This window comes from Pseudomonas fluorescens (genome assembly GCF_001708445.1).
GTDB lineage: Bacteria > Pseudomonadota > Gammaproteobacteria > Pseudomonadales > Pseudomonadaceae > Aquipseudomonas > Aquipseudomonas gorinensis.
On the sequence record NZ_CP015637.1, the window covers coordinates 5,203,836 to 5,261,356 of the forward strand.

Genomic DNA, 57,521 nt, shown 5'->3' on the forward strand with positions numbered 1-57,521 from the left:
TCGCCAGCGACTGGAAGAAACCCAACGGCCTGTTCGTGATCACCCCCGACCAGGTCGAAGACTTTGTCTCCCAGTTGCGCGTGAGCAAGCTGCATGGCGTTGGCAAGGTGACGGCGGACAAGCTTGCGCGCCTGGGCATTGAAGACTGCTTGCAGTTGCGCGAGTGGAACAAGCTGGCACTGGTGCGCGAATTTGGCAGTTTTGGTGAACGGCTGTGGAGTCTGGCCCGTGGGATTGATGAGCGGGCGGTGCAGAATGACAGCCGCCGGCAATCGATCAGTGTGGAAAATACCTATGATGTTGACCTGCCAGATCTCTCAAGTTGCCTGGCGAAACTCCCCGAATTGATGGAAACCCTGGCCGGGCGCATGGCGCGCATCGACAGCAGTTACCGCGCGGGCAAGCCGTTCGTGAAGGTGAAGTTTCATGACTTTACCCAGACCACGCTGGAGCAGGCCGGGGCAGGGCGGGACCTGGAGAGTTATCAACAGCTGATGACCCAGGCATTCAATCGCGGTGGCAAACCGGTGCGGTTGCTGGGGGTTGGGGTGCGGTTGCTCGACCTGAGTGGTGGCAACGAACAGTTAGAGTTCTCTTGGTAGAAACCGGGAACAAAATGTGGGAGGGGGCAAGCCCTAATGCTGTTCAGTCAAGCGTACATCGCCTTCTGTAGGAGCGAGCAAGCTCGCTCCTACAAAAAAGCCTTAACTGAATGGCATTCGGGCTTGCCCTCACCCATTTAGATCTAAGCGTTTCCGAAGTATCAGCGTGCGCCGGGATCCGCCACCAAGCGCCCCGCATCCTTGGTCAGCGCTTGCAGGAATTCCTGCTGCAACTCCGGATCATTGCGGGTCAGTTCAATCAGGCTTTGTTCCAGCTCGCTGGCTTCTTCTTCCAGGCCCAGTTCCGACAGGCGCTTGACCCGATGCACCCATTGGCTGACTTCGTCATCTTCCAGGTCGTCGTAGATCAGGGCATGCGCTTCCAGCAGCTTGCCGCGCAGGGTGTTGCTGATCGCCAGGGTCGAGTCCGAATGCACGTCGTCCTGGCCATCTTCCACGCTGATCTTCAAGGTCGTGATGCGGTTCAAGTCCTGCTCGGCGAACGGGCTGTCCAACAGGTTCAGGCGCAGCACGCCATTACGGTCGGTGGTCAGCTCATGCACTTGCCGGCCGGCGGTGACCTGTACCGGACGCTCGCTCCAGGGCAGGCTCGAATATTCCACACGCTTGTCGCGCTGGACTTCATCAATACCCGCCAGGTTCTGTTGCGCACGGCCATGGGATTGCACGTTCATGAACGGGTTGAGCCCGTCCACGCCGTAGGTCAGCCAGTCATGGGTCATGCTGGTGGGCAAGTGCCCCAGGGCAAAGATATTCGCCACGTTCGCGCCCGCGCCCGCCACAAGGGCAACTGCTCCCAAGGGCATCTCATAGAGTTTGCGCCAGGGTTGGTAAGGGGTGTAGCGGTCGTAACGACGGGTGACTTCGAACTCGGTGACCTCGAAGGTCTTCTGCTCATGAATGCGAACCCGGCGTTGCGGCAGCTCCAGCACTTTGGGTTCGCCGACATCGATCTGCAGGCTGTGGTCGAGCAATTTCCGCTCGACCCGCTCCTCGTGCTCACTGCGTTGCGACATCTGGTTGGCGCAGCCGCTGACAAGCAGGGCACCGCACAAGGCGGCGCCCCCCAGGGCTCTGGTGTTTCGCTTGAACATGACTTCTCTTGATCTGGTTTTCAGCGACGAATACGCGCCTGGAGGAAAGACAGCACGTCAGCCACCGGCAACGGTTGGGCTTCGGCTTCGGTCCGGCTCTTGTATTCGAGATTGCCATCGGCCAGGCCGCGGTCACTGACCACGATCCGGTGCGGGATGCCAATCAGTTCCATATCGGCGAACTTGATGCCCGGGCTGGTTTTCTTGTCGCGGTCGTCCAGCAGCACTTCAAAACCGGCTGCCGTCAGTTCGGCATACAGTTTGTCGGTGGCTTCGCGGACTTGCTCGGTTTCATAGCGCAGCGGCACCAGGGCCACCTGGAACGGCGCCAGGGCGTCACTCCAGATAATGCCTTTCTCGTCGTTGTTCTGCTCGATCGCAGCGGCAACCACGCGCGAAACGCCAATGCCGTAGCAACCCATCTCCAGGGTGATCGGCTTGCCGTTCTCGCCCAGCACTTCGCACTTCATCGCCTTGCTGTACTTGTTACCCAGCTGGAAGATATGCCCGACTTCGATGCCGCGTTTGATTTCCAGGGTGCCCTTGCCATCCGGGCTTGGGTCGCCGGCCACCACGTTACGCAGGTCGGCCACGGTCGGTACTGGCAGGTCGCGCTCCCAATTCACGCCGAAGTAGTGCTTGTCGTCGATGTTCGCGCCGATACCGAAGTCGCTCATCAGCTCGACCGAACGGTCGATGATGATCGGCAGTGGCAGGTTCAGCGGGCCCAGGGAGCCGGCGCCGGCGCCAATGGCGTCACGCAGTTCGGCATCGGAGGCCATGACCAGCGGGCTGGCCACGCCAGGTTGCTGGGCGGCTTTGATTTCGTTGAGTTCGTGGTCGCCGCGGATGACCAGGGCGATCAGCTTGCCTTTTTCTTCGGCATGCACGATCAGGGTCTTGATGGTCTTTTCAATCGGCAGATTGAACTTTTCCACCAGGGCCGCAATGGTCTTGGTCTCCGGGGTGTCGACCAGGCGCAGCTCTTCTGCCGGGGCTGGACGGGACGTTTCCCGTGGCACGGCTTCGGCTTTCTCGATGTTCGCCGCGTAGTCGGAACCGTTGCTGAACACGATATCGTCTTCGCCGGACTCGGCCAGTACGTGGAACTCGTGGGAGCCGGCGCCGCCGATGGAGCCGTTGTCCGCTTCAACCGGGCGGAATTTCAGGCCCAGGCGCGTAAACACGTTGCAGTAGGCGGTATGCATGCGGTCGTAGGTGACCTGCAACGAAGCCTGGTCGGCGTGGAACGAATACGCGTCCTTCATGATGAACTCGCGGCCGCGCATCAAGCCGAAGCGTGGGCGGATTTCATCACGGAATTTAGTCTGGATCTGGTACAGGTTGAGGGGCAGCTGCTTGTAGCTGCTCAACTCGTTGCGCATCAGGTCGGTGATCACTTCTTCGTGGGTCGGGCCCGCACAAAAGTCGCGGCCATGCCGATCCTTGAAGCGCAGCAACTCAGGGCCGTACTCTTCCCAGCGCCCGGATTCCTGCCACAACTCGGCCGGTTGGGTGCTCGGCATCAACACTTCCAGAGAGCCGGCGGCGTTCATTTCTTCGCGAACGATCGCTTCGACCTTGCGCATCACCTTCAAGCCCATGGGCAGCCAGGTGTACAGGCCGGAGGCCAGCTTGCGGATCATACCGGCGCGCAGCATCAGCTGATGGCTGATCACGACCGCATCGGAAGGCGTTTCTTTCTGTGTGGCGAGCAAATATTGACTGGTACGCATGGTAGGCCGTTGTCGGTTGCTTGAACTTGAAATGACTTGGGATTGTACGGGCGCAAACTGCCGCCGTACAGGCATCAGAATGTTGGGCTGCCTGTAGGAGCGAGCTGGCTCGCGAAGATCGTCAACGATGACGCGGGAAACCGGGATAAACGCGGTGTCTGTGACTTCTTCGCGAGCCAGCTCGCTCCTACAGGGGGTGGCTCTGTCAGTCTTCTGCGGGCGGACTCAACCGAATGCGCCGATTCTCCTGGTACCAGTGCAGCGCAATCAGCAGCAGCGTCGGTACACCCAGCACGCAGGTGATCAGGAAGAAGTTGTGATAGCCGAACTTCTCTACCATCACCCCCGAATAGCCGCCGATCAGGCGTGGCAGCAACAGCATGATCGAGCTGAGCAACGCATATTGGGTGGCGGAGAACTTGAGGTTGGTCAGGCTCGACAGGTAGGCGACAAACGCCGAGGTGGCCAGGCCCGAGCTGAAGTTATCCAGCGAGATGGTGAAGATCAGCATCTGCAGGTCCGGGCCCATGTCGGCGAGCATCACGAACAGCAGGTTGGTACCGGCCGAGGCGACGCCGCCGATAAACAGGATCGGCAGGATACCGAAGCGCACGATCAGCAGGCCGCCCATGCCGGCGCCGAGCAGGGTCATGATCAGGCCGAAGATCTTGCTGACCCCGGCGATCTGGTCCTTGGTAAAGCCTTGGTCGATGTAGAACACGTTGGCCATTACGCCCATCACCGTGTCGGACATGCGGTAGGTGGCGATCAGCCCGAGCAGCAGCAATGCTTGCCAGCGGTAGCGCAGGATAAAGTCGTTGACCGGCGTCAGCACCGGCGCCAGGCCGCGACGGCCCATGGCCGACAGGCACAACGCGGTGAGGGTGATGTACAGGATGGCGCGCAGGAAGGCGCGGTCTTCCATCAGCAATTCCCACAGGCTCACGCCGTGAAACAGCACGCTGGCGAAATCGGTGTTGTACAGCTGGGTGAACATGGCCGGTACCGACACCAGCAGCACGATCAGCACGAACACCGACACCAATTGATGCACGAAACTGTAGCGCCCCGCCTGCAACTGGGTGCGCAATGGCACATTGGGTTCGCGCATGAACAGGGTGGTCAGCAGCGCCGGGATCATCAGCACGCCGAACAGGACATAGGTGCCGGTCCACGCCGAGTGCTTATAGTTGAAACCGGTGGAGCCGAAGCCTTCGGCGAAGAACAGCGCACCCGCCGTGGCCAGCAGGGCGGCAATGCGATAACCGGACATATAGCTGGCCGCCAGGGCTGCCTGGCGGCTGTCATCGGCGATTTCCAGGCGATAGGCGTCGACCGCGATATCCTGGGTGGCCGATGCAAAGGCGACCACGACCGCAATGGCAATCAGCCAGGACAGGTGTTTCTGCGGGTCGCAGAACCCCATGCCGATCAATCCGAGGATCACCAGCGACTGGGCCAGTACCAGCCAGGAACGACGACGTCCGAGTTTGCCGAGCAGCGGCAGGCGCCATTGGTCGAGCAGCGGCGACCACACCCATTTGAAGGCATACGCCAAACCGATCAGGCTCGCATAGCCGATGGTCTCGCGGGCCACACCGGCCTCGCGCAACCATACTGAAAGCGTCGAGAACACCAACATGTAAGGCAAGCCGGCGGCAAAGCCGAGCAACAACAGCACTAACGTCGAGGGGCTGGCATAGGCGGCGAGCGCGGCGCGCCAGGTTTTACGGGGCATGGGCTGGAGTCTGCCTCAGATTCACGGAAACAAAGCGCGCACTCTAACCGCTGTGCTCTACCGGGCGCCAGCCATGACGCTGAATATCCACGCGATTGTTCAGGATAGTGACACCTTCGCTGCGCAAACGCGCACGTTGCTCGTCGCCTGAGGCACTGCCCACTGGCAGGCTTATCCGACCGCCGGCACCCAGCACCCGGTGCCAGGGCAGGCGAGTGTCCTGCGGCAACTGGCTGAGCGTGCGTCCGACCCAGCGTGCCGCACGCCCCAACCCGGCGAGGTGGGCCAGTTCACCGTAGCTCACCACATAACCTTCGGGTACTTGCGCCAGTGTCAGGTAAAGCGCGGTGCGGCGCATCTCGGCGGGGCTTTGCGGGGTTTCATTGGGTGGGTTCACTGGGGGGATATCCGTTCGGATCCTGGGTCGTTTTGTAAGAAGCGTCTGATAAGTATGCGGATGAGTATTGAACTCAATATAGATCCCCGAGTCAGTCGTAGCTATCTAATACGATAATCGTCCTTTTTCGCCAATCTTGAGCTCCTTAATCGCTTATGTTGCCCAGAACCCTGCTGTGCCTTGCTGTTCTCAGCGCTTCCGCGCCCTTGCTGGCTGATACCGTCTGGTTGAAGAACGGTGACCGCCTGACTGGCAAGATCAAAGTCTTCGACGGTGGCAAGCTGCTGATCCAGACTGACTACGCGGGCGCGATCCCGGTGGACTGGAAGCAGGTGAAAACCCTGGAGAGTGACCAGGAGTTGCTGGTCAAGCAGGATGCCTATACCGGCGAGAAAGCCAAATCGTTAAAGGCCGCCGATGACGGCAAGGTGGTGCTGGCCAATGGCGAGGCGCCCAAGACCGTCGAACTGGCGAGCATCCAGCAGATCATCAAGCCCAAGCCGGTGATCGAAGACTTGGTATGGAAAGGCAATGTCGACATGGCACTGGACTACAGGCGTGCCGAGAAAGACACCAATGACTACGACATCGACTTCAAGACCATCGCGCGCCATGGTCAATGGCGCCACACGGGGCAGGGCGAATACAACCGCGAGTTCCAGGACGACGTCACCACCACCGACAACTGGGCCCTGGAGTACGACCTCGACCGCTTCCTGACCGAGCACTGGTTCTGGCAGGGGCGTCTGACCTACAAGCGCGACAAGGTTGAAGACCTGTCCCGTCAACGCACCGTGGGCACCGGCCCGGGCTACCAGTTCTGGGATGATGAGCTGGGGGCGTTCTCGCTGGGGTCGCTGGTCAACCGCACCGATTACGAATACTCCGATGGCGGCAAGGACAACTTCTATTCCCTGGCCATGAAGTGGAACTACAACCGCTATCTGGTCGGCAAGACGGTCGAGTTCTTCACCAACGGCGAAGTCGGCAAGCCCATCGGCGGCCCGTCCGAATATTCCCTCGATGCGGAAATGGGCCTGCGCTACAAAGTCACCGAGTGGGCCTCGCTCAACCTCAAGGCTGAACGCGACATTATCAGCGGCGAGTCGGAAAGCAGCTTGAGCAAGACCCGCTACACCGCGGGCTTTGGCGTCGCCTGGTAATCAGCTTGAACCCGCCCGCCGGGGTGCCGCTGGCAACCTGTGCGGATATTGATTACCTTGGGTTGAGATCCATTCCCATAGGCCAGGGCGGCCGAATACCCGAGGAGTCATACGTTGAGCGCGCACGTTGCCAAGAACGCCCGAGAGCTGTTGCTCAAGGAATACCGTGGGGCTCTCTCCACATTGTCCAAGGCCATGCCCGGCTTTCCCTTTGGTTCGGTGGTGCCCTATTGCCTGGACTCAGAAGGCCGGCCGCTGATCCTGATCAGCCGGATTGCCCAGCACACCCATAACCTGCAGAAAGATCCCAAGTGTTCGCTGCTGGTCGGCGAGCGCGAAGCGGATGATGTGCAGGCGGTGGGGCGCCTGACCTGCCTGGCCGAAGCCGAGAAGCTGGAGGAGGGCGCTGCGATTGAAGCGGCGGCCGAACGCTATTACCGCTACTTCCCCGAGTCGGCCAACTACCATAAGGCCCACGATTTCGACTTCTGGGTCCTCAAGCCGGTACGCCATCGTTATATCGGCGGGTTTGGCGCGATTCACTGGGTCGACCAACTGACCTTGGCCAATCCGTTCTTTGGTGCGGCCGAGCGCAGCATGATCGAGCACATGAACAGCGATCACGCCAAGGCTATCGCGCATTACGTCGAACTGGCCGGCCTGCCGAACCACGAGCCTGCGCAACTGGCCGGCATCGACAGCGAGGGCATGCACCTGCGTATCGGCCATGCCCTGCACTGGTTGCCCTTTGCCGAGCCTTGCAACACGCCGACACAAGTGCGCGAGGCCTTGGTTTTATTGGCTCACGCCGAGGTCTGGCCGAAAAAAGCCAGCGCTGAAGCTTGAATTCACGAAATGGCGACGTCATCTAAGGTGGACTGGCAAGGCATTCTTGCGTTGAGGAAACAATTTGATGCGCCCTTTTTTATTGCTCTTTCTGCTGTTCCCGGTGTTGGAGCTGTTCGTATTCGTTCAAGTCAGCGGTGCGATCGGGTTTTTCCCGGCTCTGCTGCTGATCATTCTCGGCTCGATGCTCGGCGTACTGGTACTGCGCGTCGCCGGCCTGGCCACGGCGCTGCGTGCCCGTGAAAGCCTGAATCGTGGTGAATTGCCGGCCCAGACCATGCTCGAAGGGCTGATGATGGCCTTGGCCGGTGGCCTATTGATCCTGCCGGGCTTTATCAGCGATGTGGTCGGCCTGGTCATGTTGCTGCCCTTCACCCGCAAGCTGCTGGCCGGCAAGATGCGCCAGCGCGCCGAAGAGGCTGCGATTCGCCAGCGCGCGTTTGCCGACGACCTGCAACCCCGTGGCGGCCCGGCTCCACGCCAGCCGTTGGGGCGCGAAGGTGATGTGATCGAAGGCGAGTTCGAGCATCGCGACAGCAAATAACCGCTTCACCGACACGGCACCTTCGGGTGCCGTGTTGCTTTTCTGGACTGGCAAACGCAAAAAAATTCATTCCACGCCCCTTGTAATCAGCTGATGCGCCCTTATGTAACGGTCACCGCAAGGTTTCTGGTGGCGACACCAGACAGACTTCCGCGTTTCGCCCAGCGAACCGCGACCGGCACCGCCGGATTTAACCTGCCGGTACTGACACCGGCCGATGAAAAACACAATTAGGAGAGATCGACAATGAGCAAGCTTCGTCCTCTGCACGACCGCGTCGTTATCCGTCGCAGCGAAGAAGAAAAGAAAACCGCTGGCGGTATCGTTCTGCCAGGTTCGGCTGCTGAAAAAGCCAACCACGGTGTGATCGTCGCTGCAGGCCCAGGCAAGACTCTGGAAAACGGTGACGTACGTGCGCTGGCCGTTAAAGTCGGTGACAAAGTCGTATTCGGCCCTTACTCCGGCAGCAACACTGTGAAAGTCGACGGCGAAGACCTTCTGGTTATGGCTGAGAACGAGATTCTCGCCGTTCTGGAAGACTGATTTCCCCGCTCATTTTCCCGTTACTACAAAGTATTTAAGGAATATCGATCATGGCTGCTAAAGAAGTTAAATTCGGCGATTCCGCCCGCAAGAAAATGCTCGTTGGTGTCAACGTCCTGTCTGACGCAGTAAAAGCGACCCTGGGCCCGAAAGGCCGTAACGTGATCATCGAGAAGAGCTTCGGCGCTCCGACCATCACCAAGGACGGCGTTTCCGTCGCTAAAGAAATCGAACTGGAAGACCGTTTCGAAAACATGGGCGCGCAGCTGGTCAAAGACGTTGCCTCCCGTGCCAACGATGACGCAGGCGACGGCACCACTACCGCCACCGTTCTGGCTCAGGCAATCGTCAACGAAGGCTACAAGGCCGTCGCTGCCGGCATGAACCCGATGGACCTCAAGCGCGGCATCGACAAGGCGACCATCGCTATCGTCGCCGAGCTGAAAAAACTGTCCAAGCCTTGCGCTGACACCAAGGCTATCGCTCAGGTAGGCACCATCTCCGCCAACTCCGACAGCTCCATCGGCGACATCATTGCCGAAGCCATGGAAAAAGTCGGTAAAGAAGGCGTGATCACCGTTGAAGAAGGCACTGGCCTGGAAAACGAACTGTCGGTTGTTGAAGGCATGCAGTTCGACCGTGGCTACCTGTCCCCGTACTTCGTCAACAAGCCAGAAACCATGGTTGCCGAGCTGGACAGCCCGCTGATCCTGCTGGTCGACAAGAAAATCTCCAACATCCGCGAAATGCTGCCAGTGCTGGAAGCCGTTGCCAAAGCTGGCCGCCCACTGCTGATCGTTTCCGAAGACGTTGAAGGCGAAGCCCTGGCGACGCTGGTTGTAAACAACATGCGTGGCATCGTCAAAGTTGCAGCCGTCAAGGCTCCAGGCTTCGGCGACCGTCGCAAGGCCATGCTGCAGGACATCGCCGTCCTGACCGGCGGTACCGTTATCTCCGAAGAGATCGGCCTGAGCCTGGAAAGCGCCACTCTGGAAAACCTGGGTAGCGCCAAGCGCGTGACCATCTCCAAGGAAAACACCATCATCGTTGACGGTGCTGGCGTAGACCAGGACATCCAGTCGCGTATCACTCAGATCCGCGCCCAGGTGGCCGAAACTTCCTCCGACTACGACCGTGAAAAACTGCAAGAGCGTCTGGCCAAGCTGTCCGGCGGCGTTGCAGTGATCAAGGTTGGCGCGGGTTCCGAAGTTGAAATGAAAGAGAAGAAAGCCCGCGTTGAAGACGCCCTGCACGCAACTCGCGCAGCCGTTGAAGAAGGCGTGGTACCTGGCGGTGGCGTTGCGCTGATCCGTGCTCTGGAAGCCCTGACTGACCTGACCGGCGACAACGCTGACCAGAACGTCGGTATCGCTGTGCTGCGTCGTGCTGTTGAAGCACCGCTGCGTCAGATCGCTGCGAACTCCGGCGACGAGCCAAGCGTAGTGGTCAACGAAGTCAAGAACGGCAAAGGTAACTACGGTTACAACGCTGCGACTGGCGTGTATGGCGACATGATCGAAATGGGCATCCTGGACCCTACCAAGGTGACTCGTTCCGCGCTGCAAGCGGCATCCTCCATCGGCGGTCTGATCCTGACCACCGAAGCAGCGATCGCTGATCTACCGAAGAAAGAAGGCCAGGCTGGCGGCGGTATGCCAGACATGGGCGGCATGGGTGGCATGGGCGGCATGATGTAAGCCAGCCTTACCCGGCTAATAAAAACCCCGCCTGCAGTGATGCAGGCGGGGTTTTTTATGGCCCTCAGGAAACGCCGGCGGTTGACTGAATGAGCCGGTCTACGGATTCACTGCCTGAGTATTTGCCGCCTCAACGCGTGATGGCCGATAGAGCAACAGGCAGTACAGCCCCAGGCAGATCAGCCAGCAGAAAATCGCCGTCCATACGTTATGGGAAAAAAAGTGCGCGCCTTGCAGCATGCGGCTCACTGAAAAAACGCTACCCAGCGCAACAGCAAAGATGAACGCCTTGCGCGCCATCCGCGGCCGCCGATCCCGTAGTGCAAAGAACCAGGCGAACAGGGCAAACCCGGTAGCCGCATGACCGCCCGGCCAGCAGCGCCCGGGTTTGTCGGTGGGTGGGCGTGGGCTGAGCAGTTCGCTATAGGTTTCCTGGCCGCCGAATTCCTTGAGGCTCCAGGGGCACTGTACGGCAGTGATGGTTTTCAACGGCGAGACGAAGGCGGTGGCCAGGCCCAGGGACAGCACCAGGCACACCAGCTCGCGGCGGTACGGCTTGAGCCGTTGCAGGATGAACGTGCCGATAAGCCCCAGAATTGCCAGCACTGAAAACAGGATCACCAGCTGTTTAGCGCGGTCATGCAGGATGTCTTCGAGGAAGAAGCTGTAGCGGCCGATGAAGCCGCCGTCCGCCGCGTTGTAGAAGCGCTTGGCGAGGTCCATGTCCAGCGATGTCAGCTCCAGCAACAGCATCAGGAGCGCAGCCACGGCGGGGATGCCCAGGCACAGCCAGAAATTCAGAGGTTTGGAAACCGGCACTGCAGAGGTGGATGGCATGGTGAACCCTGGAAAAAAGTCCCGTACTCAGCGGTACGGGACGTTTTGGTTAGCGCGTGCTCAGTGCCGGGGCCTCGTCCTTGGGTGCCCTCCAGCCCAGCAACTGTTGTTTGAAGCCGTAGCTCGCGGCCTGGTAGTAGGTAATCGCGCGCTGGATCAGCGGATCATCACTGCCGACCCGCAGTTCCTGGCTCTCACCCAGGGCCTGGTCGTGGCGGCGCAGGCCCTGGCGTGGGCTGAGGATCGCCAGGTCCTTGCCGTCGAATAACCCCAGGTGCTGGTAGTTGCCGACCACTACCCGAGGTGGCAATGGGTTGTCTTGCAACAGGTTGCGGCCGAAGAAGGTTGACTCGTAGCTCAGGTTGATCAGGCCCAGCAGGGTTGGCGCGAGGTCGATCTGGCTAGCCAGTTGCGCGTTTTCCCGGGCGTCGATCAGCTTGGGTGCATAGATGAACAGCGGAATCTGGTAGTTGATGATGGGCAGGTCTTCCTTGCCCGCGCTGCCGGCGGTGTGGTCGGCGACGAACACGAAGATGGTGTTATCGAACCAGGGTTTCTGGCGTGCAGCTTCCAGGAACTGGCCGATGGCGTGGTCGGTGTACTTCACTGCGCCGTCGCGGCCATTGCCGGATTTGATATCGATGCGCCCGTCCGGGTAGGTGTAGGGGCGATGGTTGGAAGTGGTCATCAGTTGCAGCAAGAACGGCTGTTGCTTGGCGTAGTCGGCATCAGCCAGCTTCAAGGTTTGTTTGTAGAGGTCCTCGTCAGCCATGCCCCAGGCGTTTTTGAAGGAGATTTCCGATTCGGGCACGCTGCTCTGGTCGACCACGCGATAACCGTTACCGCTGAAGAATGCGTTCATGTTGTCGAAGTAGCCACGGCCGCCGTAGACAAACACGCTGTCATAACCGATGGCACTGAGCTGCTGGCCCAGGCTGGCGAAACCGCTTTCACGGCCAATGCGCTTGACGATAGAGCGCCCAGGCGTCGGTGGAATCGCCAGGGTGATCGCCTCCAGGCCTCGGTCGGTACGGGTACCGGTGGCGTAGAAGTTATTGAAATACAGGCTTTGTTGGCGCAGTGCATCGAGGTTGGGCGTAAGGTTGCGCCCGTCGCCATTGCTGCCCATGTACTTGGCGCTGAAGCTTTCAATGGTCACCAGCACGATATTGGGTTTGCGCAACGTGCCTGGGTTGGTGATGGCGCGGCGGACATCCAGCGGGTCCTGACCGATAAAACGGGCATTCGGTTCGCTGAGTTCGGCGCGCAATTGCTTGGCCACCACGTCGGTCGACAGGCTTTTATAGAACTGCGAGTAATCCAGCTCGTTGTTACGGAACGCGGCGAAGAACTGATAGGGGCCATTGCTCGCCAGTTCGTTCATGTAGGCATTGCCGCCCTGGGCGCGTGGGCTGTCCTGGCTGATCAGTTGCAGGCTCAGACCGGCGACGACCAGCAACGCCAGGGCATTCAGCAGGCGGCCACGCATCGGCGGCAGTGGTGCGTTCAGCGCGGCATTGAACGGTTTGCGCAAGGCCAGGCTCAGCACGATGGCGAGCATTGCCAGCAAGCTGAGCAACTTGCCGATCGGGTAGGACTCCAGCAGGTTATTCAATACCTCGTTGGAATACACCAGGTAGTCGACGGCGATAAAGTTGAAGCGCACGCCGAATTCATCCCAGAACAGCCATTCGGCCACTGAGGTAAACAGCATTGCAAACACGCTGATGGTGAGCACCGCTTGCAGGAACCAACGGTGACCGCGGCGACGCCACAGCGCCGGTGGGCACAGCAGCAGGTACAAGCCCAAGGGCAGGGCGGCGTAGGTCAGGAAACCCAGGTCGTACAGCAAACCCACGCCGAATACCGGCAGCAGGTTGCCGCCGACTTCATCCAGGTGAGTGACGAGCAGCACACTGCGTGTGAGCAGGAAAATAACCAGCCAGGTACCCGTTACCAGCAGCAGATAGCGCATAGGCGCTGTTTTGAGAAACCCCATGTCATCTTCCTTATATCAATGGGTGGCGATCTTCGGCCTGACACTGTAGTCAGTTTGTGAAGCTATAGTGAAAAACTCGTTGGTTTATTTAATCGGTTGAAAACCTTTATCGACGCGCCCCTCAGCTCTATCCCTGCGTCCCACTTGGCCTTAAGCTGCGCGAGCCAACACGGTCGTCACGAAAGTACGGAGACACTGCCCATGCGAATTTTATTGGTTGAAGACAACCGCGATATTCTGGCCAACCTGGCGGATTACCTGGGCCTCAAGGGCTACACCGTGGACTGCGCGCAGGACGGTTTATCGGGCCTGCACCTGGCCGCCACCGAGCACTACGACCTGATCGTGCTCGACATCATGCTGCCTGGCATCGATGGCTACACCCTGTGCAAACGCCTGCGCGAAGACGCGCGGCGTGATACGCCGGTGATCATGCTCACCGCCCGTGACCAGCTGGATGACCGGCTGCAGGGCTTCAAGTCCGGCGCCGATGACTATCTGCTCAAGCCGTTCGCCCTGTCGGAGCTGGCTGCACGCATTGAAGCTGTGCTGCGCCGTGCCCAGGGTGGTGGGCGGCGGGCCCTGCAGGTGGCCGACTTGCATTACGACCTCGATACCCTGGAAGTCACCCGCGAAGGGCGCCTGCTCAAACTCAACCCGGTGGGCCTGAAGCTGCTGGCGGTATTGATGCAGAAAAGCCCTCACGTGCTGCGTCGGGAAATTCTCGAAGAAGCGCTGTGGGGCGACGATTGCCCGGACAGTGACAGCCTGCGCAGTCACGTCCACCAGTTGCGCCAGGTGATCGATAAACCGTTCGCCAAGCCATTGCTGCAAACCGTGCACGGCGTGGGTTACCGCCTGGCCGAGGGTCGTGATGGAGTTTAAGCAGAGCCTTGCCCAGCGCATCATCATCGCCTTTGCCTTGATGAGCGCATTGGTAGCGGGGGCCTTCGCCATGGGCATCGTCGCGACGGTGCACCTGGTGGAAGAGAAGCTGATATCGGCTGGCCTGGGTGGCGATCTGCAGCGCCTGCTGCTGATGGACAGCGTCGAAGACTGGAGCCACCGACCCGAGCCGGACCAGCTGTTCTATTTCAGCGGCGGGCGCGGGGACTTTGAGCTACCCAAGGACCTGCGGCACCTGGAGCCGGGGTTCCATGAAGTGTTCCGCGAGGCGCTGTCGTATCACGCCATGGTCGAAGTGGTGGATGGCCGGCGCTATGTGCTGCTGCAAGACCAGAGTGACTTTGAGGAACGTGAGCGCGTGTTGTTTGCCGTGGTGCTGGTGGGCTTCGTGCTCAGCCTGGCACTGGCAGTCTTCCTCGGCTGGGTGTTGGCCCGCAAGGTCATGGCCCCGGTGGTGCGACTGGCGCGCCAGGTTCGCCATCGCGACCAGTTGCTCGGCCTGGCGCCGCCCTTGGCGCCGGATTATGCCGCCGATGAAGTGGGCGAGTTGGCAGTGGCCTTTGATGCCACGTTGGGCCGTCTGCGCCAGGCATTGTCCCGTGAGCAGTTGTTCACCAGCGATGTCAGCCACGAGTTGCGCACACCCTTGATGGTACTGGCCAGTTCCTGCGAACTGCTGTTGGAAAACCCGGCCATCGACCAGCGCGGCCGTAACCAGGTGCTGCGCATCGCACGGGCCTGTGAAGAAATGCGCGAGCTGGTCCAGACCTTCCTGATGCTGGCACGCGCCCAGCACAACGATGCCACCATGTCGCCGCGGGTGACCCTCACCCAGGTGGCGGACGATTTGCTGGGCATCTGGCGCGAACCTATCGAGCAAAAGGGGCTGGAGTTGATCTATCAACCGGGCAATCCCCTGGACACCCGCTACAACACCACCTTCCTGCACGCGGTGATGGGCAACCTGTTGCGCAACGCCCTGCATTACACCGAACGGGGCTTTATCCGCCTCACGCTGGAGCCCAGTGGTTTCGTGGTGGAGGATTCCGGTGTCGGCATTCCCGAAGACAAGCGCGAGGCGATGTTCGAACCTTTTGTGCGTGGCAGCGAGAAGCGCGGCGAAGGCCTTGGCCTGGGCTTGTCCCTGGTGCAGCGCATCTGTGAGAACCAGGGCTGGAGCGTCAGCCTGAGCACCATGGAACCCAACGGTTGCCGCTTTCATGTCGAGTTGAGCCAGGTCAAACCTTGACCGCCCATCCTGCCGCTATGCTGCGGCAGATTCCCCGCTGTTCGGCGAAGATGGCCCCGTGCTACTGACTGTATCTGTAAAATCTTGAAATGTATGAGATTGGACAGGACAAGTTTTTCACACTTGGTTGACCTGTTGATCACAGTTAGCTGCCTAAGGTTGTAGGCATCAGTAACTGGAGATCAGCGATGCCTACCCCGATCAAGCTCGAATTTTCTGAAAAATACGACGATCAGCACGCGCAGAATTATTTGCTCAAGCATCAGGACAATTTGGCTCGCCGGTTGTCCCACAAACGTGACGAGCAATTGGCGCGCGGCGCACTGGCCATGGCCGGTGAACCGGGGCTGGTTCTGGACTTGCCTTGCGGGGCTGGGCGCTTCTGGCCGCTGCTGGCCGAAAAACCCAACCGCGTGATTATCGGTGCCGACAATTCGGAGTCGATGTTGAAGGTTGCGATGCACGCGCAACCGGCGGACGTGGTCAAACGGGTACGACCCTTGCAGACATCTGCCTTCGATATCGATTTACCCGATAACTCGGTCGATAGCATCTTCTGTATGCGTTTGATGCATCACATTGGTGATCCTGAGCACAGGCTGGCGATACTGCGCGAATTTCAGCGTGTAACCCGCGACAGCGTGATCATCTCGCTGTGGGTGGATGGCAACTTCAAGGCCTGGAAACGTAAGCGTGCCGAAGTAAAACGTCGTAAGAAAGGTGAGCAGGAAGGTTACCAAAACCGATTTGTGTTACCGGCTGCTACTGTTGAGGCAGAGTTTGAGCAGGCCGGTTTCCGTGTTCAGGAATCCCTGGACTTCATCCCGCTCTACGCCATGTGGCGGGTGTACGTATTGCGCAAGAGGTAACAGGATGGCAGTTGAGTGCGTAGCAGGCAGTCACGTAGCTCCCGAAGAGCGATTTGATTATTTTTGGCGCCAGCAGGGCGAATGGGTCGAAGAGCCCAATCGTCGGCGCGGTGGTGAAAGTGGTGTGCAGCGAGTGGTGGGCCCCAATGGGCGCTTGCTCTACAGCAAACGTCAGACCGGGCATATCTACCGCAGTTGGCTGCATCCTTTTGGACGTCCCACCGTGTTGCGCGAGCGCGATGCCCTCAAGGGCCTGCGCTTGCTGAATGTGCGCGTACCGGAAATGGTGTTCTGCGAGGCACGTCGTGATCCGGAGCACCAATGGAAGGCATTGTTGGTGACCGCTTCGCTGGATGGCTTCGATGAAATCGAAAAGTGGTACGCCGCCGGTGGCCGTGAACAGTACGGCGAAGTAGTCCATGAGCGCCTGCTCAAGGAAGTGGCGACAACCCTGGCGCGTATGCACAAGGGGCGCTGGCAACATGGTTGCCTGTACATCAAGCACATTTTTGCGCGGGTCACCGGCGAAGGCGACTCGGCCACCGTGGAAGTGGCATTGCTGGATTTTGAAAAGTGTCGCCAGCGCCTGACCGCCTATCGGGCAGCGTCCCACGATATGCTGCAATTGCGCCGCCATTCGTCGTGGAGCGATAGCGACTGGGAAAAACTCAGCTACTTTTACGAGACGGCGTTTGGCAGCGCTATCAAGGGTTTAACCAAATGAAGCTAGAAATAGCACGAGGTCTGTTCCTGGTGGGGGCATTGGGCATTGCAGCCTTGGCCCTGGTCGCCTGGGAACAACCTCGCACACAAGTACTCAGCGCGGTGCAAAGCGGCGGGCAATGCCTGTTGCCGCGCGTCGCCAAGGCGAGTGTGGCGGTCAAGCCTGACCACGAGTTACTGCTGTTTATGTTTGGAATGTCTCAAGGGATGAGGCCGCAAAGTTGAAACGATTGAACCCCCCGGAAAGGGCCTTGCGATGCGAGGCCCTTTTTTTTGGGGTGTGCCCCAGGCATGGCGCGTTGCGCGAAGTACAACCAGCTTGGCTGTGGCGGTGCTTTCGACGGCGCTATCGAGTGGTACCTGCGGTTGGCGGCTCTTCACTATCTGCCCGGACTCGAGCTGCATATCCTTGATTGCCTGCGCAATCAGCAGACTCAGGTTCACGCCCTTCAAGGCCTTCCGTGTACTCACTGATGGTCAGCGTGGTTGCCTGGGCTGCGCGACGGCCATCGCCACGACGACACTCTCTGGCGGTTTGGGCCTGGAACAGACCGGGATCAGCAGGTAGATAGAAAAGGCCGTGTAATCCGCCCGTGGCAGGGCGATCAGCCGCACTACACCCCCTACGATCAACCTGCGGCGGCATGGCACCTTCCGGTTCCTTGGACGGATTGGGGCCGACGAATCGAAACGTTACTCCGTCTTTCCCAGGGGGGGCCGCTGGCAATGTTGACAGGCCTGGCAGGGGGGCCGGCAGCGCATGGCCGAGTAGCGGCGGCGCTTGAGGAAGGATCTCAAGCCGGCCGTAGCCTCCGAAGGGTGAGGGATACACCGGCAGCGGCAAGATACTGCCGGGTAGCATTCCGGGTTTTGCCAGCAGGGTGTAGATGCAGGGCAGTACAAATAAGGTGAACAGGGTGCCCACGGACATGCCGGTGGCAATCACCAGGCCGATATCGAATCGGCTGACCGCCCCGGCACCGCTGGCCAGGATCAACGGCACGACGCCCAGGACGGTGGCGAGGGTGGTCATCAGAATCGGACGCAGACGCGTCGCGGCGGCTTGTTCGACGGCTTCGCGAATCGTTAACCCCTGCTCTCGGCGCAACTGGTTGGCGAATTCGACGATCAGGATTCCATGTTTGCTGATCAGGCCAATCAGCGTGACCAAGCCTATCTGTGTATAGATGTTCAGGCTCGACCATCCCAGGAACAGGGCGACCAACGCCCCGCAGACCGACAGCGGTACGCTGACCAGGATTACCAGTGGGTCGCGAAAGCTCTCAAACTGGGCGGCCAGTACCAGGCCGATGATTGCCAGTGCCAGGCCAAAGCTGCCCCATAACGCGCCACCTTCCTGAACGAACTGACGCGTGGCGTTGCTGTAGTCAAAGGTAAAACCGGGTGGGGCTTCCTCTTGCGCAATGTCGCGCAGGGTGTCGATGGCGTCGCCCATGCTGACAATCGGGAAACCCGCGATCAGTACTGAGTTCATTTGTTGGAACTGATTGAGCTGGCGTGGTCGTGCTTTCTGTTCGGACACCGTGATCAGCGTGGACAGGGGCAGCAACTGTCCTTTGGCGTTTTTGACGTAGTAGTGGTTCAGCCAGTCTGGCGTGTTTCGGAACGCTTGTTCGACCTGGGCAATCACTTTGTAATGACGGCCATCCATGCTGAATCGGTTGATTTCTGTCTCCGCCAGCAGTGTCGACAAGGTCAGCCCCAGGTCTTGCATTGAAACACCCATCTGTGACGCCTTGTTTCGGTCAATGTCGATCACGACTTCTGGCCGGTCGAAGGCCAGGTCGATGTCGACGTAAGCGAATTTTCCTGAGTCGATGGCGCGTTGTTTGACCCGTTCCGCTACATCGAGCAGTGACTGATGATCGCCGGGCGTACTGATCACGAAACCGAAGGGCAGGCCTTCACCGGTGCCCGGTAGGGCGGGCAGGTTGAAGGCAAGTACCTGAAGGCCGGGAATGCTGTCCAGTTTCTCGCGCAACTGTTCCAGTATCTGCATCGAAGTACGCTCACGTTCCCCCCAGGGTTTGAGCAGGAAGCCGCCGATGCCCGATTGCGCGCCGTTCAGGCCGTTGATCTGGAACGACCCCTGATACTCGGCGAGTGTCTCGAACAGCGACGTGAAGTCCTTGGTGTGGGCGTTCAAATAGGCGAGGTTGGAGGCTTGCGGCGCTTGGGTGAGCATAAAGACAACGCCTTTGTCCTCATCCGGCGCCAGCTGTGAAGGCGTGAACATGAGCATCGCCGGGATCAGGAGCAGAACGATCAGAGCGAACACCAGTACGACCGGGCGTGCATTCAGCACCTCTTGCAGGAGGCGTAGATAACGCTGTTTCAGGCGTTCGAAAATGCGATCCAGCGTCAGTGCGAACCCTTGGGAAGGCTTCCCCTTGCGTAGCAACAGTGCGCACATCATCGGTGACAGGGTCAGTGCCACGATGCCGGATATCACCACGGCCCCGGCCAGGGTCAAGGCAAACTCCTTGAACAGCGAGCCCGTCAGCCCCTGCAAAAAACCGATGGGGGCATAGACCGCCGCGAGCGTAATCGTCATGGCGATGACCGGGGCGCATACTTCCCGAGCCCCTATGATCGCGGCCTTGAAGGGGGACCAGCCATTTTCAATGTGCCGATGAATGTTTTCCATCACCACAATGGCGTCATCCACCACCAGCCCGATGGCCAAGACCATGGCCAACAGTGTCAGGCCGTTGATGGAGTAGCCCATCAGTTGCATGAAAAACATCACCCCGATCAAGGATAAGGGGATGGTGACGATGGGAATAATCACCGAGCGCAGTGTGCCCAGGAACAGGAATACCACGATCACCACGATCAGTACGGCCTCCAGCAGCGTGGTCACGACTTCGTCGAGGGAGGCTTGGATAAACTGCGTGGAGTCAAAGGCAATATCGGCCGCCAGATCGGGCGGCAGCTGTGATTGCAGCGCGAGAATGAACTCACGCACCTGCTCGCCGAGCTCAAGAGGGTTGGCGTCCGGTGCAGGCTTGATGCTGATATAGGTGGCAGGCATGCCATTGAATGAACTGAAACTGTTGTAGTTTTCCGCCCCGATCTCCACCCGTGCCACGTCACCGAGGCGAACCTGGCTGTCATTCGTACTTTTCAAGGTGATCGCCTCGAAATCCTCGGCCGTGCGCAGCAGCGTATTGGCATGGACGCCGGTGACGACATAGGCGCCCGTGACCTCACCGGCTGTCGACTGCACGTTGTAGCTATTGACGGCCTGGCTCACATCGCTGGCGCTCAAGCCGAAGCCGGCGAGCCTGATGGGGTCCAGCCACAGGCGCATGGCGCGGGTTTGATTGCCGATGATTTCTGCGTCTGCCATGCCGGGCAGCGTCGACAGTCGGGGTTGTACCACCCGTTGCAGGTAGTCGGCGACTTGGGCGCTACTCATCGTATTGCTGGAGAAGCTCAGGTACATCAAGGCGGTCGTATCCGTCGCGACTTTGCTCAGTACCGGGTCTTGCGCCTCGCGGGGCAGTTGGTTGCGCACTTCGTTGATCTTGGCCAGCAACTCGGTAAACAAGCGATCGCTGTCGGCGCCGGTACGGCTGTGCAGAGTAATCACCGAGACATTCTGGCGGCTCGTGGACTTCATGTAGTCGATGCCTTCAGCGCCTGCCAGGCTTTTCTGAAGTGGCTGCGTGACAAGGCTCTGAATAGTTTCGGCGTTGGCTCCCGGGTACAGGGTCGTCACGGTGATCTGGGCATTTTCCATTTGCGGGTATTGGCGCAGGGGTAATTGGTGGTAGCCCTGCAGCCCCAGCAACAGGATCAACAGGCTGACCACCATGGCGAGTACCGGGCGGCGAATAAACAGATCGGTAAATCTCATGGTGCGGCACCGTTGTCGCCAGAGAAGAGCGGGGCGTGCGGCGACAGGTTCCTGTCGGCGCTGACGATGACGGGGGCGCCATGTTTGAGCTTGAGTTGGCCCGCCGTGACCACCTGTTCACCGGGCGCCAGCCCCCTGGTGATGATCACCTGGCCATTGCGCCGCTCGCCGGTCTCTACCGGGCGTTGTTTGGCGGTCAGTACCGTGCCGGCGGTTTCAGGGGCAGCCTCGTGTGGCGATACAACATAAACATACTGGCCAGCAGGGCTATAGCTGATTGACTCCTCAGGAACGACGACCTGCGGCGTTGGCTGTGCCAGTTGCACCTGCAAACTGGCGAACATGCCCGGCAGTAAACGGTTGTGCGGGTTGGGCAGGGTCGCCCGGACCCTGACATTCCGGGTACTGTCATCGACGATGGGGTTGATGGCGCTGACCAGGCCAAGGGTGTGCTGCCCGGGGCGCGCAGACACTTCAACCTGTACTGATTGGCCGACTTCAATGAACTGGACCGCTTGCTCGGGTACGTGGAAGTCGACGTAAAGGCTGCTGGTGTCTTGCAGGCTTGCGATCACTGCCGTGCTTTGCAGATAGTCGCCGATATTGACCTGGCGAATGCCGATGGTGCCACTGAAAGGGGCGGTGATATGTTTCTTTTCCAGCGCCGCGGTGTACTGCTTGACCAGCGCATTGTGTCGATTGAACTCGGAGGACAGCCGATCAAACTCACCTTTTGAGATCGCCTGACTGTCCACCAGCATCTGGCCGCGCTCGAAATTCTGTCGGGCCAGGCTACGGTTTGCCAGGGCGATGTCCCGCTGGGCCGTCTCCATCTGGTTTTCCAATTGCAACAAGGATTGCCCGGCTGTAACGGCTTGTCCGGACTCGAAATGCACCTGCGTGACGACACCAGGCACTTCGATACTCAGATCGATTCCCTTAAGCGCTTTGAGACTGCCAGCCGCCGGCAGTTGGCGCTGCCAGAGCTGCGTGACGACCGGCGCCACCGATACGCTGGCGGGCGGCTTGGGGGCATTCAGACGTGCCAGTTGTTGGTTGATCCAGAACGCTTTGTAGCCCGCTAGCATCGATACCACGACGAGAACGACACCAAGCATCGCGAGCATGCGGCGGCCAGGCATAGATGGCTCCTTGGGTAACAATGACGAAGGCGTCGATTGTTATTAGGGCCGTAGGGGCGGGTAAGCCGAAAAATCCCCTTTGGATGAAGGGCATATAGCTATCAGAAGAAGGAAGCCTTTCTGCTTCTTGTAGGAATATACCCGCCAGGCAGTGCCGCCAGCGGGTATGTGAGCATTCTGCCGAGAGCGGCGTCAGATCAGGTGGAGATGGTTATCCCAGAGCCCAGCCGGCAACTCCAACGGTTTTGCTAGCAACTCTTGCTGGCGGCAATCGTAAAAGCGGCAACGGCCTTGGCCTGACGTGACGACAAACCCATCCGCCACCGCCCCGACACCGGCGCAGTCCGGCAACGGAGCGTCCAGGCGCAGTTCAGCGCTGTCGATGTCCCAGATAAAGAAGCGGTTACCCCGTGGGGCGGTCAATGCCACCAGGCGCAACTCACTGTGCACCGCGACGCTGGCGGTGTAATGACCCATTGCCTGCAACTGTTCATCCGCCACTGGAAACGCCACGAACGGTTGCCCTGGGCGCTTGATCGCCAGCAACTCGGAACGCTCCTGGGACGGCCCCATGAACTGTTGCCCGGTAAGGACGGTGCCATCACCGGCGATGCCCATATGGCGCACGCTGTTCATCGTCTGCCCGAGGGTTTCCTTGCTGATCAGCGTACCGTCGCGCTGCATCAGCACCAGGCTCGGTTCCATGGCATTGAGGTTCATCTCCACGCGGCTTTCGGCTTCGGTGCGAATGCCGCCGTTGGCGACGACCAGGGTTTCGCCGTCGGGCATCCACGACACCTGGTGCGGGCCGATACCGTGGGTGGATAGCTCACCGCTGTGCACCAGGCGCTCGCCTTCGAACCTGTAGACACCGAGCAGGCCACGGCCGGGGTCGGACGTGTCGTTCTCGGTGGCGTACAACCAGTCGCCGCTCTTGTGGATCACCGCGTGGCCATAGAAGTGGCGATTGGCATGGGAGGTGACAGTCTGCAGCAGCGCGCCGTCGCGCAGGTCGATCAGGTAACTCTCGGTGCCCGGGCGACGGGCGACGAACAGCGCTATAGGCAGCGTCGGGTGGTTGATGATGTCGTGGCAGCGCTGGCCGACCTGGGTGGCAAACACCCGCTGGCCGTCCAGGCGATAGCCCACGGCGTAGTGCTTGCCGTCTGCATCATCGCGTGCCGACAGTAGCAGTGGGCCCTTGTCCTTCTGCTTGAACAACGTCCAGCCACCCAACGTCACTGCGCTGAGCAGCAGGCTACCCATCGCCAAAGCTTGTCGCCTGAGCATCATCAGTCACCGTCGTTGGCGTTGAAGCCCAGTTGGATGCCCAGCGCCTTGGCCAGTTCGCCTTCGTGCAGGCGGTGGACAACGTTGAGGCTGTCATAGATATCGTTAAGCTGCTGGCGGCCGGCATCATCGGCCAACAGTTCGTTCAGCGTGCGCTGGTTGCTGGCGAACAGTTTCAGGGCGGCGGCATAGGCGGCGTCGATCTTGTCGGCCAAGGGCTTCTGCGCTGACGGCAACAGGCCACGCAGGCCCTTGTTGTCGACCCCGACCCATACGGTCTGGGCGGCGGCCAGGCTGGCTTCCAGGCTTTGCAGGGACGATTGGCTGCGCCACATATCGGCCTGGAACGGTTGCGCAATGCCCTTGGTCTGGCGGCCCATCGGCGTGCCAAGTTTTTTCTTCAGGGTGTCCAGGGCGGTAACCTGCGCACGCAACAGGTCGGCGATGGCTTCGTGGGAGTCGGCATAGCGCTGGTTCGGAAACTTGCTCATCTGCGCGAGCATGCCGTCGGTGCTGTTCCAGCTGGCCAGGATCTCTTCGGCCAGGGCTTTCTGGCGCTCGCCAATCGCCACCAGCAGCGGGCAGTAACGGGCTTTCTGCGCGTCGTCGGCGAGGTCGGTCTTGGCGTCGTAGAGGATGTATTCATAGGCCGACAGGCCCTGCACCACTACGCTGGACTTGGCCAGGGTGGCCGCATCGATCTGTGGCTGGGCGCTGACCAGTTGCTCGACCTGGCGGCCCACCAGGTTTTTCTTGTCTGGCCAGAACTGCACCTGCCACGAACGGTTGCCCTCGGCCAGTGGGCCGATCAGCAGCGGTTGCAACTCGGCCCAGGCCTTTTGCGCGTGAAGGAAGTCGGCGCGCGCGGTATCCAGGCTTTCTTTGCCTTGGCAGTAGGCCAGGGCGCTGACGGCCAGTTGACGGTCGGCTTCGACCCAGCGGCTATACGTTGGCAGGATCACTTGCTTGGCGATCGCCGCTGAGGTCACGGCTTGCGGGTCTTGAGGCGAGCAGGCGCCGAGGGCGAGGGCGGCCAGGCTGGTGAACAACAACTTGGGACGGAACATGTCGAGCTCCCTTCTGTAATGGGGGTGACGCTTATAAAGAGTTCAGGAACGCCAGCAACGCAGCGCGCTGTTCGGCATTGAAGGACAACACATGCTGCTGCGCCGCCTGTGCTTCACCGCCGTGCCAGAGCACGGCCTCCAGCAGGTTGCGGGCGCGGCCGTCATGCAAGAACTGGGTGTGGCCACTGACGGTTTGCGTCAGGCCGATGCCCCACAACGGCGGGGTGCGCCAGTCGCGGCCGCCGGCCTTGAATTCGGTACGGTGATCGGCCAGGCCTTCGCCCATGTCGTGCAACAGCAGGTCGCTGTAGGGGCGGATCACCTGGTTGGCCAGTTCAGGTTCGGCGGCGTTGGCCGCCGTGGTGAAGGCTGGAGCATGACAGCCCTGGCAACCGGCCTGGTAAAACAGGTTTTTCCCGGCCAGGACTTGCGGCGCATTGACGTCGCGGCGTGCGGGCACGGCAAGGTTGCGGGTGTAGAACAGCACCAGGCGCAGGATATTGTCGCTGACTTCGGGTTCGCCATCGGGGCCGTTGCCGTTGGGCGCCTGTTTGCAAGCCACTTGGGCGTCGGTGCAGTCATCGAAGGGCCTCAGGGAGGTCGTGAGGCCCATATCACCGGAAAATGCGTGAACATTTTGTTGATTGAGATTGGGTTGCCCGGCTTTCCAGCCGAAACGCCCGAGGACGGTCTTGCGCTGGGCATCGTCCCAGACCCAATTGGCCCGGCCGACGATGGCGCCTTTGGCGGCGGTCTTCGGGTCGGTGTTGCGCAGGATATCCGCATCAGGGATGGCTTCGAGCAACCCCAGGCCGATCATCGGCGGGGCGATACGCGCGGAAACACGCGTATCGGGGTGCATCGGCCCGTAGCCGAGCTGGGTGATGCGCAGGTCCGGCTTGCGCAACTCGACCACGGTACCGTCCTTGAACGTCACATTGACCGGCGTGTAGTCGACCCGCACCTTGCCTTCCGGCACCACCCCAGGCACGGCCATATCCTGCAATTGCCCGCCGTAGACCGGCTCGGGCACGACGCCGAGCTGCTCGATCACCTTGGCGTAAGGCGGCGTATCCGGGATCGACAGGCGCACCAGCATCGACACCGCATTCGGCGCATCGGGCAACGGTGGGTGGCCACGGCCGTCCTTGATATGGCAGTTCTGGCAGGCGTTGGTATTGAACAGCGGGCCCAGGCCATCGCGCGCGGTGGTGGTGGAGGGCGCGATCACCCAGGGGCTGCGGAAGAAACTGTTGCCGACGCTGAAATCCAGGCGACGGGTCGGCGCCAGGTTGGCCGAGGGCAGGGAGAACGCGTTCTGGTCGCGTTTATTCACCGTCGTCGCGCCGCCGGCTCGTGCTTCACCGGGCTCGGCCTGGGTGAAGTGCGGGGCGTCGTCGCACGCGGTCAGGCTCAAGGCCATTAATGCGGCAGACAGGCGGAATAGCGGACGGAACATCGAGTTTCCCGGACGAAGGCTGAAAATCAGGTCGCAAAGTCTAACAGGGCGGGGCAGTTTGAATAAGAGCAATTATCGTTTGATGGCATCCCGATTCATTCCCGTTAGAATGACCGCACATTTTTTTCTGGAGGTGGCCAATGCAGGCTCTCGACGCTTTGCTCAACCGTGTTTCCGTGCCGCGCTTGCTGGAGCCTGCACCGACCCAGGAGCAGCGCGATGTGCTGTTCGCCGCCGCCATGCGCGCGCCCGACCATGGCCAGTTGCGCCCTTGGCGTTTCCTGACCGTCGAAGGCGCCGCCCGTGAGCAGATGGGCACGTTGCTGGCCGAAGCCGCGCGCCTGCAGGACCCCGACGCACCGCAAGCGCTGATCGACAAGGCCCAGAATGGCCCGTTGCGCGCGCCGCTGGTGGTGGTGGTGATTGCTCGCCTGCAGGAACACTTCAAGGTGCCGAAATCGGAGCAGTTGCTGGCGGCGGCTTGTGCAGCCCACGGCATTCTGCTGGCGGCCTATGCCCAGGGGATTGGTGCGGTGTGGCGCACGGGTGAGTTGTCGTACTCGGCCCACGTGGCCAAGGGCCTGGGGCTGACGGCGGATGAGGAAGTGATTGGCTTCCTCTATTTGGGTACACCGCAGAATCCCCCGCGTACGGCAGCTAAAGAAGACCTGACGCAGTTTGTCAGCGCCTGGACCGGTCTTTAAGGCAAGCAAGTGTGATCCAAATGGAGGGGGCTTGCCCCCGATAGCGGTGTGTCATTTATAGATAAGTTGACTGACACTCAGCCATCGGGGGCAAGCCCCCTCCCACATGGGTCCTGTTGTGTTTTTTAAACCCTGAACTGATCCATCAACTTCATCTGCTGGCTGGCCAATGCGTTGAGTTGGCTGCTGACCGCCGCCGACTCGGTGGCCTGTTCGGTCAGGGTCTCGGTCACGCTGCGGATCGCCGAGACGTTGCGATTGACCTCTTCGGCCACCGCGCTCTGCTGCTCGGCGGCGCTGGCGATTTGCAGGTTCATGTCGCTGATTACCGTCACTGCGTCGCTGATCTTGCCCAGGGCCTGCACTGCCTGATGGATCTGCCCGGCGTTGCTCTGGGCCTGGTGCTGGCTGGAGTGCATGGTCGCCACCACTCCTCGGGTGCCGCTCTGGATGCGTTCGATCACCAGGCGGATTTCCTCGACCGAGTCCTGGGTGCGTTTGGCCAGGTTGCGCACTTCATCGGCTACCACCGCAAACCCTCGCCCGCTTTCCCCGGCACGTGCGGCTTCAATCGCGGCGTTCAAGGCCAGCAGGTTGGTCTGTTCGGCAATGCTGCGGATCACTTCCAGTACGGAACCGATCTGCTCGCTGTTGACGGCCAGGGCTTCGACTTCGCTCACGGCTTTGCTGACTTCTTCAGCGAGGGTGGTGATGTCGCGGGTACTTTGCTCGATGATCGACATGCCTTCACGCGCCGACTGGTCCGCCCCGCGTGCGGCACTGGCGGCATTCGAGGCGCTGTTGGCGACGTCATGGGCGGTGGCGCTCATTTCGTTGGAGGCGGTGGCCACTTGGTCGATTTCGCGGAATTGCACCTGCATGCCTTCGCTGGTCTGGCGTGCAATGGCCGAGGACTGGTCAGCCGTGCCGCGCGCTTCGGTGATGCTTTGCTTGATTTGCGCGATGGTCGGTTGCAGCTTGTCGAGGAAGCGGTTGAACCAGTTCACCAGTTCGCCCAGTTCATCTTTCTTGGCATAGGCCAGGCGCTGGGTCAGGTCACCGTCGCCGCTGGCGATGTCCTTGAGCATGGCGGCCACACTGTTGATCGGGCGGGTCACGCCGGTGGCGGTCAGCCAGATCAGCAGCAGGCCCAGCAAGGCGGCGACGGCGGCCACCAGCAATGCCTGGAGGGTGCCGCTGGCGCGGGCCTTGTCGAGTACGGCTTGCAGCTTGACGTTATCGGCCAGCATCACGCTTTTGGGCAGCTTGATCACGATGCCCCAGGCTTTGGCGTCGGCAATCGGCTTGACCGGGTACACGGCGCGAATGGTCCCGTCCTGTTCGCGGATCATGCGGTTATCGCTGGCCAGCAGTTGCACGATTTCCTTGCCTTCGGCGCCAAGGGTATCGATCAGGTTCTTGCCGATCTTGGCCGGCTCGCCACTGTAGGCGGCAATCAGACCGGTGCTGGAGAGAATCTCCAGGTGGGCCGCACCGTTGAACAGGTCGTGCTGCGCGGCATCGGTGGCGGCTTGCAGGGTGTTGAGGGCGATGTCGACACCGACCACGCCGATCATTTTACCGTCCACGATCAGTGGCTGGGCGATGGTGGTCATCAGCACGGGTTTGCCGCCCACCGTATCTTCATACGGGTCCAGCAGGCACGTATTACGGGTGTCCCGTGGGCAGGTGTACCAGATGTTGTAGGGCGTACCGTTGAGGGTGAGGGTGGTCTTGTTCAGGTCATCCTCGACCATGATCGTGTTCAAGCCCTCGCCGCCGGCGCGGCTCCAGTAGCTGGAGAAGCGGCCTTTTTCGTTGGACACACGGGCCTTGTCATTGATGAATTCGCTGTCCTTGCCATCCAGGCCGTTGGGTTCGAACGACAGCCAGAAACCCAGCACCTTGTTGTTGCGCTCGAAGGCGGTTTTTACGCTCTGGTTGAGTTCTTCACGCAGGGCGCCGGCCTCAAGGGAGCGCTTGGTCCCGAGGTTGCGCAGGTCTTTGATCTGGTCGGCCAGGGCGGTCAGGGCCACCAGGCTATCGCCAAAGGTCTTCTGCAACTGTACCGCTTGCTCCCCGGCCTTGGCCTGCAGCAGTTGTTCCACGCTGGCAGTGAGCATTCGTGAGCTTGAATCGCTGACCAACTGATCGTTCTGGTTGGTGTTGTAGATATTGATACTGACGACCAGCGCAATCACCCCCAGCAGGCAAAGGCCGGACAACAGCACGATTTTCAGGCGGATGGAGAGGCTGATGAACATAGGCTTACTCGCGAATGAACGTGTTGGAGGGCAAGCAATTCAGGCCAATTCCATTCAGCGCTATGTCTGAAACATCGGCGTAACAAATCAATTCATGAGAGGTAGGCGATAAGCGGTAGGAAAACGGCTACAGTCCGCGTCACACGGGCTGTGCGAGCCGTTCGGGGCGTGACCAGATCCACAGGTTGCCCAGGCTCATCCCGGCGATTGCGAGGTAGACCGGCCAGCCGTGATCCAGCATCACCAGCATCAGCCCGGCGCACAGCAGCATGCTGACGGTGGCGCTGAACTTGGCCCGGCGCGTGATGATCTTGCCGTTGCGCCAGTTGAACAGGATCGGTCCGAACAGGCGGTGGTTTTCCAGCCAGGCACTGAGGCGCGGCGAGCTTTTGGTCGCGGCCCAGGCGGCCAGGAGGATGAATTCGGTGGTGGGCAAACCCGGCACGACAATCGCCACCAGCCCGATGCCCAGGCTGACGTAGGCCAGCAGGCCGAAGAGAATCTGCGCGATTTTCGAGGTGGATTGGGTTTTGCCGGTCATGGTGAAGCTTTTCTGGGGGAAGGTTTACAAAGAAGTCCGCACTGAAATGCGATCAACATGTGGGAGGGGGCAAGCCCCCTCCCACATGTCGACCGCATTTCAATCTGGGGGATCAGGCCAGTTCAGGGGCGCTAGCGTACGCCTGTTCCAGCAGCACGGTGAAGCGCACAAACGCATCCACCGCGCCTTTTTCCGCTGCGGCGTCTTCTTCGGCGCTCAATTCGAGCGCGTCGAGGGTACGGGTGAAGCGCTTCCAGCCTTCGGCACGACCGCCGGCCGGCTCACCGAGGTGGCGAGCCCCGAAGGTTTCGCTCAGGCCCAAGCCCACGGCACGCTTGATCAGGAACGCCGCGCCCAGCTTGGAGCCTTCAGACACGAACAGCCAGCCCAGGGCTTCGGCCTTGCTCGGGTTGTTCACCGCGCCGGCAACCGGTGCAGGCACTTGCGTGTCCAGGTCGGCCAGGTCCAGCTTGGCCGCTTCGGCGCGGCAGCGTTCGGCCAGGTCGGGGATGATCTTGATCAGCTCGGCATCGTTGTACAGCGCCACCAGTTCCGACTGGAACAGGTACTGCGCGACCACGAAACGCGCGAAGTTGGCCTGGGATTCAAACGGTGCATGTGCCTTCACCAGCGCGTCGAGCCGGGTATGTGGCGCGTGGGTGATCTGGTTCAGGCGTTGGGAGCGCAGGCTTGGGCGTTCTGCGGTAGGAGAAGCGGTCATGAAAAAGTCCTTGAGAAGGGGAGCGCCTGTTGCCCTGAAGAGAGCTGTTATCAACTAGACGAACAAGAAGACGCGGCACAGTAAAAAATCCTCACCTCGTCGCTGACATTTCGACGAGGTGAGTCGGTTGTTGTCAGATATCCCAGATCACGTTGATCGCAAAGTTGCGACCGGGCTGGGTCAGGCGGTCGAGATTGGCAGGGCCGGTCACCGCGGCTTCACCCACGCTGTCGTAGCTGCGCACGTCATCCCAGTTCCAGTACTTCTTGTCGGTGAGGTTGTAGAGGCCGCCATTGATGGTCACGTCGTTGGTGACTTTGTAGAAGGCGGTCAGGTCGACGACACCGAAACCAGGGGTCTTGAAGGGGCCGCTGGTGTCGCCGTCCGGTGCGTGGAAGGTACTGCTGTCGACGCGATCCTGCTTTTTCACCAGGGTCCAGCTCAGCAGGCCACCGTAGTTGTCCTGCTCGTAGCCCAGGCCGAATACGCCTTTGAGCGGGTTGACGCTGTTCAGCGGTTCGCCGTTATCGTCGTTGCGACCGTAGGCATAGGACACCGAACCTTGGGTGTACAGGCCCTGAGGTGCACCGAACGCATCCAGGTTCAGGCGGCCTTTGGCTTCCGCGCCCTTGATGGTGGCGCGCTTGATATTGATGGCCTGGAACTGTTCGAGGGTGCCGCCGACAACGGCGTTGTCTTCGTCGATGAAGTCGCGGTACTTGTTATAGAACGCGGTGATCTCGAAGGAGCCCGCGTCGAACTTGCCGCGAATCCCGGTTTCGAGACCCTTGCTGGTTTCCGGCTTGAGGTCCGGGTTCGGCTCGACGGTGTAGCCCAGGTTCAGGTTTTCAAAGCGGCCGTACAGCGCCTTGGCGGAGGGTGTACGGAAACCTTCGGCATATTGGCCGAACCAGGTGTATTGATCGGTCAGGGCGTAGGTCAGGCCAAACTTGGGCGTCACGCGGTGCCAGGTCTTTTCCTGGTCGCTCACGGGGTCGGCCCCCGTGGGGTTTACGGTATTGAGGAACGCCTGGGTCAGCTTGGGCTTGAGCTGGGTGTAGTCGTAGCGCACGGCGGGCAGGAAGGTCCACTTGCCCCAGGTGACCTGGTCTTGTGCAAACAGCGAATAGGTGTTGATGGTCGGGTCCGGGAAGTCGCTGGATTTATTCACGCTGTCACTGGCCATTGGGCTGGGCGCGCCCACGGCCGTGCAACCACTGCCGACGACCAGGCAGGTGGCGCTGCCTTCGCGCGAGCCGGTGACTTTTTGCTGCTTGAGGGTGGTGCCATAGGTCACTTGGTGATCGGTCTCACCGAGGCTGAACGCTTTGTCCAACTGCGCGTCGAAAACCCACTGTTTTTCTTCGTAAAGCGTGTCGCGGGTGCGCAAGACGCGACGGCCCGATTGATAGATTTCGGCGGTGGTCTGGTCGGTCTTGGCGATCTGGTAGTTGAGGCTGGTCTTGATGCGGTCGGCAATCGGCGACTCAAGGGCAACGCTGTTTTCCAGGCCGAAACGTTCACGGGTAATGGTGTCGTTACCGCGACGATCACGGTAGAGGTTGAAGCCTCGGCCGCCGATGAACGGGCCGCCCACCGCGTTCTTCAGGTTGACGTCGCGATCATCCTTGTACTTCTCATACGTCACGCCCAGGCGGTTGTCATCGCCATAATTCCAGCCCAACTTGGCCAGCACGTTGGTGGTGCGCGCGTCCTCCGGGTTGGCGCCCGTGCGGGCCAGGCCGGTAGCGTTGTTGCCGTCGTAGGATTCGGTTTCATGGCCATTGCGCTGGCTCAGGTGCAACAGGCCGTCGAAGTCCTGCAAACGGCCGGCGACCGTGGCGGAGGTCAGCCAGCTTTCGTCGGCGGAGCTGTAGCCGGTTTTCAGACGGGCGCCGACGTCCTGGCCGGGCTTGATGATGTCATCCGGGTCAAGGGTGAAGTAACTCACCGCGCCGCCGATGGCACTGCTGCCGTACAGGGCCGAGGCCGGTCCGCGCAGGATCTCCACGCGCTTGACGATTTCCGGGTCGACGTAGTTGCGACGGGTCTTGGCGTAGGGGCCGTTGAAGAAGTTGTCCGGCACTTCGACACCATCCACCTGGGTGAGGATGCGGTCGCCGTCGATGCCACGGATGTTGTAGCCCGCGTTGCCGGAACGGGTGCCTGCGCCGCCCACCGAGACGCCGGGCTCGTAGCGCGCCAGTTCGCGAATGGTGTTGACGTTCTGGCGGTCCAGCTCTTCGCGGCCATGTACGCTGACGGTGCTCGGTACGCTGTTGATGTCCTGCTCATTACGGGTGGCGCTGATGGTCACCTGTTGCAGATTCAACGTGCTGCCCGCCACGCGCTTTTCCAGCACGATGTTGTTATTGCCCAATTTGCGGTAGCTCAGGTTGGTCCCCACCAACAAGCGCTCCAGGGCTTTTTCCGGTGACAGCGCACCGTGTACGCCAGGGGACGATACACCCTGGCCCAGCTCCGCCGGCAGGCCGATTTGCCAGCCGGTCACGCTGGTGAAGGCATTCAGGGCCGAGACCAGCGGCTGCTGCTCAATGCTGAAACGGTAGTTGCCGTGGCTGCGGGCAACGGGCTCGGTGGTCGTGGCGGCCATCACGGGCGCACCGGCCAGCAGGATGGCGACGGTCAGCAAGGACAGCACGGGCGAAGAAGACCGGCGGTTGAAACGAGAGGACATCGAGAGCGCTCCGGAGGTACGAGTCTTATAGTTGCGAACCGTTCCAAATAGGAATCAGTTGCATTGGCTAAGACGAGACGTACTGCCGCAGGCTATCGAGTAAAAATAATTCTCATTTAGTTCAAGATCACCAGCGCCGGATATTCCGACAGCTTGGCCGAGGTGATGTGCGCCAGGGAACGCACCACGTCCAGCGGTTGGTCGAGGCGGTAATTGCCGGTGACGGCGATGCTGGCGAGCTTGTCGTTGGTGTTGACGATCCAGCCCGGGTAATAGCGGCGCAATTCGGCAAGCACTTCGCTCATCGGGCAGTTTTCGAAAATCAGCCGGCCCTGGACCCAGGCCAGGTCTTTGTTGGCATCGAGTTTGGCGGGCGGCCCAAAGCCCTTGGGGCCGATACGGATGCTTTCGCCCGCGCTCAAGCGCACACGGGCGTCGTCGAAGGTAGTGCTCAGGTCGACATCGCCGCGCTGCACTTGCACCTGGGCTTCGCCATTGAGGTAGCGCACGGCGAAGGCCGTGTCGCGCACGCTGGCGCGGACGGGGCCTGCGTCGATTTCCAGGGGCAGGCCACGGCTGGGTACCACTTCGAAAAACGCCTCGCCCTGGTACAGGCGGGCGATGCGCTGATGGTCCTCGATGCGGCTGGAAAACGCCGAATTGGTATTCAGCAGTACTTTCGACCCATCGTCCAATTGCAGGCGCTGGCGCTCACCTACCACGGTGAGATGGTCCGCCTGCAGGCGCACGGGCAGGTTGCTGAAACTGAACAACCCCAGCAGCAACACGGCAGCGGTGGCCAAGGGTTTCCAATGCGGCTGCAGGCGACGCCAGGCGCTGGGTTTGCGTGGCGCCGCCAGGGCCACCGCGGCACTGTGTACGGGAGCGCCACCCCAGGCAGCCTGCGCCTTCCCGAACGCATGGACGTGCGCCGGGTCGCGGGCCAGCCACGCTTCAAACTCGGCCTGCTGCCCGGCCCGCGGGCACTGCAAGGCGATCAGCCAGTCCAGTGCCTGGTCCATAGCCGGGTCTTGCAACACCTCATCCGCCAGCTCATGGGGGCGCAGGTTATTCGGGTCCATCACGGTGTGCCTCGGGTCTTCGCCACGTTTTATTTATCTTTTCTACAGCCTTGGTCGACATTTCTGTCGGATGAAGCTTAAGGCTGATCCAGCCGTTCGGCCACACCTACGCAGATGGCCATGATCAATTTCAGTTCCTTTTGCACGGTGCTCAAGGACACGTTCAACTGATCGGCAATCTCCTGGTAGCTGCAACCGTGCAGGCGGCTGAGGATGAAAATCTGCTGCTGGCGCGCGCTCAACCGGCCAAGGCTGACACTCAAGTGTTCGAGCAATTGTTCGGCCTGGGTGGCGTCTTCGGGGGGGCTGATGGGGGCAGCGACGCTTTGCAGGATGTCCAGTGGCACATCTTCCTGCAGCGTGCGGGCCTGGACCCTGCGCGAGCGCAAGTGATCCAGCGCCAGGTTACGGGCGGTCTGGTAGACGAAGGGTTCAAGGTGGTCGATAGGCCGCTCGCTCAGGGCCCGGGTGACGCGCAGGTAGGTTTCCTGCACCAGGTCTTCGGCGGTGCTGGGGTTATTCACCATCCGCTGCAAGGTGCGTAGCAGAATCAGCCGTTGGCTGAGAAAGACATGGTTGAAGCGAGATAGGCTCACAGTGATACCTGACCGATTGGCAGTTAATGATAATGCTTATCATCAATGCAAATGGCAAGTGGCACTTTGCTGCAACACGGTGAACTTGGCAGACGCGCGCTTTTGTGGCGAGCGGGCTTGCCCCGCGTTGGGCTGCGTAGCAGCCCTAATAAGAACACCGCGTTTTTCCAGGCAAAACGCGGCGGCAGTTTTTGGGGCTGCTACGCAGCCCAACGCGGGGCAAGCCCGCTCGCCACAACAAGCCCGCTTGCCGCATAAGCCCGCTTGCCACAGTAAGCCCGCTCACCAAAATAAGCCCGCTTGCCACAACAAGCCCCGCCTGAACACAGGCGTTATTCGGCGTTGCACAGCGCCAGGCAGTTATCCAGCATGCGGTTGGAGAAGCCCCATTCGTTGTCGTACCAGGCCAGCACCTTCAGCAATTTGCCGCTGACCTTGGTGTGATTGGCGTCGAAGATCGACGACAACGGGTTATGGTTGAAGTCACTGGATACCAGCGGCAGGGTGTTGTAGCCGAGGATTTTCGAGTGCTGGCTGGCTTCCTTGAGCAGCGCGTTGACTTCTTCCGCGGTAGCTTCTTTCTTCAGTTGTACGGTGAGGTCCACCAGCGACACGTTGATCACGGGTACCCGAACGGCCATGCCGGTCAGTTTGCCCGCCAGTTCCGGCAGTACCAGGCCAACCGCTTCGGCGGCGCCGGTCTTGCTCGGGATCATGTTCTGGGTGGCCGAACGCGCCCGGTACGGGTCGGTATGGTAGACATCGGTCAGGTTCTGGTCGTTGGTGTAGGCGTGAATCGTGGTCATCAAGCCGCTTTCGATGCCCAGCTCGCGATGCAGCACTTGGGCCACCGGCGCCAGGCAGTTGGTGGTGCAGGAGGCGTTGGAGATGATCTGGTGGGATTGACGCAGAATGTCATGGTTCACGCCGTAGACCACGGTAGCGTCCGCGCCCTTGGCCGGGGCCGAGATGATTACCTTGCGCGCGCCAGCGGTAATATGGGCGGCCGCCTTGTCGCGGTCGGTGAACAGACCGGTGCATTCGAACACCACGTCGATCTTGTGCGCGGCCCATGGCAGGTCGGCCGGGTTGCGAATGGCACTGACGGCGATCCGGTCACCGTTGACGGTCAGGCTTTCCTGATCGTGGGCGACCTCTGCCTCGAAAGTACCGTGTACGGTGTCGTATTTGAGCAGGTGGGCATTGATCGAACTGTCGCCCAAATCATTGATGGCGACGATCTGCAAATCCTGGCGGTAGCCTTGGGTATACAGTGCGCGCAGGACATTGCGGCCGATACGGCCAAAACCATTGATTGCGATTCGAAGAGTCATTGGAAAGTGCCTGTCGTCGATTTGTTGTAAGAATTACAAGATTATTCGCATAAAAATAGAAAACAAGCCTTTTTAGTGGCAATATTTTGTTCAATCTACAACGAGTGACCTGAATCAACTGGTCCGATGATTTAAACGACTCCCTGCCATCCCATGTGCTGCGGGCGTTTGATCAGCATAGACACTCAGGTCGCCACATCCGTTAGCCTGGAGTTCTACACATGCATCCCCGCGTTCTTGAGGTCACCGAACGGCTTATCGCCCGCAGTCGTGCAACCCGTGAGGCATACCTTGCGCTCATTCGCGGCGCAGCCAGCGACGGCCCGATGCGCGGCAAGCTGCAATGCGCCAACTTTGCCCATGGCGTGGCCGGTTGCGGCACCGAAGATAAAAATAGCCTGCGCATGATGAACGCCGCCAACGTGGCAATTGTTTCGTCATATAACGACATGCTCTCGGCGCACCAGCCGTATGAACATTTCCCTGACCAGATCAAGAAAGCCCTGCGCGAAGTCGGCTCGGTCGGCCAGTTCGCCGGCGGCACCCCGGCCATGTGCGACGGCGTGACCCAAGGCGAGCCCGGCATGGAACTGAGCCTGCTCAGCCGTGAAGTGATCGCCATGTCCACGGCGGTAGCGCTGTCCCACAACATGTTCGACGCGGCGCTGATGCTGGGCATCTGCGACAAGATCGTGCCCGGCCTGATGATGGGCGCACTGCGCTATGGCCACCTGCCGATGATCTTCGTTCCTGGCGGGCCCATGCCGTCGGGCATCTCCAACAAGCAGAAAGCCGATGTGCGCCAGCGCTACGCCGAAGGCAAGGCCAGTCGCGAAGAGCTGCTGGAATCGGAGATGAAGTCCTACCACAGCCCTGGCACGTGCACCTTCTACGGCACTGCCAACACCAACCAGCTGTTGATGGAAGTGATGGGCCTGCACTTGCCCGGCGCCTCGTTCGTCAACCCGTACACGCCGCTGCGCGATGCGCTGACCCGCGAAGCCGCCCATCAGGTCACGCGCTTGACCAAGGCGAACGGCAACTTCACGCCGATCGGTGAGATCGTCGACGAGAAATCCATCGTCAACTCCATCGTCGCCCTCAACGCCACGGGCGGTTCCACCAACCACACCCTGCATATGCCGGCCATCGCCATGTCGGCGGGGATCATCCTGACCTGGCAAGACATGGCCGACCTCTCTGAGGTGGTGCCCACCCTGTCCCACGTGTATCCAAACGGCAAGGCCGACATCAACCACTTCCAGGCGGCGGGCGGCATGTCGTTCCTGATCCGCGAACTGCTGGAAGCCGGCCTGCTCCACGAAGACGTCAATACCGTGGCCGGCAAGGGCCTGAGCCGCTACACCCAGGAACCGTTCCTGGTCGACGGCGAGCTGATCTGGCGCGATGGCCCGATCGAAAGCCTCGATGAAGCCATCCTGCGCCCGGTGGCCCGTGCGTTCTCCCCGGAAGGCGGCTTGCGCGTGATGGAAGGCAACCTGGGCCGTGGCGTGATGAAAGTCTCCGCCGTGGCGCCGGAGCACCAGATCGTCGAAGCTCCGGCGGTGGTGTTCCAGGACCAGCAGGACCTGGCCGATGCGTTCAAGGCCGGCCAGTTGGAAAAAGACTTCGTCGCGGTGATGCGCTTCCAGGGGCCACGCTCCAACGGCATGCCGGAACTGCACAAGATGACGCCGTTCCTTGGCGTATTGCAGGACCGTGGCTTCAAGGTGGCGTTGGTGACAGACGGGCGTATGTCGGGCGCGTCGGGTAAGATCCCCGCCGCGATTCATGTCAACCCCGAAGCCCAGAGCGGCGGGCCGCTGGCACGGGTGCGCGATGGCGATATCATTCGTGTGGATGGCGTGAAAGGCACCTTGGAGCTTAAGGTGGACGCCGAAGAATTTGCAGCGCGCGCGCCAGCCACGGGCCTGTTGGGCAATAACGTGGGGGCCGGTCGCGAGCTGTTTGCATTTATGCGCTTGGCCGCAAGCTCCGCAGAGCAAGGCGCCAGCGCCTTTACCTCTGCCCTGGAGACGCTTAAGTGAAGCTTGCGCTGGTCGGTGATATCGGGGGTACCAACGCCCGTTTTGCGTTGTGGCGGGATCAGGCCCTGCATTCGATTCGTGTGCATGCCACGGCGGATCACAAGAGCCCTGAAGACGCGATCAAGGTCTATCTCCAGGAAGAAGGCCTGAAAATCGGCGACATCGGTGCGGTGTGCCTGTCGGTGGCCGGTCCGGTGAGCGGGGATGAATTTAAATTCACCAACAATCACTGGCGTTTGAGCAAGACTGCGTTTTGCCGGGCTTTGCAGGTGGATGAGCTGTTGCTGGTGAATGATTTCTCGGCCATGGCCCTGGGCATGACCCGCCTTAAGCCCGACGAGTTCCGCGTGGTCTGCGAAGGCACGCCGGAGCCGTTGCGCCCGGCGGTGGTGATCGGCCCGGGCACCGGCCTGGGTGTCGGCACCTTGCTGGACTTGGGCGGCGGCCGTTGGGCCGCGTTGCCGGGGGAGGGTGGTCATGTCGACCTGCCCCTGAGCAGCCCGCGGGAAGCCCAGCTGTGGCAGCACATTTACAATGAGATCGGCCATGTCAGCGCCGAAAGCGTCTTGAGTGGCGCCGGTTTGCCGCGTCTGTACCGGGCGATCTGTGCCGTGGACGGCCACACCCCGGTGCTGGAAACTCCTGAAGCCGTGACGGCGGCAGGCCTGGCCGGCGACCCGGTGGCGATGGAAGTCTTGGATCAGTTCAGCATCTGGCTGGGCAGGGTCGCGGGTAACAACGTGCTGACCACGGGTGGTCGCGGTGGCGTCTACATCGTGGGCGGTGTGATACCGAGGTTTGCCGACTTCTTTATCCACAGCGGTTTTGCCAAAAGCTTCAGCGACAAAGGCTGCATGAGCGACTACTTCAAAGGTATTCCGGTGTGGTTGGTGACCGCGCCGTATTCCGGATTGACCGGGGCTGGCGTCGCACTGGAACAGGCGTTTGCATAGGGACTGATGGCCTCATCGGGGCAAGCCCCTCCCACATTTGGAACGTATTCCAATGTAGGAGGGGTGGTGCGACGATTCGACTTGCCCCCGATGAGGCCATCAATAACACCCCCATAACAACAAGGAGGACCCCGTGAGCGTAATCAGTAAATCGATTCTCCTCGTCGATGACGACCAGGAAATCCGCGAATTGCTGCAAACCTACCTCAGTCGTGCCGGCTTCCAGGTGCGTGGCGTGCCGGATGGCGCGGGGTTCCGCCAGGCTATGAACGAAGCGCCGTGCGACCTGGTTATCCTTGATGTGATGCTGCCGGACGAAGACGGTTTCAGCCTTTGCCGCTGGATTCGCCAACACCCGCGCCAGGCGCAGGTGCCCATCATTATGCTCACGGCCAGTTCCGACGAAGCCGACCGCGTGATCGGCCTGGAGCTGGGCGCCGATGACTACATCGGCAAACCCTTCAGCCCCCGCGAGTTGCAAGCGCGCATCAAGGCCCTGTTGCGCCGCTGCCAGTTTGGCCAGGAGCGCAGCGGCAATGGCGACGTGCTGGTGTTCGATGAATGGCGCCTGGACATGATCAGCCACCGCCTGTTTCATGTGGACGGTGAAGAGGTGATTCTCTCCGGTGCCGACTTTGCCTTGCTCAAGTTGTTTCTCGATCACCCGCAACAGATCCTCGACCGCGACACCATCGGCAACGCCACCCGTGGCCGTGACCTGATGCCGCTGGACCGCATCGTCGACATGGCCGTCAGCCGCTTGCGCCAACGCCTGCGCGATACCGAAAAACCCCCGAGGCTGATCCGCACTGTGCGTGGCAGCGGTTATCAACTGGCAGCCAGCGTGGTTGCCGGCAATGCCCACTGAACACCTGACCGAGCGTCGCCGGCGCTTCCCGGTACCGCGTTCGTTGCTGGGGCGCATGCTGCTGCTGACTTTGCTCGCGGTGTTGTTCGCCCAGGCGCTGTCCAGCGTGATCTGGGTTTCGCAATTGCGCGCCACCCAGCTCGAAGGCTTGGTCACCAGCGCCCGCAGCCTGGCGCACTCGATGACCGCGAGCGTGAGTTATTTCCGTTCGCTGCCGGTGGCTTACCGCCCCTTGGTGCTCGACCAGTTGCGCAGCATGGGCGGCACCCGGTTTGTGGTCACCCTCAACGATCGCCCGCTGGACATGGCGATATTGCCGCAGACCCCGCGCAAGCAAGCGGTGCTGGAAGCGGTCGACGAAGTGCTGCGCCAGACCCTGGGCGCCGACGTGCATATCTCGGTGGAGTTCGTCAGCGCCGAAGACCTGCGCATCTTCAACGCCGGTTTGAAGCTCGATGAACTGCCCCGCTCCTGGGCGCATTACGCGCTGACCCTGGAGCCGGTGAATCCACCGGTACTGGTCACCCAGATCCAACTCGCCCCCGGCGAATGGTTGTACATTGCCTCGCTGTTGCCCGAGCCCTACACCAGTCTCGAAGAACAGGGCCTGCCGTCCCAGCAGGTGTGGTTTATTGTGCTGACCAGTGGCTTTTTACTGCTGTTCATCGGCCTGCTGGTGCACTGGCAGAGCCGGCCGCTCAAGCGCCTGGCACGGGCGGCGCGGGATATGTCCCTGGGCGCCGACGTGGAGCCGGTGGCCGAAGGCGGCGGCAGTGAAGTGGTGGAGGTAGGCCGTGCGTTCAACGCCATGCGCGAACGCATCAGCCGTTACCTGACCGAACGCAGCCAGTTGTTCAGCGCCATTTCCCACGACCTGCGCACGCCAATTACCCGCCTGCGCCTGCGGGTTGAATTGCTTGAAGATGAGAACCTGCAAACCAAGTTCGGCCGCGACCTGGATGAGTTGGAGTTGCTGGTCAAAGGTGCGCTGCAATGTGTGAAAGACACCGACATCCACGAAAACATCGAACCGGTGGACCTCAATCATGTGCTCGAATGCCTGGTGGAGCCCTATGTGGCGCCCAACGGCAACGGCCGCGTCACGTTGGACGGCTATGCCTTGGCGCCTTACCCGGGTAAGCCGCTGGCGCTCAAGCGCTGCATCGGCAACCTGATCGACAATGCCTTGAAGTATGGGCAGAACGCGCATTTGCACATCGAGGACGATGGCGCGGAATTTATCCTGCACGTGGATGACGAAGGTCCCGGCGTACCGGAACAGCGTCTGGAGCAAGTCTTCGAACCGCACTTCCGCCTTGCCGGCCAGCAACAGGGCTACGGTTTGGGCCTGGGCATTGCGCGCAATATCGCCCATAGCCATGGCGGCGAGGTGAGTTTGCAGAATTTGCGCGAAGGCGGCTTGCGAGTCACGTTACAACTCCCCCGAACCCTGGATTAGCAAACAGCGCCGATCAAATGCGGGAGGGAGCAAGCCCCTCCCACATTTTGATCTTCATTGGCTCAGACGCTCTGGCGCAGTCTTGCCAAATCCCTCAGCGGCGGCGCCCCAAACAACCGGCTGTACTCCCGGCTGAACTGCGACGGGCTTTCATACCCCACCCGATACCCGGCCGCCGACGCTTCCAGCCCTTCGGCGATCATCAGGCGCCGGGCCTCCTGCAAGCGCAACTGTTTCTGGTATTGCAGCGGGCTCATGGCGGTGATTGCCTTGAAGCGGTGGTGCAAGGTCGAGACGCTCAGGTTCACTTCCTTGGCCAAGTCATCAATGCGCAGCGGTTGTTCGTAATTGCCGTTGAGCCACTTGATCGCCTGGCTGACCCGATGGCTTTGGCTGTTGGCCACGGCAATTTCATACAACCGATAACCTTGCGGCCCACGCAGCAAGCGGTAGAGGATTTCACGGTTGATCAACGGCGCGAGCATGGCGATATCTTTCGGGGTATCCAGCAGGCGCGCCAGGCGCAGCACGGCGTCGAGCAACTGGGGGTCGATGCGGTCCACATACATCCCGCGCGATGTCGGACGCGTGGGCACGCCCATGGGGCCGGCTTCGGCGATCAAGGCCGTGAGCTGCGCCGGGTCGATATTGATGCGCACCGACAGGTTCGGATCTTCCGGCGTGGCATCGATGATCCGCCCGGCCACCGGCATCGCCACCGAGAACACCAGGTAGTTGAGCGGGTCGTAGGCAAAGATTTCGTCGGCCAGGCGCACTTCCTTGCTGCCGTTGGCGAGGATGCACAACGCCGGTTCCACCAGCACCGGCATGAAGTCACGCGGCGTGTTGTGGCGGTTCAAGAACAGTGACGTAATCGCCGTGCCATAGGAGCCGTCTTCCCAGGTATGACGATGCACGATACTCGCCAGCTCGGCGCGCTGTTTTTCCGTCTCGGCATCGAGGGGCATGGACTGATGTTCGGGCGACGACATGAGGCGTCCTCTGCATGCTTTTTTGATGGGCTCAGCTTAGCGGCCGCTTTTCAAACAGTGTTACGACGATTCTGCACAATCCTTGCCTGATCCTGCGACCTTTCGTGAATCAGGCAAGCGTAGGGGCTGTCATCTCCCTGAAATAAGGCGTTTGCCCACGGAATAAACCGGCGGGCCGAGCGTCCTTCTCTACGCTTTTCGCAGGATTGTGCAATAAGCCGGCAGGAATCGACTAACCGCGCGCACCATTGCGCCGCTATCTTTGATCCTGTGGCAACACACCCTCACAGTGCTTGCCGAGCATCACTTCTCAACGGGAGAGTCGAATATGTCCACCCCCATTCCCGCGAGCCATATGGCCTTTATCCGCGCCCGCAGCGGGTGCAGCACCGAACTCGGTGCACGCTTGAGCAGTTTGATCGAGCCGGGCCGCCAGGCTCAGGGTTGCTTGCAATTTTCGTTGCAGCATTCCCAGGTCGACCCCGATGTCTGGTTGGTCTCCGGCTTCTGGAGCAGCGAGCAGGCAATGAGCGCTTACTTCAGTTCGCCGGCCCTGATGCTCTTCACCGAATTGTTGAACGACATGGTGGTGCGCAGCATGGACTTCCAGACCTTCACCGATGCATCCGCCGCCAACGCCTACGGTGAGTACCTGCAACTGGCCGGTTAATGGTTAGAATGGCCAACTTTTCCATTGGCCAGGACCTGCAACATGGCACGTAAACAATTTGCCCACCACGAAGCCGTTTCCGCCGTAGTACCGGGGGAAGGGGCCTACAGCGCTGCTGTCGCCGTCAAGGCACTGGATGGCATGGGCGCCCCGAAATTTCACAAGATCCTGGATGGGCAGACGTTCAAGACGGCCTCCGACGCCGATGATGCGGCCACCGTGCAGCTTGAGCGGTTGATCGATGTTGATGAAGAGGGTCAACTGACCTGGGCGAGCGCCGCCAGCTGAACAACGCCGACAATCTAATGTGGGAGGGGGCTTGCCCCCGATAGCAGTGTGACAGTCAACAAAGATGTTGAATGTGCCATTGCCATCGGGGCAAGCCCCCCCCTTTTTTTGACTGTATTTCAGTCAGGGTTTGGTGGCGCCTGGGCGATACATCTTGAACAGCGCCTCAGGGCCCAATTGGAAGTAATCCGCCGGGCCGCCGCCCCGCAGGATCGGCTCGGCGGCGGCGGTGTCGTAGATCCCGTCCTTGAGCAGCCACTTGGCAATGTGCACCGCGACCACCTCGCCCAGCACCAGCCAGCTTGGCACCGGTTGCTTGTCCGCACGTTGCAGCTGGATGATCTGCGTGACCTTGCACTCGAACGATACCGGGCTCTCGCCCACCCGCGGAACGCTCACGATCTTCGAAGCCACCGGTGTCAGCCCGGACAACTCGAATTCGTTCACCTCTGGTCCTACCGCCGCGCAACTCTGGTTCATCTGCTCGGCCAACGGGCGGGTGGCCAGGTTCCAGACAAACTCGCCGGTCTGTTCGATATTGTTCAGGCTGTCTTTGCGCCCGACACTGGAAAAACCAATGATCGGCGGAATGTAGTTGAACGCGTTGAAGAAACTGTAGGGCGCCAGGTTCAGGCGGCCGTTGCTGTCGTGTGAGGAGATCCAGCCAATCGGCCGTGGACCGACGATGGCATTGAACGGGTCATGGGGCAGGCCGTGGCCGTTGGCGGGTTCGTAGAAATAGATATCGTCAGGCATGGCCGGGGTTCCTGCTGCGGGGTTCGGGAAGGTAGCCATAGTGCAATCCACGGCAGTGAATTTCCATTGGCCCTATGGAATTTTCATTCAACGCCCACCTATTTTTCACAGCGCCCCGTTCAGTCTGCGCGCAACGTCGACACCCCCTATAAGTCGGCTATTTGACAGACTGAGCTTCGGAGCCTTGCCCCCCAATGAACAAACTTCCTCAGATCACCCTGGCGTTCTGGGTCATGAAAATCTGCGCAACCACCCTGGGCGAAACCGCCGGGGACTTGCTGTCGATGACCCTGAACGTTGGCTACGCCATCAGCTCGATGATCCTGATCAGCGTGTTCCTGGTTACCCTGGTGACGCAACTCTGGTCGAAAGCCTACAACCCGGTGCTGTACTGGATTGTGATCCTGTCCACCAGCACTGCCGGCACCACCATGTCGGACTTCATGGACCGCAGCCTGGGCCTGGGTTATGCCACGGGGTCGATGATCCTGATCGTGATTTTGATGATCATCTTTGCGTTGTGGCACCTCAGTGGCGACTCGCTGAACGTGAACAAGGTGCAGACCTTCCGGGGAGAGTTGTTCTACTGGATGGCGATCCTGTTCTCCAACACCCTGGGGACCGCGCTGGGCGACTTCCTGGCGGATGATTCCGGGCTCGGCTTCGCCGGTGGCGCGTTGTTGATTGGCTCCACCATCGCAGCGGTGGTGGCGCTCAAATACTTCACGCGGATTTCGTCGGTGTTGTTGTTCTGGGTGGCCTTCGTGCTGACTCGGCCATTTGGTGCGACCCTGGGCGATTTCCTGACCAAGCCCCACGAAAAGGGCGGGTTGGACTTCGGCACCATCGGTTCGTCGGCGGTGTTGGCGGCGGTGCTGGTGGTGATGATTGTCGGGGCGTCGTACGCACAGCGACGCTATGTGCGGCGCGAAGTGGCAGAGTTGTCCTGATGCCAAATGTGGGAGGGGGCAAGCCCCCTCCCACATTTTTTACTGCATCCAGCGGTTAGTCCGTGGTAATCCGCGAATGCTTGCGGGTGTCCTTCATGGTCACATAGACCGCCAGAGACACCGCGATACAGGCCGTCACGTACCAGTAATAACCGGTTTCCATGCCAATGCTCTTGAACCACAGCGCGATGTATTCAGCGGTACCGCCGAAGATCGACACGGTCAGTGCATACGGCAGGCCCACGCCCAGCGCACGGATTTCAGTCGGGAACAGCTCGGCCTTCACCACCGCGTTGATCGAGGTGTAGCCGCTGACGATGATCAGCGCCGCCATGATCAGGAAGAACGCGCCCCACCAGGTCTGGATGGTGTGCAGGGTGGTGAGGATCGGCACGGTGAACAGGGTGCCGAGGATACCGAATGCGATCAGGATCGGCCGACGGCCGATCTTGTCCGACAGCCCACCGACCAGGGGTTGCAGGCACATGAACAGAAACAGCGTGGCCGCTGAGATGGTGGTGGAGTCGGAGATGCTCATGCCGACGGTGTTCACCAGGTACTTCTGCATGTAGGTGGTGTAGGTGTAGAAGGCCAGGGTACCGCCCATGGTCAGGCCGACCACGGTCATCAGTTCCTTGGGGTGGCGCATCAAGGTGCGCATTGCGCTTTCCTTGGCTTTTTCCTTCTTGGTGAACGACTCGGTTTCTTCCATGCCACGACGCAGGTACAGCGCCACGACCGCGCACAGGGCGCCGATGGCGAACGGGATGCGCCAGCCCCAGGCATACAACTGCTCGGTGGTCAGCAATTGTTGCAGCACGATCAGTACGGCCAGAGCGATGAGCTGGCCAGAGATCAGGGTCACGTATTGGAAGCTGGAGTAGAAACCACGACGCTCCTTGGTTGCCATCTCGCTGAGGTAGGTGGCGGAGGTGCCGTATTCGCCCCCGACCGACAGGCCCTGCAGCAAACGGGCAAATACCAGCAGGATCGGCGCGCCGATACCGATGACTTCATAGCTCGGGCTCAGGGCAATCAGCAGCGAGCCGAAACACATCAGGTACACCGAGGCCATCAAGGCCTTTTTACGCCCCACTTTGTCGGCGTACAGGCCCATCAGCCAGCCGCCGATCGGGCGCATCAGGAAGCCCACGGCGAAGATCGCAGCGGTATTGAGCAGTTGGGCGGTGGTGTCGCCTTTCGGGAAAAAGGTTTTTGCGAAGTACAACGAGAAAGCGGCGTAGACGTACCAGTCGTACCACTCGACCATGTTGCCGACAGAGCCGCTGAAAATCGACTTGATCCGGCTGGAAGTGGTGCGCTCTTTTGTCGGCGCGGCCGCCGACCCCAGAGGCAGGGCGTTGGAGTTATCCATTGAAGGATCCTTCATCTAGTTGTTTTTATGGAGCGGCGTGAGCAAAGCGAACGCAGCCTGGCTCGAGCTATAGCAGGAGCTGTGCCAGCTGGATGAACGCCCGGTCTAGAGGGGTTTGGCGGATTTTTTGAGCGGAAAGTCGCTGATGGTTTTAAGGGGGGTGAGCGGAAATCCGCTTATCGCTGCAGGCCTCATCGGGGGCAAGCCCCCTCCCACACTTGAGCGTGTTCACAGATCAAAATGTGGGAGGGGGCTTGCCCCCGATAGCGGCCTGCGAGTCAACACAAGGATTCGCCTAGAGAAACATCTCCCGCACCAACCCATGGCGCTGCATCTTTTCATTGAAGGTACGGCGCGGCAGTTGCAACTCGGCCAGCACCGCCTTGATATCGCCCTTGTGCCGCGCCAGCGCGGCTTTCAGGCAGTGCGCCTCGAACGCCTCCTGCTGCGCCGCCAGCGATTGCCCGACCTCAATGCCCTCGGGTTCCGGATCGCCCAGCCCCAGGACCTGACGTTCGGCGACGTTGGCCAGTTCGCGCACATTGCCCGGCCAGTCATGGCTGAGCAGGCGTCCCAGTTGCGGGCCGCTCAATGGCTCGGCACTGCGGCCCAGGCGTTCGGCGGCGCTCTGGGCAAAGTGCTCGTACAGCAAGGGAATATCTTCGCGGCGCTCACGCAGCGGTGGCAGGCGCAGTTGTGCGACGTTCAACCGGTAGGCCAGGTCTTCGCGAAAGCGCCCGGCGCGAGCCTCTTCCAGCAGGTCCGGCTTGGTGGCGGCGATGATGCGCAAATCGACGTGGATGCTTTGGTTGGAGCCGAGCCGCTCCAGCTTTTGCTCCTGCAACACCCGTAGCAATTTCACTTGCTGGGCCAGGGGCATGCTTTCGATTTCATCCAGGAACAGGGTGCCGCCGTGGGCGTATTCCAGCTTGCCGATGCGCTTGCCCTGGGCGCCGGTGAATGCACCGCTTTCGTGGCCGAACAACTCGGCTTCAAACAGCTGCTCTGGGATCGCCGCGCAATTGAGCGCCACAAACGGCTTCTTCGCCCGAGGACCAAAATCATGCAGGCAGCGGGCGACCATTTCCTTGCCGCTACCGGTTTCGCCACGGATCAGCACATTGACCGGCAACGTCGCCAGGTCCAGCACCTGGCGTCGCAGGTTTTGCAAACTTCGCGACACCCCCAGCAGGCTGTTCTCCAGTTTCTCCCGGTGGTCGGCCTGTTGATGCAGGCGACGGTTTTCGAGAATCAGCCCACGTTTGTCCAGCGCGCGGCGCAGGCTGTTGAGCAGCGCATCGGGGCTGAAGGGTTTTTCCAGGAAATCGTAGGCACCGTCGCGCATCGCTTCGACGGCCATCGGTACGTCGCCATGGCCGGTGAGCAATATCACCGGCAAGTCGGCATCACGGCGCTGCACTTCGGCCAGCAGCTCCAGGCCGCTGAGCCCAGGCATGCGCACGTCGCTCAGAATCACCCCGGGAAAGTCCTTGGGCAACTGCGCCAGGCACGTTTCGGCACGGCTGAAAAGCTGCACTTCAAATCCCGACAGGCTCAACCATTGCTCGACGGCCGTGCGAATGCTGGTTTCGTCATCGACCACAATCACCGCATTCAACATAGGTCGGGTGTCTCCAGTGCGATAGGCAGGGTCAGGGTGAAGACGGCGCCGTCGCCACGGTTGCCGGCGATCAGGCGCCCGCCCAGTTCGTGCACGATAGCGTAGGAAACCGCCAACCCCAACCCGAGGCCGTCTCCCACCGGCTTGGTGGTGAAGAAGGGGTCGAACACGCTGTTCAGGTGTTCTTCGGCAATGCCGCCACCGCTGTCGCTGACGGTCAGTCGCCACAGCTGCTCATCAGCGTGCAGGTGGATTTCGAGGCGTTTGCGCGGCTTGTTCGCCATCGCATCCAGGGCATTGCGCAGTAGGTTGATCAGTACCTGTTCCAAGCGGATCGCATCGCCGCGTACCCAGGCGGGGCGGGTCAGGTCCAGCAGGGTGCCGATGCCTTCATCGCGCAGGCGCGCGTCGAGCAACTGCAGGGACTGATCGACTACGGTGGCCAGGTCCAGGCGTTCGCGCAGGCCGCTGGGGCTCTTGCGCGCGAAGGTCTTGAGGTGGCCGGTCAGCGCGGCCATGCGTGTGAGCATATCGTCCAGTGGGGTCAGGGCCTTGTAGGCATCGTCTATACGGCCGTGGTCAAGCAGCAGGCGCAGGGTCGCCAATTGCATGCGCTGGGCGGTCAGCGGTTGGTTGATTTCATGGGCGAGGGCGGCAGACATCTGCCCCAGCGCCGCCAACTTGGCCGATTGCACCAGGCCGTCCTGAGCGGTGCGCAGCGCCTGGGTACGCTCCTCCACAAGCTGTTCGAGCTCTTCGCGGCTGCGCTGCCGCAAGCGGGCCAGGCGCCAGCGCTGGGTCAGGAACAGCACCAGGAACACCAGCGCCAGCCATGAGCCAGCGGCGGCCAGGCCGGCGTTGCGTTGGTCTTCAAAGGCGAATTGGGGCTTGCGCAGCAGGTGCAGGGTCCAGCCCTCGGCCTTCAGCGGCAAGGATTCCCAGATGTAGTTGGCGTTGCCGTCAGGTCCGTTGACTCGCATCAGGTGACTGTTGTCGTCGAAGCGTTGCAACGCCTGGGTTTCCAGGGGCTGCAATTGTTTTTTGTCGTATTGGCGGGTGGCCTTGAGTTCGGCCAGGTCGCTGGCCGACAGCGGGCTCAGGTTGCGATAACGCCAGCCGGGCTGGTTGGCGATAAACACGATACCGCGCGCGTCGCTGACCAGCAGCAGGTCATTGCCCTGGGCCCACTCGCGTTCAAGCTCGGGGAATTCCAGCTTGACCACCATGGCGCCGAGGAACTGCTCATGTTCATCGAGCACCGCACTGGAGAGGAAGTACCCCGGCACCCCGGTGGTCACCCCGACCGCATAAAAGCGCCCGGCGCCCTGGCTCTGGGTCTGGCTGAAGTAAGGCCGAAACGCGTAGTTGTGCCCGACATAACTGCTGGGCAGGTTCCAGTTACTGGCGGCCACGGCCAGGCCGGTGCGGTCCATCAACTCCAGGGTGGAAGACTGGGCGGCACCGTTGATGCGTTCCAGTTTGCGGTTGAGCATGTCCTGGGTGGTGGCATCCAGCGGACCTTTCAAGGCGCTGATCATTTCCGAGTCCAAGGCCAGTACGGCGGGCAGGGCGCGGTAGCGTTCGATCAAGGTGTGCAGGGAGTTGGCGTACAACGCGAGTTGCTGGTTGGCGCGGGCGGCATCGTCCACCAGGGCCACGCGTTCGGCGTGGCGCGTGGCCAGGGCCGCGGCCAGCAGTGCACCGGCGATGATGAGCAGGGAATAGAAGGTCAGGCGCAGTGGGCGAGGGATCACGATCATACGATGATGAACAGGCACAGTAAGGGGGAGCACCATAGCATGAGCTGCCTGGATCTTGTGGTGGGAGAGGCTACGGTGGCTAGAGGGCTTGTTGTGGCAAGCCCGCTCGCCACAGGACGCCTGGTCGCCCGTGACCGCCTCGATTGCCAAAGGGCAATCGGCAGTCAGAAAAAAAGGCGACCGGGCTTATCGCCGCAGTCGCCTTTATCCTTGCGGGGAAAGTGCTTACTGCACTTCCACCGCCAGGCTTTCACTGATCTTTTTCTGCCAGATGGCAGGACCGGTGATATGGACGGATTCGCCCTTGCTGTCCACCGCCACGGTGACCGGCATGTCTTTCACGTCGAACTCGTAGATCGCTTCCATGCCCAGTTCGGCGAAAGCCACCACACGCGACTTCTTGATGGCTTGCGCTACCAGGTAAGCAGCGCCGCCGACGGCCATCAGGTACACGGCCTTGTGGTCCTTGATCGCTTCGATGGCGGCCGGGCCGCGTTCGGATTTGCCGATCATGCCCAGCAGGCCGGTTTGCTCGAGGATCTGGCGGGTGAACTTATCCATCCGCGTTGCGGTGGTCGGGCCGGCAGGGCCAACCACTTCTTCGCGCACGGGATCAACCGGGCCGACGTAATAGATGAAGCGACCCTTGAGGTCCACCGGCAGGGCTTCGCCCTTGTTCAGCATCTCGACCATGCGCTTGTGCGCGGCATCGCGACCGGTGAGCATCTTGCCGTTGAGCAACACGGTTTCGCCCGGCTTCCAGCTCTGCACGTCTTCCGGGGTCAGGGTGTCGAGGTTGACGCGACGGGCCGAAGGGCCGGCTTCCCAGACGATTTCCGGGTAGGCGTCCAGCGGTGGCGCCTCCAGCGACGCCGGGCCCGAACCGTCGAGCACGAAGTGCGCGTGACGGGTGGCGGCGCAGTTGGGGATCATGCACACCGGCAGCGAAGCGGCGTGGGTCGGGTAGTCCATGATCTTCACGTCGAGCACGGTGGTCAGGCCGCCCAGGCCCTGGGCGCCGATGCCCAGTTGGTTGACCTTCTCGAACAGCTCCAGGCGCATCTCTTCGATACGATTGGACGGGCCGCGCTTTTTCAGCTCGTGGATGTCGATGGATTCCATCAACACTTCCTTGGCCATCACCGCGGCTTTCTCGGCGGTGCCGCCAATGCCGATGCCGAGCATGCCCGGTGGGCACCAGCCGGCGCCCATGGTCGGAACGGTCTTGAGCACCCAGTCGACGATCGAGTCGGACGGGTTGAGCATGGCCATCTTCGACTTGTTCTCGGAACCACCGCCTTTGGCCGCCACGTCCACTTCCACGGTGTTACCCGGGACGATGGAGTAGTGGATGACTGCGGGGGTGTTGTCCTTGGTGTTCTTGCGCGCGCCTGCCGGGTCGGCGAGGATCGATGCACGCAGGACGTTTTCCGGCAGGTTGTAGGCGCGACGCACACCTTCGTTGATCATGTCGTCCAGGCCCATGGTGGCGCCATCCCAACGTACATCCATGCCCACGCGCACGAACACGGTGACAATACCGGTGTCCTGGCAGATCGGGCGATGGCCGGTGGCGCACATGCGCGAGTTGATCAGGATCTGCGCGATGGAGTCGCGGGCCGCTGGCGATTCTTCGCGCAGATAGGCTTCGTGCATCGCTTGGATGAAGTCAACGGGGTGGTAGTAGGAAATGAATTGCAGGGCGTCGGCAACGCTCTGAATCAGGTCGTCTTGCTTGATCACGGTCATGAGTCGCGCTCCTCTATAAGGGAACATTCAATAAAGGTGGCTTCAGTGAAGTGCATCGGTCGGCTGAAACCACCTTTCCAAGGCGCGTCGCCAAGAAGAGCAGGTATTGTTGGCGCGACGCTAAAAAGGCGCGGCAGTATAACCCGGCGTGGTGGCCGATACACCCGACGATGGTCAAACTCTGTGGCAAGCCCGCTCGCCACAGTTACAGTGTTCCTCCTTGGCTGACAGGCATTATGGCAAGCCCGCTTGCCACAAAAATGCGTTTCGTCATGCTGCCCGCGTTATCGTTAGCAATCTTCGCAATGTTTGAGTCCTTGTATGCCTGAACTGCACGTCGGCGAACGCCACTGGTCGGTCTCCACCGGCAGCAATCTGTTGGATGCCCTGAACCAGGCCGGCGTCGCCGTGCCCTACAGTTGCCGCGCCGGCAGTTGCCATGCATGCCTGGTGCGATGCCAGGGCGACGTCGAGGACAAGCAACCCGACGCCCTCAGCCCGGCACAGCGCCAGGATGGCTGGCGCCTGGCCTGTCAGTGCCAGGTGACGGCGGACTTGCGGGTCGAAGCGTACGATCCGACACGCGACGGTCTGTCGGCCGAAGTGGTAGGCGCTGACTGGCTGAACACGACTGTACTGCGCTTGCGCCTGCAACCGGAGCGCGGCCTGCGCTACCGGGCCGGGCAGCATCTGGTGTTGTGGGCGGGGCAGGTGGCGCGGCCCTACTCCCTGGCCAGCCTGCCCCAGGAAGATCCGTTCTTGGAGTTTCATCTCGAGTGTCGCCAGCCTGGCGCGTTCAGCGATGCCGCTCGGCAGCTGCGTGTCGGGGACCGCCTGCGCCTGGGCGAACTGCGCGGCGGCGCGTTGCAATACGACCCCGCCTGGCAAACCCAGCCGCTGTGGCTGCTGGCATCCGGTACCGGTATGGGCCCGTTGTGGGGCGTGCTGCGCGAGGCGTTGCGCCAGAATCACCAGGGGGCTATCCGCGTGATTCATCTCGCCCGTGATGCCAGTGGCCATTACCTGGCCGAACCCCTGGCCGCGCTGGCCGCGCAGCATGCGAACCTGACGGTGGAGCTATGGACCGCGGCGGAGCAAGCCCAGGCATTGGCGCAACTGCGGCTTGTTTCGCGGCAAACTCTGGCCTTACTCTGCGGGCACCCCGCCAACGTCGAGGCCTTCTCCAAGCGCCTGTTCCTGGCGGGATTGCCGCGCAATCAACTGCTGGCCGATGTGTTCCTGCCCCGTGGTTGAGCGCTGAATTCTACAGCCGCGAGACTGACCATGACCGACGCCATCCTGCAGCAGCGCGAACGTGGGTTGCTGACCCTGCAGTTCAACCGCCCCGACAAGAAAAACGCCCTGACCCGCGCCATGTACACGCAGTTGGCCGAAGCGCTGGAGCAGGCTGACGCGGACCCCGCCATCAGCGCCGTGCTGATTCAGGGCAGCCACGCGTGTTTTACCGCCGGCAACGACATCGGCGACTTTCTTGAACAGCCGCCCAGCGACCTCGACAGCCCACCGTTCCACTTTATGAAAAGCCTGCTCAATTGCCGCAAACCAGTGATCGCCGCGGTGGCGGGCGCAGCGGTGGGCATTGGCACGACGCTGCTGCTGCACTGCGACCTGGTGTACGTCAGTCGCGATGCTCGTTTGCGCATGCCGTTCGTTAATCTGGGGCTGTGTCCCGAATTTGGGTCAAGCCTGATCCTGCCGCGCTTGCTGGGGCACGCGAAGGCGGCTGAGTTGTTGCTGTTGGGGGAGGGGTTCACAGGCGAACAGGCGGCCCTTTGGGGCATTGCCACCGAGGCGCTGGGCAGTGGCGAAGCCGCCTTGGCCAAGGCGCGAGAAATCGCCGAACGCTTTGACACCCTGGCGTCGGGTGCGGTGCAAGTCACCAAGCAATTGATGAAAAGTGTGGACCGTGAGCAGTTGCGGCGAGTGATCGAGGAGGAGGGCGCGTTGTTTGTCCAGCGCCTGAAATCCTCTGAAGCGATCGCAGCCTTGTCGGAGGTTATTTCAAGGAAGTAAGGCTCATCAGGCAGAGCAGGCACGACCTCAGCCGTGCCTGCCTGGAGGAGCCCTTTCTGGAAAAACGAGAACATCAGTAGCCGAAAATTCTCACCATGCTGGCAACGCGATTGCCAGCAACTCCCGAGACGCCGGCCACCACCAGCCTGCTATTGGGTACTTCAGCTCTTTCCACACGGCATGAATTGAATAGAGCGGCAGGTGCGGTATATGCCTTAGGTCTGACCGCACACACGATTGGGCGCCTGTTCGTGGGTGGCGTCTACTGGTAGAGCTGACAGTAGACAATGGGCCGTGAATGTTTTTTTAACTGACAAAAAAGCCCCGCCATTCACATGGCGGGGCTTTCGTTTTTCAACCGATCACTCAGACCATTGGGTCGCCAACGTGCAGGATCTTCATGCCATTGGTGCCACCGGTGGTGTGGTAGCTGTCGCCCTTGGTCAGGATGACCCAGTCGCCTTTCTCTACGACGCCGCGTTTGACCAGCTCGTCGATGGCCTTTTGGCTGACTTCGTTGGGTGCCAGCGAAGCCGGATCGAACGGAATGGTATACACGCCACGAAACAGCGCCGTGCGAGCCTGGGCTTCACGGTGGGGGGTGAACGCGTAGATCGGCACCGAGGAACGGATGCGCGACATGATCAACGGCGTGTACCCACTTTCGGTCAGGGCGATGATCGCTTTAACACCTGGGAAGTGGTTGGCGGTGTACATGGCCGCCAGGGCGATGCTCTGGTCGCAGCTTTCGAAGACCTTGCCGATGCGATGGCTGGAGGTCTTGCTGGTCGGGTGCTTTTCAGCACCGACGCAGATACGCGCCATGGCCTGGACGGCTTCCAGCGGGTACGGGCCTGCGGCGCTTTCTGCAGAAAGCATCACCGCGTCGGTGTAGTCGAGCACGGCGTTGGCTACGTCGGACACTTCGGCGCGGGTCGGCATCGGGTTCTGGATCATCGACTCCATCATCTGGGTCGCCACGATCACCGCTTTGTTGTGGCGGCGTGCGTGCAGGATGATCTTCTTCTGGATACCGATCAGCTCGGCGTCACCGATTTCCACGCCCAGGTCGCCACGGGCAACCATTACGGCGTCCGACGCCTTGATCAGGCCGTCGAGGGTTTCGTCGTCGGCCACGGCTTCGGCGCGTTCGATCTTCGCCACCAGCCAGGCGGTACCGCCGGCTTCGTCGCGCAGCTTACGGGCGTATTCCATGTCGGCGGCGTCGCGCGGGAAGGATACGGCGAGGTAATCCACTTCCATTTCGGCGGCGAGCTTGATGTCGGCCTTGTCTTTTTCAGTCAGGGCCGGGGCGGTCAGGCCACCGCCGCGACGGTTGATGCCCTTGTGGTCGGACAGCGGGCCGCCGATGATCACGGTGCAGTTCAGCTCGGTGACGGAAGCGGTGTCGACGCGCATGACCACACGGCCGTCATCCAGCAGCAGTTCGTCGCCGACGCCGCAGTCCTTGACCAGGTCCGGGTAGTCGATACCGACGACTTCCTGGGTACCTTCGGTCAGCGGGTGGCTGGTGGAGAAGGTGAACTTGTCACCGATCTTCAGCTCGATCCGCTTGTTGGCGAATTTGGCGATACGAATTTTCGGGCCTTGCAGGTCACCCAGCAATGCGACGAAGCGGCCATGCTTGGCGGCCAGGTCTCGCACCAGCTTGGCGCGAGCCTTGTGCTCGTCCGGAGTGCCGTGGGAGAAGTTCAGACGGGCAACGTCCAAACCAGCCAGAATCAGCTGTTCGAGGACTTCCGGCGAGTTGCTGGCCGGGCCAAGGGTGGCGACGATTTTGGTACGACGGACGGACATGCACAGACTCCTGAGTTCAAGCGCTGAGGAAGGCTACTATGCTCTTTGGTTGTAGTCATTGTTCGTTTGCACTACTTATCGGCCATTCGCTTGTTTTCGCTTCGATTGAATAAATGAACATCCTTGAAGATTTTCGACCAGGGGTCGATACACTGCACAAGACAGGAGAACCCCCATGCGAATTTTGCTCATTGCTGCCCTGGCCGTCAGCGTTACCGGCTGCACCCGCTGGTCGATGGACCACCATTTGAACAACGCCTACCGTGCGTACGGGGTCGGTGACTGCGAACGCGTGACCCTGGAATTGTCCCAGGTCGACCGTGAAAGCCGTACCCGCCGCTATGTGCAACCTGAGGTCTCGATGTTGCGCGGGCAATGCCTGGAGCGGCAGAAGCTGTTTGTCGATGCGGTGCAGACCTATCAGTTCATCATTAATCAGTACCCGTCCAGTGAGTACGCTTATCGGGCCCGTGCCCGGCTCGATACCCTGCAGCAACTCGGGCATTACCCCGGCGCGAGCGTTGCGCAGCCACGTCCGGCCTCGTTGTGATGATATTTGTCATTCTATAGCTGGCCCGTCGCCAGTCTTGGGCTATTCTTTGAGTGTCCGTTTGTACAAGTTTGTACTCATACGGATGGAATGCTTGGGATTGGCAGCCGTAGAGTGACAAGGCGCTTGCTGTTGTCGCACCGATTCCCAGGGAGAGCGGCCTTGCATTAGCCGTTCCGAATCACTGGTAAGGCCAGAGTCATGGCCAATGGATGGCGATTTCATCATGTTTACTGATCGACGGATTGAGCGACATCAGTTGTCTTGTTTCCTGCAAGTGTTCAACCGGCTGACGGACAAACCCATTGGCTACTTGGGTAACGTGTCCGAAGATGGGCTGATGTTGATCAGCCAATTGCCGATGATGGTCGACGTAGAGTTCGAGCTGCGCTTGAAGATTCCTGCGGCCGACGGCGATTTTCAGGCCATTGACCTTACAGCTGCCTGTTTATGGAGCCATGAGGACGTCAACCCGCAGCACTATGATTCCGGGTTCAGGGTGGTTGATGCGTCGCCAGAGTACAGTCTTCTGATCAACGCCTTATTGCATTACTTCAGCTTCGATCCCCTGCAGGCTTCTGCCTAGACACTACTTGCTGCGCGCCCGGCTTAGGTCGGGCTATCCACGTTGGGGCGTGTGTGACCTTCACAGGACGCCGGCTTTTTTCCAGCCCAGGTAACGTGTCACCAAGGCCGGCCCCAGCCCTGAGGGTGGTGTATCCAGTACCGACAACCCATGGGCGCTCAAGCGTTCGTGCAGTTCGTCCCTTTTATTCAGGTAGTCGACGGTGCCGCTGTAGGCCAGCGCTTCGGGCAGGGTTTGCACCGGCGACTGGCGCAATTGGTCGAGTACGTCTTCGCGCAGGCTGGCGACCATCACCCGGTGCTGTCGGCCGATGCGCTTGACCGCTGTCAGTAATGCCTCATCGTCCTCATCCCGCAGGTTGGTCACCACAATGACCAATGCCCGACGTTTTTGCCGCGCCAGTAACTGACTGGCTGCGGCCTCGTAATCGGCTGTGCGTCGGGTGGTGTCCAGGTCGTATACGGCGTTGAGCAACAGGTTCAACTGGCCGGTGCCCTTGACGGGGGCCAGGTAGCGCGGCTGGTCGCAGGCAAAGGTACACAGGCCCACCGCATCGCCCTGGCGCAAGGCGACATAACTGAGCAGCAGGCAGGCGTTGAGTGCGTGATCGAAGTGGGACAGTTCGGCATCCTGGCTGCGCATGCGTCGGCCACAATCGAGCATGAACACGATCTGCTGGTCGCGCTCGTCCTGGTATTCCCGGGCAATCGGCGTGCGTTGGCGCGCGGTGGCCTTCCAGTCGATCTGCCGCAGGCTGTCGCCCTCGCGGAACTCGCGCAACTGGTGAAACTCCAGGCCCAACCCCCGTCGCTGGCGTTGACGCACTCCCAGTTGGCTCAGCCAGTTATCCACACCCAATAGCTGGGCGCCATACAGGCGGGCGAAATCCGGGTAGACGCGGGTGGCATCGCTGGCTTGGGTAAAGCGTCGTGCGGCCCACAGCCCCAAGGGGCTGGGCAGCTGTATCTCGCATTGACTGAAACTGAAATGGCCGCGCCGCAAAGGGCGTAGGCGATAGCCCAATTCGCTGCATTCGCCCGGGCGCAGTTCGATGGACTGGGGCATATTCTCCACACTCAAGCCGTCGGGGACGTGATCGAACACCTGTACGGTCAGCGGCTGTGGGTAATCATGTTCGAGTTTCAGGCGTACTTCTCCCCAGCGGCCCAGCGCCAGGCTGCCTGGCATCTGCCGTTGTACCCGCACGGAGGGGCGGCGGTGCAGGCGAGCTGCGTCCAGTAGTGCCAGCAGCAACAGCGCCAGCAGCAGGCCCCAGGCGACTGAATGCAGGCTGGTGGG

At 60.8% G+C, this 57,521-nt stretch carries 48 protein-coding genes and 2 pseudogenes (2 of these 50 cut by a window edge); 23 read left to right on the forward strand and 27 right to left on the reverse strand.

Annotation, left to right across the window (positions count from 1 at the left end; all coding sequences use genetic code 11):
• Positions 1-602, forward strand: partial view of a DNA polymerase IV gene (dinB, locus tag A7317_RS23135; RefSeq protein ID WP_069076905.1) — the 3' portion only. 457 nt of this gene lie to the left of the window's left edge; only the last 602 of its 1,059 coding nucleotides appear in the window; its start codon lies off the left edge, out of view; the stop codon is at positions 600-602.
• 161 nt (positions 603-763) lie between these two features.
• Here dinB and A7317_RS23140 read toward each other — a convergent pair whose 3' ends face one another.
• From A7317_RS23140 to A7317_RS23155, 4 genes are all read right to left on the reverse strand, one after another.
• Positions 764-1,717, reverse strand: coding sequence for a hypothetical protein (locus A7317_RS23140; protein ID WP_024077221.1), 954 nt, complete (start codon positions 1,715-1,717; stop codon positions 764-766).
• Positions 1,718-1,737: 20 nt separating this feature from the next.
• The gene (locus tag A7317_RS23145) at positions 1,738-3,453 is read right to left on the reverse strand and encodes a proline--tRNA ligase (RefSeq protein ID WP_024077220.1); all 1,716 of its coding nucleotides are present in this window, start codon (positions 3,451-3,453) and stop codon (positions 1,738-1,740) included.
• 205 nt (positions 3,454-3,658) lie between these two features.
• Positions 3,659-5,191, reverse strand: a complete 1,533-nt coding sequence (locus tag A7317_RS23150) for an AmpG family muropeptide MFS transporter (RefSeq protein WP_024077219.1) — start codon at positions 5,189-5,191, stop codon at positions 3,659-3,661.
• Between the two features lie 43 nt (positions 5,192-5,234).
• Entirely contained in the window at positions 5,235-5,549 is a 315-nt protein-coding gene (locus A7317_RS23155; RefSeq protein WP_237141797.1) for an MGMT family protein, read from the reverse strand.
• A 194-nt stretch (positions 5,550-5,743) separates the two neighbouring features.
• Here A7317_RS23155 and A7317_RS23160 point away from each other — a divergent pair, with 194 nt between their 5' ends.
• The 5 genes from A7317_RS23160 to groL all read left to right on the forward strand — a co-directional run bounded on the left by A7317_RS23160 (position 5,744) and on the right by groL (position 10,381).
• Positions 5,744-6,751: a DUF481 domain-containing protein gene (locus A7317_RS23160; RefSeq protein ID WP_024077217.1), complete on the forward strand. Its 1,008-nt coding sequence runs from the start codon at positions 5,744-5,746 to the stop codon at positions 6,749-6,751.
• Between the two features lie 114 nt (positions 6,752-6,865).
• On the forward strand, positions 6,866-7,597 hold the full coding sequence (locus tag A7317_RS23165; RefSeq protein ID WP_024077216.1) for a HugZ family protein: 732 nt from the start codon (positions 6,866-6,868) through the stop codon (positions 7,595-7,597).
• Positions 7,598-7,664: 67 nt separating this feature from the next.
• Complete coding sequence (locus tag A7317_RS23170) at positions 7,665-8,141, forward strand: FxsA family protein (RefSeq protein WP_024077215.1); 477 nt, start codon at positions 7,665-7,667, stop codon at positions 8,139-8,141.
• A 246-nt stretch (positions 8,142-8,387) separates the two neighbouring features.
• A complete protein-coding gene (locus A7317_RS23175) occupies positions 8,388-8,684 on the forward strand; it encodes a co-chaperone GroES (RefSeq protein WP_003175874.1) in 297 nt (98 codons plus the stop codon).
• A 50-nt stretch (positions 8,685-8,734) separates the two neighbouring features.
• On the forward strand, positions 8,735-10,381 hold the full coding sequence (groL, locus tag A7317_RS23180; protein WP_024077214.1) for a chaperonin GroEL: 1,647 nt from the start codon (positions 8,735-8,737) through the stop codon (positions 10,379-10,381).
• Positions 10,382-10,480: 99 nt separating this feature from the next.
• Here the strand turns inward: groL and A7317_RS23185 are convergent, their stop codons facing one another.
• Positions 10,481-11,218: a phosphatase PAP2 family protein gene (locus tag A7317_RS23185; protein ID WP_024077213.1), complete on the reverse strand. Its 738-nt coding sequence runs from the start codon at positions 11,216-11,218 to the stop codon at positions 10,481-10,483.
• 49 nt (positions 11,219-11,267) lie between these two features.
• On the reverse strand, positions 11,268-13,217 hold the full coding sequence (locus A7317_RS23190; RefSeq protein ID WP_024077212.1) for an LTA synthase family protein: 1,950 nt from the start codon (positions 13,215-13,217) through the stop codon (positions 11,268-11,270).
• A 201-nt stretch (positions 13,218-13,418) separates the two neighbouring features.
• Here A7317_RS23190 and colR point away from each other — a divergent pair, with 201 nt between their 5' ends.
• The 5 genes from colR to A7317_RS23215 all read left to right on the forward strand — a co-directional run bounded on the left by colR (position 13,419) and on the right by A7317_RS23215 (position 17,189).
• Positions 13,419-14,102 carry a two-component system response regulator ColR gene (gene colR / locus A7317_RS23195; RefSeq protein WP_016975511.1) on the forward strand — a complete coding sequence of 228 codons (684 nt, stop codon included), beginning with the start codon at positions 13,419-13,421 and terminating at the stop codon, positions 14,100-14,102.
• Positions 14,092-15,372, forward strand: coding sequence for a sensor histidine kinase (locus A7317_RS23200; RefSeq protein WP_024077211.1), 1,281 nt, complete (start codon positions 14,092-14,094; stop codon positions 15,370-15,372). The genes colR and A7317_RS23200 overlap by 11 nt, the downstream gene beginning before the upstream one ends.
• Positions 15,373-15,560: 188 nt before the next feature.
• The gene (locus tag A7317_RS23205) at positions 15,561-16,241 is read left to right on the forward strand and encodes a class I SAM-dependent methyltransferase (RefSeq protein ID WP_024077210.1); all 681 of its coding nucleotides are present in this window, start codon (positions 15,561-15,563) and stop codon (positions 16,239-16,241) included.
• Between the two features lie 4 nt (positions 16,242-16,245).
• The gene (locus A7317_RS23210; protein ID WP_024077209.1) at positions 16,246-16,965 is read left to right on the forward strand and encodes a lipopolysaccharide kinase InaA family protein; all 720 of its coding nucleotides are present in this window, start codon (positions 16,246-16,248) and stop codon (positions 16,963-16,965) included.
• Positions 16,962-17,189 (forward strand): hypothetical protein, encoded by a 228-nt coding sequence (locus A7317_RS23215; RefSeq protein WP_024077208.1) that lies wholly within the window; start codon positions 16,962-16,964, stop codon positions 17,187-17,189. Before A7317_RS23210 ends, A7317_RS23215 begins: the two co-directional genes overlap by 4 nt.
• Before the next feature lie 640 nt (positions 17,190-17,829).
• Here the strand turns inward: A7317_RS23215 and A7317_RS23220 are convergent.
• From A7317_RS23220 to A7317_RS23240, 5 genes and pseudogenes are all read right to left on the reverse strand, one after another.
• Positions 17,830-20,847 (reverse strand): annotated as a pseudogene (locus tag A7317_RS23220) (multidrug efflux RND transporter permease subunit); the annotation flags it as partial.
• Positions 20,844-21,989 (reverse strand): efflux RND transporter periplasmic adaptor subunit, encoded by a 1,146-nt coding sequence (locus tag A7317_RS23225; protein ID WP_069076907.1) that lies wholly within the window; start codon positions 21,987-21,989, stop codon positions 20,844-20,846. The pseudogene A7317_RS23220 and the gene A7317_RS23225, both read right to left, overlap by 4 nt.
• A 192-nt stretch (positions 21,990-22,181) precedes the next feature.
• Positions 22,182-23,279, reverse strand: coding sequence for a DUF1513 domain-containing protein (locus tag A7317_RS23230; RefSeq protein WP_069077450.1), 1,098 nt, complete (start codon positions 23,277-23,279; stop codon positions 22,182-22,184).
• Between the two features lie 2 nt (positions 23,280-23,281).
• A complete protein-coding gene (locus A7317_RS23235; protein WP_069076908.1) occupies positions 23,282-24,346 on the reverse strand; it encodes an imelysin family protein in 1,065 nt (354 codons plus the stop codon).
• Positions 24,347-24,377: 31 nt separating this feature from the next.
• Entirely contained in the window at positions 24,378-25,805 is a 1,428-nt protein-coding gene (locus tag A7317_RS23240) for a di-heme oxidoredictase family protein (RefSeq protein WP_069076909.1), read from the reverse strand.
• A gap of 140 nt (positions 25,806-25,945) precedes the next feature.
• On the opposite strand from A7317_RS23240, the gene A7317_RS23245 reads away from it, so the two are divergent.
• Entirely contained in the window at positions 25,946-26,509 is a 564-nt protein-coding gene (locus tag A7317_RS23245; RefSeq protein WP_024077202.1) for an NAD(P)H nitroreductase, read from the forward strand.
• A gap of 125 nt (positions 26,510-26,634) precedes the next feature.
• Here A7317_RS23245 and A7317_RS31685 read toward each other — a convergent pair whose 3' ends face one another.
• The 8 genes and pseudogenes from A7317_RS31685 to gap all read right to left on the reverse strand — a co-directional run bounded on the left by A7317_RS31685 (position 26,635) and on the right by gap (position 35,745).
• The gene (locus tag A7317_RS31685; protein WP_371858348.1) at positions 26,635-27,390 is read right to left on the reverse strand and encodes a methyl-accepting chemotaxis protein; all 756 of its coding nucleotides are present in this window, start codon (positions 27,388-27,390) and stop codon (positions 26,635-26,637) included.
• A 150-nt stretch (positions 27,391-27,540) separates the two neighbouring features.
• Positions 27,541-28,773: pseudogene (locus A7317_RS31690) on the reverse strand (cache domain-containing protein); the annotation flags it as partial.
• A 139-nt stretch (positions 28,774-28,912) separates the two neighbouring features.
• Positions 28,913-29,314: a YbaN family protein gene (locus A7317_RS23255; RefSeq protein WP_024077200.1), complete on the reverse strand. Its 402-nt coding sequence runs from the start codon at positions 29,312-29,314 to the stop codon at positions 28,913-28,915.
• A 112-nt stretch (positions 29,315-29,426) separates the two neighbouring features.
• On the reverse strand, positions 29,427-30,035 hold the full coding sequence (locus A7317_RS23260) for a biliverdin-producing heme oxygenase (RefSeq protein ID WP_069076911.1): 609 nt from the start codon (positions 30,033-30,035) through the stop codon (positions 29,427-29,429).
• A gap of 133 nt (positions 30,036-30,168) precedes the next feature.
• Positions 30,169-32,733: a TonB-dependent receptor gene (locus tag A7317_RS23265; RefSeq protein WP_069076912.1), complete on the reverse strand. Its 2,565-nt coding sequence runs from the start codon at positions 32,731-32,733 to the stop codon at positions 30,169-30,171.
• Positions 32,734-32,849: 116 nt separating this feature from the next.
• Positions 32,850-33,815, reverse strand: a complete 966-nt coding sequence (locus A7317_RS23270; protein WP_069076913.1) for a FecR family protein — start codon at positions 33,813-33,815, stop codon at positions 32,850-32,852.
• Positions 33,816-33,892: 77 nt separating this feature from the next.
• Positions 33,893-34,411: an RNA polymerase sigma factor gene (locus A7317_RS23275; RefSeq protein WP_069076914.1), complete on the reverse strand. Its 519-nt coding sequence runs from the start codon at positions 34,409-34,411 to the stop codon at positions 33,893-33,895.
• A 332-nt stretch (positions 34,412-34,743) separates the two neighbouring features.
• A complete protein-coding gene (gene gap / locus A7317_RS23280) occupies positions 34,744-35,745 on the reverse strand; it encodes a type I glyceraldehyde-3-phosphate dehydrogenase (protein ID WP_015885658.1) in 1,002 nt (333 codons plus the stop codon).
• A gap of 221 nt (positions 35,746-35,966) precedes the next feature.
• Between gap and edd the strand changes: the two genes are divergently transcribed.
• From edd to A7317_RS23300, 4 genes are all read left to right on the forward strand, one after another.
• Positions 35,967-37,793 (forward strand): phosphogluconate dehydratase, encoded by a 1,827-nt coding sequence (edd, locus tag A7317_RS23285; RefSeq protein WP_069076915.1) that lies wholly within the window; start codon positions 35,967-35,969, stop codon positions 37,791-37,793.
• Complete coding sequence (locus A7317_RS23290; protein ID WP_069076916.1) at positions 37,790-38,746, forward strand: glucokinase; 957 nt, start codon at positions 37,790-37,792, stop codon at positions 38,744-38,746. Before edd ends, A7317_RS23290 begins: the two co-directional genes overlap by 4 nt.
• Positions 38,747-38,879: 133 nt before the next feature.
• Entirely contained in the window at positions 38,880-39,614 is a 735-nt protein-coding gene (locus tag A7317_RS23295) for a response regulator (RefSeq protein ID WP_024077192.1), read from the forward strand.
• Positions 39,604-41,073 carry an ATP-binding protein gene (locus A7317_RS23300; RefSeq protein ID WP_024077191.1) on the forward strand — a complete coding sequence of 490 codons (1,470 nt, stop codon included), beginning with the start codon at positions 39,604-39,606 and terminating at the stop codon, positions 41,071-41,073. The genes A7317_RS23295 and A7317_RS23300 overlap by 11 nt, the downstream gene beginning before the upstream one ends.
• A gap of 62 nt (positions 41,074-41,135) precedes the next feature.
• Here the strand turns inward: A7317_RS23300 and A7317_RS23305 are convergent, their stop codons facing one another.
• Positions 41,136-42,065: an AraC family transcriptional regulator gene (locus A7317_RS23305; protein WP_024077190.1), complete on the reverse strand. Its 930-nt coding sequence runs from the start codon at positions 42,063-42,065 to the stop codon at positions 41,136-41,138.
• Between the two features lie 328 nt (positions 42,066-42,393).
• On the opposite strand from A7317_RS23305, the gene A7317_RS23310 reads away from it, so the two are divergent.
• Positions 42,394-42,735: an antibiotic biosynthesis monooxygenase family protein gene (locus tag A7317_RS23310; protein ID WP_024077189.1), complete on the forward strand. Its 342-nt coding sequence runs from the start codon at positions 42,394-42,396 to the stop codon at positions 42,733-42,735.
• A gap of 42 nt (positions 42,736-42,777) precedes the next feature.
• Positions 42,778-43,023: a hypothetical protein gene (locus A7317_RS23315; RefSeq protein ID WP_024077188.1), complete on the forward strand. Its 246-nt coding sequence runs from the start codon at positions 42,778-42,780 to the stop codon at positions 43,021-43,023.
• Between the two features lie 123 nt (positions 43,024-43,146).
• Here A7317_RS23315 and A7317_RS23320 read toward each other — a convergent pair whose 3' ends face one another.
• Positions 43,147-43,779 carry a flavin reductase family protein gene (locus tag A7317_RS23320; RefSeq protein ID WP_069076917.1) on the reverse strand — a complete coding sequence of 211 codons (633 nt, stop codon included), beginning with the start codon at positions 43,777-43,779 and terminating at the stop codon, positions 43,147-43,149.
• Positions 43,780-43,973: 194 nt separating this feature from the next.
• Here A7317_RS23320 and A7317_RS23325 point away from each other — a divergent pair, with 194 nt between their 5' ends.
• The gene (locus tag A7317_RS23325; protein ID WP_024077186.1) at positions 43,974-44,729 is read left to right on the forward strand and encodes a membrane protein; all 756 of its coding nucleotides are present in this window, start codon (positions 43,974-43,976) and stop codon (positions 44,727-44,729) included.
• Between the two features lie 55 nt (positions 44,730-44,784).
• Here A7317_RS23325 and A7317_RS23330 read toward each other — a convergent pair whose 3' ends face one another.
• The 4 genes from A7317_RS23330 to A7317_RS23345 form a co-directional block, all read right to left on the reverse strand.
• Positions 44,785-46,104 carry an MFS transporter gene (locus A7317_RS23330; protein WP_024077185.1) on the reverse strand — a complete coding sequence of 440 codons (1,320 nt, stop codon included), beginning with the start codon at positions 46,102-46,104 and terminating at the stop codon, positions 44,785-44,787.
• Between the two features lie 295 nt (positions 46,105-46,399).
• Complete coding sequence (locus A7317_RS23335) at positions 46,400-47,725, reverse strand: sigma-54-dependent transcriptional regulator (RefSeq protein ID WP_024077184.1); 1,326 nt, start codon at positions 47,723-47,725, stop codon at positions 46,400-46,402.
• Positions 47,719-49,485, reverse strand: coding sequence for an ATP-binding protein (locus A7317_RS23340; protein WP_041161010.1), 1,767 nt, complete (start codon positions 49,483-49,485; stop codon positions 47,719-47,721). The genes A7317_RS23335 and A7317_RS23340 overlap by 7 nt, the downstream gene beginning before the upstream one ends.
• Before the next feature lie 225 nt (positions 49,486-49,710).
• Positions 49,711-51,234 (reverse strand): fumarate hydratase, encoded by a 1,524-nt coding sequence (locus tag A7317_RS23345; RefSeq protein ID WP_024077182.1) that lies wholly within the window; start codon positions 51,232-51,234, stop codon positions 49,711-49,713.
• 321 nt (positions 51,235-51,555) lie between these two features.
• Between A7317_RS23345 and A7317_RS23350 the strand changes: the two genes are divergently transcribed.
• Entirely contained in the window at positions 51,556-52,488 is a 933-nt protein-coding gene (locus A7317_RS23350) for an iron-sulfur-binding ferredoxin reductase (RefSeq protein WP_069076918.1), read from the forward strand.
• Between the two features lie 30 nt (positions 52,489-52,518).
• The gene (locus A7317_RS23355; RefSeq protein WP_069076919.1) at positions 52,519-53,268 is read left to right on the forward strand and encodes an enoyl-CoA hydratase-related protein; all 750 of its coding nucleotides are present in this window, start codon (positions 52,519-52,521) and stop codon (positions 53,266-53,268) included.
• Between the two features lie 366 nt (positions 53,269-53,634).
• Here the strand turns inward: A7317_RS23355 and pyk are convergent, their stop codons facing one another.
• Positions 53,635-55,086 (reverse strand): pyruvate kinase, encoded by a 1,452-nt coding sequence (gene pyk, locus A7317_RS23360; protein ID WP_024077179.1) that lies wholly within the window; start codon positions 55,084-55,086, stop codon positions 53,635-53,637.
• Positions 55,087-55,261: 175 nt separating this feature from the next.
• Here pyk and A7317_RS23365 point away from each other — a divergent pair, with 175 nt between their 5' ends.
• Together A7317_RS23365 and A7317_RS23370 are read left to right on the forward strand one after the other, a co-directional pair.
• Entirely contained in the window at positions 55,262-55,636 is a 375-nt protein-coding gene (locus A7317_RS23365; RefSeq protein WP_024077178.1) for a hypothetical protein, read from the forward strand.
• A 226-nt stretch (positions 55,637-55,862) separates the two neighbouring features.
• Positions 55,863-56,222: a PilZ domain-containing protein gene (locus A7317_RS23370; RefSeq protein WP_041161290.1), complete on the forward strand. Its 360-nt coding sequence runs from the start codon at positions 55,863-55,865 to the stop codon at positions 56,220-56,222.
• A 60-nt stretch (positions 56,223-56,282) separates the two neighbouring features.
• On the opposite strand, the gene A7317_RS23375 is transcribed toward A7317_RS23370, so the two are convergent.
• Positions 56,283-57,521, reverse strand: partial view of a DUF58 domain-containing protein gene (locus A7317_RS23375; RefSeq protein WP_024077176.1) — the 3' portion only. 93 nt of this gene lie beyond the right edge of the window; the window shows 1,239 of its 1,332 coding nt (coding positions 94-1,332); its start codon lies beyond the right edge, outside the window; its stop codon occupies positions 56,283-56,285.

Excerpts from the sequence above, each read along its gene's own strand:
- A7317_RS23340 (WP_041161010.1), bottom strand. The coding sequence starts at position 49,485 with ATGATCGTGATCCCTCGCCCACTGCGCCTGACCTTCTATTCCCTGCTC.
- A7317_RS23350 (WP_069076918.1), top strand. The coding sequence starts at position 51,556 with ATGCCTGAACTGCACGTCGGCGAACGCCACTGGTCGGTCTCCACCGGC.
- A7317_RS23155 (WP_237141797.1), bottom strand. The coding sequence starts at position 5,549 with ATGCGCCGCACCGCGCTTTACCTGACACTGGCGCAAGTACCCGAAGGT.
- pyk (WP_024077179.1), bottom strand. The coding sequence starts at position 55,086 with ATGTCCGTCCGTCGTACCAAAATCGTCGCCACCCTTGGCCCGGCCAGC.
- A7317_RS23345 (WP_024077182.1), bottom strand. The coding sequence starts at position 51,234 with ATGACCGTGATCAAGCAAGACGACCTGATTCAGAGCGTTGCCGACGCC.
- A7317_RS23240 (WP_069076909.1), bottom strand. The coding sequence starts at position 25,805 with ATGTTCCGTCCGCTATTCCGCCTGTCTGCCGCATTAATGGCCTTGAGC.
- gap (WP_015885658.1), bottom strand. The coding sequence starts at position 35,745 with ATGACTCTTCGAATCGCAATCAATGGTTTTGGCCGTATCGGCCGCAAT.
- A7317_RS23145 (WP_024077220.1), bottom strand. The coding sequence starts at position 3,453 with ATGCGTACCAGTCAATATTTGCTCGCCACACAGAAAGAAACGCCTTCC.
- A7317_RS23255 (WP_024077200.1), bottom strand. The coding sequence starts at position 29,314 with ATGACCGGCAAAACCCAATCCACCTCGAAAATCGCGCAGATTCTCTTC.
- A7317_RS23270 (WP_069076913.1), bottom strand. The coding sequence starts at position 33,815 with ATGGACCCGAATAACCTGCGCCCCCATGAGCTGGCGGATGAGGTGTTG.
- A7317_RS23160 (WP_024077217.1), top strand. The coding sequence starts at position 5,744 with ATGTTGCCCAGAACCCTGCTGTGCCTTGCTGTTCTCAGCGCTTCCGCG.
- A7317_RS23355 (WP_069076919.1), top strand. The coding sequence starts at position 52,519 with ATGACCGACGCCATCCTGCAGCAGCGCGAACGTGGGTTGCTGACCCTG.
- A7317_RS23320 (WP_069076917.1), bottom strand. The coding sequence starts at position 43,779 with ATGCCTGACGATATCTATTTCTACGAACCCGCCAACGGCCACGGCCTG.
- A7317_RS23365 (WP_024077178.1), top strand. The coding sequence starts at position 55,262 with ATGCGAATTTTGCTCATTGCTGCCCTGGCCGTCAGCGTTACCGGCTGC.
- A7317_RS23330 (WP_024077185.1), bottom strand. The coding sequence starts at position 46,104 with ATGGATAACTCCAACGCCCTGCCTCTGGGGTCGGCGGCCGCGCCGACA.
- A7317_RS23305 (WP_024077190.1), bottom strand. The coding sequence starts at position 42,065 with ATGTCGTCGCCCGAACATCAGTCCATGCCCCTCGATGCCGAGACGGAA.
- A7317_RS23235 (WP_069076908.1), bottom strand. The coding sequence starts at position 24,346 with ATGTTCCGTCCCAAGTTGTTGTTCACCAGCCTGGCCGCCCTCGCCCTC.
- A7317_RS23370 (WP_041161290.1), top strand. The coding sequence starts at position 55,863 with ATGTTTACTGATCGACGGATTGAGCGACATCAGTTGTCTTGTTTCCTG.
- groL (WP_024077214.1), top strand. The coding sequence starts at position 8,735 with ATGGCTGCTAAAGAAGTTAAATTCGGCGATTCCGCCCGCAAGAAAATG.
- A7317_RS23200 (WP_024077211.1), top strand. The coding sequence starts at position 14,092 with ATGGAGTTTAAGCAGAGCCTTGCCCAGCGCATCATCATCGCCTTTGCC.
- A7317_RS23265 (WP_069076912.1), bottom strand. The coding sequence starts at position 32,733 with ATGTCCTCTCGTTTCAACCGCCGGTCTTCTTCGCCCGTGCTGTCCTTG.
- A7317_RS23140 (WP_024077221.1), bottom strand. The coding sequence starts at position 1,717 with ATGTTCAAGCGAAACACCAGAGCCCTGGGGGGCGCCGCCTTGTGCGGT.
- A7317_RS23175 (WP_003175874.1), top strand. The coding sequence starts at position 8,388 with ATGAGCAAGCTTCGTCCTCTGCACGACCGCGTCGTTATCCGTCGCAGC.
- A7317_RS23225 (WP_069076907.1), bottom strand. The coding sequence starts at position 21,989 with ATGCCTGGCCGCCGCATGCTCGCGATGCTTGGTGTCGTTCTCGTCGTG.
- A7317_RS23325 (WP_024077186.1), top strand. The coding sequence starts at position 43,974 with ATGAACAAACTTCCTCAGATCACCCTGGCGTTCTGGGTCATGAAAATC.
- A7317_RS23230 (WP_069077450.1), bottom strand. The coding sequence starts at position 23,279 with ATGCTCAGGCGACAAGCTTTGGCGATGGGTAGCCTGCTGCTCAGCGCA.
- edd (WP_069076915.1), top strand. The coding sequence starts at position 35,967 with ATGCATCCCCGCGTTCTTGAGGTCACCGAACGGCTTATCGCCCGCAGT.
- A7317_RS23215 (WP_024077208.1), top strand. The coding sequence starts at position 16,962 with ATGAAGCTAGAAATAGCACGAGGTCTGTTCCTGGTGGGGGCATTGGGC.
- A7317_RS23170 (WP_024077215.1), top strand. The coding sequence starts at position 7,665 with ATGCGCCCTTTTTTATTGCTCTTTCTGCTGTTCCCGGTGTTGGAGCTG.
- A7317_RS23205 (WP_024077210.1), top strand. The coding sequence starts at position 15,561 with ATGCCTACCCCGATCAAGCTCGAATTTTCTGAAAAATACGACGATCAG.
- A7317_RS23190 (WP_024077212.1), bottom strand. The coding sequence starts at position 13,217 with ATGGGGTTTCTCAAAACAGCGCCTATGCGCTATCTGCTGCTGGTAACG.
- A7317_RS23210 (WP_024077209.1), top strand. The coding sequence starts at position 16,246 with ATGGCAGTTGAGTGCGTAGCAGGCAGTCACGTAGCTCCCGAAGAGCGA.
- A7317_RS31685 (WP_371858348.1), bottom strand. The coding sequence starts at position 27,390 with ATGCAGGTGCAATTCCGCGAAATCGACCAAGTGGCCACCGCCTCCAAC.
- A7317_RS23150 (WP_024077219.1), bottom strand. The coding sequence starts at position 5,191 with ATGCCCCGTAAAACCTGGCGCGCCGCGCTCGCCGCCTATGCCAGCCCC.
- A7317_RS23315 (WP_024077188.1), top strand. The coding sequence starts at position 42,778 with ATGGCACGTAAACAATTTGCCCACCACGAAGCCGTTTCCGCCGTAGTA.
- A7317_RS23310 (WP_024077189.1), top strand. The coding sequence starts at position 42,394 with ATGTCCACCCCCATTCCCGCGAGCCATATGGCCTTTATCCGCGCCCGC.
- A7317_RS23185 (WP_024077213.1), bottom strand. The coding sequence starts at position 11,218 with ATGCCATCCACCTCTGCAGTGCCGGTTTCCAAACCTCTGAATTTCTGG.
- A7317_RS23300 (WP_024077191.1), top strand. The coding sequence starts at position 39,604 with ATGCCCACTGAACACCTGACCGAGCGTCGCCGGCGCTTCCCGGTACCG.
- A7317_RS23260 (WP_069076911.1), bottom strand. The coding sequence starts at position 30,035 with ATGACCGCTTCTCCTACCGCAGAACGCCCAAGCCTGCGCTCCCAACGC.
- A7317_RS23245 (WP_024077202.1), top strand. The coding sequence starts at position 25,946 with ATGCAGGCTCTCGACGCTTTGCTCAACCGTGTTTCCGTGCCGCGCTTG.
- colR (WP_016975511.1), top strand. The coding sequence starts at position 13,419 with ATGCGAATTTTATTGGTTGAAGACAACCGCGATATTCTGGCCAACCTG.
- A7317_RS23335 (WP_024077184.1), bottom strand. The coding sequence starts at position 47,725 with ATGTTGAATGCGGTGATTGTGGTCGATGACGAAACCAGCATTCGCACG.